Source organism: Ochrobactrum sp. WV_118_8 (assembly GCF_039631535.1).
Classification (GTDB): Bacteria; Pseudomonadota; Alphaproteobacteria; order Rhizobiales; family Rhizobiaceae; genus Brucella; species Brucella anthropi.
Map to the genome: position 1 here is coordinate 1106229 of NZ_JBDIUZ010000002.1, position 57671 is coordinate 1163899.

The following is a 57671-nucleotide window of genomic DNA, read 5'->3' on the forward strand; positions in this document are numbered from 1 at the left end:
GGCAAAGCGCGGCAAAAAAGTAATGCCAAGCCCGGCAACTACGAACCGTCTCAAAACATCTATCGATGTCGTTTCGACAACGGGAGAGATTGCAAAACCGCGATCGGCGGCAACACGGGTGACCAACCGGGTAATGCCATGGCCAGGTCCTAGTAACGCATTGGGCAGACCCGAGCAGTCAGCCAGTTCCAACCTGTCTTTGGCCAATAGAGGGTGCTCTGGCGGTGCGACCAGACAGAGCGGCTGTTTCGAGATTGCAAGCGAGCGAACCCTTGCATCGACCAGCGGGTTGTACGCAATTCCGATATCTGCATCCCCGTTGGCAATCCCGTCCAGAACGCTTTCCGTGCCGCCGAGCTGCATGTCGTACTGCACATCAGGATAGATTTTGACGAATGAACCAAGTCCATATTGCAAGATATCGGCGAGAAATCCCTCCCCGCAAAGAATGCGGACACGCCGTTGTTGCACGCCCCTGAGAAACCCGAGTTGTTCGGTAAGCAGGCTATGCTCTTCCAAAACACGTCTAGTATGCTCCAGAACCAACTCGCCCGCTTCAGTCAACGCCATGCCGCGCGCATTTCGTTCAAACAGAGTCAAGCCAATCTTGCGCTCGGTTTCGGCGATCTGACGGCTCACGACGGAAGGTGCAACGTTCACATGTTCGGCTGCACCTCTGATTGATCCGATCCGGACCACCGCCATGAACATCCGCAATTCTTTTGCATCAAGCGTTTCCATGGCATCATTTTGCTTCGTTGGTTTCTAGGTTGAATAGACTATAGAAACAGGGCCAGACAGTAATCAGCTGGCCGCCAGTTCACTTGTAACCAGTTTGATCCAGAAATTGGCGCCTATTGGCAGCAGGGCGTCATTGAAATCGTAATAGGACGAATGCAAGCCCGGATTGGTACCGTCGCGACGACTACCAAGCCAGAAATAACAACCCGGCTTCTCCTGCAGCATAAATGCAAAGTCTTCCGCCGCCATGCTTGGGGCTTCGTCAAGAACCTTGAGACCAAGATCGGGCGAAGCAGCCAGGTTCCGGATTTTGCGGGCATTGTCAGCTGTATTGATCGTCGATGGATAACGTTCTTCATAAGCAACACGCGCCGTGCAGTCAAAGCCTTCGGCAATTGAAGTGGAAATCGCCTGTATCCGGCGGACAATCGTCTCCCCGACGTCAGGTAAGAACCAGCGAGTAGTTCCACGGACGATCATACTTTCCGGAATGACGTTCCAGGCATCACCGCCATGCATCTGCGTTACCGAAACAACCGCAGATTCCAGTGGCGAAACATTCCGGCTGACAATGGTTTGCAATGCCGTGACCAGTTGCGCGGCGGCGACCACCGGATCGGCGCCTTCATGTGGCATCGCTCCGTGCGCTCCCTTGCCGATCAACTCGATCTCGAACGTACCGAAGGCTGCCATCATCGCATCATCGCGGGCAACACAGGTGCCAACATCCAGTGCTGGCCAATTGTGAAGACCGTAAACCGCATCAACCGGAAAGTCCTTAAACAGCCCTTCGCGCACCATTTCGCGACCGCCACCTTCGTTCTCTTCCGCCGGTTGGAAAATGAAGTGCACAGTTCCATCAAAATCAAGTTTGCTGACAGCTTTTGCTGCAGCAAGAGCCATGGTTACATGCCCGTCATGACCGCAGGCATGCATTTTACCGGAAGTCTCCGACACATAATCGGCACCGCTCTTTTCGACGATTGGCAAGGCATCCATGTCGGCGCGGATACCGATTGCGCGTTTCGATGTCCCTCGCGTCAAGCTACCAATCACGCCCGTACCAGCAAAACCGGAGCGAACGCTAAATCCCCAGAGCTGAAGTTTTTCGGCTATGAAGGCTGAGGTCCGGTTTTCCTCGAACGCAGTTTCGGGATGTCGATGGAGATCATGGCGCCAGGCCGTCGCTTCTGCCAGATCTGTTTCGCTGAGAAAAATAGGCATAATATCGTTTCCCCTACACGTTCGTGGCAGGCCCGGGATCGAACCTGCCACGCGACGGTTTAACCCGTAATGCGCAATACCAGATCAGCGACTACCACCGAACCAAGATAGGTGCCGATCATTACGCAAATAGCGACGATGACAATTTTCCATCCGGAGCGGCGGGCAATCTCGAACTCGTTACGCGTCAACGCCAGCCCTCCGTAGGCCAGCGCCGGTGTTGCGAGCGCCAGGAAATTTAATTCCCCGACATTCGCCAGAACATAATCAGCGCCCGGAACGCCCGGAATAGTGATGATAATGGCGATGAGGGAAACCCATGCTACACTCGGCAAATAGAAAGGCATAAAGCGGGCCAGCATCAAGCCACCGATAGATGCTGCATAAAGCACGAGCATGCCGGGCAGCGCCTGGATCGGCGTCACATTTGTTCCGACCCAGTTTGCAACCAAACCCAGAAAGCATGCAATGACCAGGAGCAAGGCATTTTCGACAATATCAATCTTGCGTTCGTCAGTTGTCTCGACGGATAAAGTCAGGTTGTCGATTGTATTCTTCATTGATTTGGAAGTCATCCGTCTCTCCCTTATGCCGCGTTGCAATATTCTTCGGGGCGGCACTTCTTATAAAGCCATTCTGTGAGCGGCAACGCCACAAAGAGGCCTACATAAAGTCCCGTTGCATAGGTGAGGATGTTGCTCGCAGCAGCAAGAGCTAGAATGAGATCTTTCTTTTCTGGCAAAACACTCACCAGTCCACCAGTGCAGGCCGCGAGCATACTGCCCGAACCAACACCGCACGACATGGCCAACGCACGAAAATCGAAAATTCCCAGACCGTTGACTAGCGGTGGCATCAAGGCAAAAACGAACGTGCCAATCAACGTTCCGGTAGCGTATACCCCCATCACTCCAGCGCCTTCCGGACTATCCAGACCGTACTTGTCGGCAATAAGCGCGAGATTGGGCTCGCGATCGATGGAGTAGGTCGCCCCGATCGTTTCTCGTCCCATACGCAGCAGGAATACGGCGATAGGAAAAGCGACGGCTATAGTCCCCAGATTGCCGATTTCCTGTAAAATCAAAGCAGGTCCCGCAGCAATGATGTTCTCGATTTGAGGACCAACCGTCGTGCCGAACTTGGCAATAAACGGCATAATAGAAATGGTGATCATAGTGCCTGACAGTTTGACGGAATCGGACTTCAGGACTTTTCCCGTCGCCTTCAAGATACTCGGGTTCAGAATGACACCAAGAGTAAACGCATACAGCATCGGCAGGAAAATTACGGCGCCTATCCCAATAGATATTTTCTGAATGCCAACCAGTTCTGAAATACAGATGATCGCCAATACAAATACATGCAACCAGATATGTCGCATCGCAAATACATTGTTCCCCTTCACGCGGGCCTCCTTGTTTTTCTTCATACGCGCTCTGCTTCAGTATGATGAGTTTGGATTCAAGTACCAGCCTCAGGACAAGGAACACAGCGTTGCAATTGCAACAACACCGGAACTCGGCACCCCATATAGATCAGGCAATACGATTGATCTCGTTGAGCGTCGTTTCTGCCTTCGAGCTGGATAGCAGCGACGAGGCGCAAGATGCGAGCCAGAAGAATGACCAGGCGCGTTCAAGGAAGGCTTTTGGCGAGGCCGACAATAACGACTTGGAACTGTGGAACACGCCAACAGTCGAGGGGTGATTGAGAAAATTCGGAAGACAGGTCGCTTCTTTGGCCATCAAACCGATGGATATTTCCGCCAATTAAAAGCCAGGCCGCGCGCCATGCAAGGAAATATCGTAAAAACAGGCACCGGCAAACTGTTTGCCGGTGCCTGTAAAACTGGCGGTTACATTCTAGAACCGCACTCGGAAGGGTTGTGTTGCAAAGATCTGATTTGAATTGAGCACGGCTTAACTCTGGACGTAATTATGCTGCGAGTGCTTCGAACTGTTGTTTGATAGAGAGTGCTTTTTGATATTCAAAGACGCCTTGCTGCTTACGCATCATGTGAATGAGTTCGATACCAGCGAGTGTGATGCCGGCAGCGGTTTCTGACTTGAACCCAAGAATGCAGCGTGTGCGTCGTTTGATCCGACGATGATCCTGCTCAATCGTGTTGTTCATATATTTGCTGGAGCGAATGATAATAGGTTTGCCAGTCTGTCTGAGTCGGCTCTCAGCATCACATTGCATTATAGCTATTCTGTTGGTCTCGCTTCCATCGATGGTGATGCGTTCCGGCCTACCGTGGCGGGCCAGAGCTTTACGCAGAAAGCGTTTAGCAGCAGTCAGATCACGATGTTTGCTGAAATAGAACTCAACCGTATCGCCATTGCTATCGATGGCACGATATAAGTACAGCCACTCGCCTTTGACCTTGATGTAAGTCTCATCAAGATTCCATTTGCGTGTGACCTGACGCTTCTTTCGATTGAACCGTTCAAGCAGTTTTGGGCTGAAGCGGATGACCCAGCGATGGACCGTTGAATGATCGAGACCAATGCCACGCTCCGACATCATCTCCTTGAGATTGCGCAGGCTCAAATTGTAAGCCAGGTACCACCGAACACACAGGAGAATGACTGATTTATCAAAATGGCGGCCTTTGAACATCTAAAACACTCAGCTGATTAAAAGCCCGTATCCTATCAGTTCATCCATTGACGAAAAGTTTGCAACAGAACCCAATACGCCTGTTCTTATATGCGACGATGAAATGGCACACCAGAGTTGCCATCCGTGACAACTATCCAAGGAACTATGTCAACTGCTGGCTCGCGGAGTTTTTATCACTACCTACAGATTGTTTTTTCCGAATCCATTGCTTGACCAAGGCATGATTACGAAAATATTCGCTCCACGAAATGCTTGATCTTATTTCCACATTAAGCATTGATCTATATATTCTACGATCGAGCCAATTCCGACTAGCAAACCAGGAGAAAATCCACGTGGCTAATGAAACGATTACAGACACAAATCCGACTGTAACGAAAACTGATGATGCTGAACCTGTCGGCAACCAACCAAAGACGCGCGCTCCGCGGAAAAAAGCCGCACCAAAATCAAAACGAACTGGAACCGCCTCTTCTCCAGCTGCAACCAAAGTTGCTATCAAGGCCGCTAAAGCGGTCAAAGCTGCTTCAAAGGCTGAGCCCGCTACACTACCGCCGTTGGAGCGCAAGCGCAACAAGTACACGCCGGCTCAGCGTGCCTCCATTCTCGCTTCTATCGAGAAAGCAACAAAGGGTGGAAAATCCACTCTCAAGGTTGCTTTGCAGCAGGCTGAAGTGAGCGAACAAACCTACTACAACTGGAAAAACGCTGCTGCAAAGCACAGACCCGTGTCATCTACGGGCTTGTCCAGCGATGATCTTTCGAGTTTGGTTGCACTTGAAGCGGAGAACCTCAAACTACGCAAGGAACTTGCTGCAAAACTGCGCGCCGAGAATGAGGAATTGCGTAAACGTCTCGGCCGGGCTTGAGACGAGCCGTTGCCAGTATCTGCACCAGAGACCCATCCAGACAGGTGACTCCTGCACAAGTCACCTGTTACGGATTTTCATGCCTGAATGACTTTGGAGATCAGCGCCGCGTTTTTTGTTTGGTTGCTGGATCAAGTACATCGTTCACCACTCGCTCTCAATGGGGGCGATAGATTGTCTACAACCAGCTCAGGAAGCCGATGCAGTCGTACCAGTTTTACAGCAATCCACGCCTACCCGATGACATACCAATAAGCTGCGTCCGTCCGGATCAACCTCATTTGCGATCACGTCGACAGTGCACCCGCTGGTAAAAGCGGACGCTTTCACGAAGTAGCAAATCTTGCCCCGAGAAGATGTTCTTTAGAATATCGAAGCGCGCGGCAACACCACCCGCCACCAGCACAGGTTTTCTGGCCTGCCAACCTATTGCGGCTATCAGCCGGCCCGACGGAGCCAAACTGGAGATCAATCAGGTGTGAGTGCAAGTGTCGCCGAGGTTGTGTCGGGGCTAACAGCATCAAGGAAAGTCACAGTAGGAATGAAGAACAGTGAGCCTGTTACCGCACGACTGAAATCGAGAATATGATCGTAAGTGCCGGGTGGATTGCCGATAAACATATTCTCCAGCATTTTCTCGATACGAGACGGCGAACGGGCGAAGCCGATAAAATAAGTGCCGAATTCTCCTTTGCCTACTGCGCCAAAAGGCATGTTGTCACGCACGATCTGAAGCTGTTCTCCGTTCTCTTCAATGTTCGTAAGTACATTGTGAGCATAAGGCTTCTTTTGCTCATCGCGTTGCTCAATATCAGACAGCTTGTGCCGACCTATTATGTTTTCCTGTTCCTCGATCGGGACTCTGTTCCAGCTATTGAGGTCATGAAGATATTTCTGGACGATCACGTAGCTGCAGCCGGAAAATTCAGGATCCTCGTTTCCAATGAGAGTTGCGGCAAGAGCGGCCTGATCGACTGGATTTTCGGTACCGTCGACGAAACCCAAGAGATCGCGGTCGTCGAAAAACTTAAAGCCGTGCACCTCATCGGCAACGGAAACACAACCTACAAGCCGCGACATGATATGACTTGCCAACTCAAAGCACTGGTCCATGCTGTCTGCCCGGACATGGAATAGAATATCACCGGGTGTCGATACGGCGGTATGAACGCCGCGTATCTCACGGAATACATGCAACTCCTTCGGCCTCGGTGAACCGAAGAGACGGTCCCAGGCCCGCGCTCCAAAACCGGTGACGCAGGAGAGTTGCCCATTCAATCGCCGGAAACCGACACCTCGCACCAGGCTCGAAAGATCAGCGCACAGACCACGCACAGTCTTTTCTGCTTCATGACCGTCATTCATAGTCACGACCAGAAAGATCGCTGCTCTCGTCAGTTTTCCGACAACGGACTGCGAAACCGGGAGAGATGAAATATCGTCTATGGCCATGTTCACTCCGTCTCGGCAGATATTAGGTTTCCAGGGCTTGGCAACCCCTCAACTATGATTACCCAAAGCCAGACTTTCCGCCAAGCTATATCAACCGGCAACCAAAACGATCCACTTATCGGAGATAAGTGGACTTTTGCCCGGCACACACGGACAGCACGGCACGAGCTATGCACTTTCGCGCGGGTGATTGGAACAGCTGACGATGCCGCCATAACCTGCGCAAATGGTTTAAAACTGGTGTCATTGAAGGCTTCATTACTGCTTCAAACGGCTCGGCCAATTCGATCAGGTAGCGTTTGATGAACGTGCTACGATCACCAAAAAAGGACGTTGCGATCGGAACATTCCAGCAATACACCCCCGAACATCTGGCGGGGGGAAGATACAACGAACAGAGGATCGGGCGAGTTTCTAAGGCCATCTTCAATCAAATCTAATCAGGGGGCGACGTCAAATGGTCAGGCAGACGGAATGCCAAAAGCCTCGATTGTTTTAAAGATTCGCTCCGCAATAAGCGGAACTGAAAGTCACTGAACGTAAAAAACCAAGTTCGCATGGACTTCGAAAACTCTATAAATGCCCTTCCGAGACTCCCGTGATGTTCACTCGGTTCGTCAGGCTAAATTCTCTTTTAATTATGTCACGTCGTTCGCCAGCGCTGAAGCATTGACTTTTGTCAGTATCGATGACTAATGTCAGAACACCGAGGAAAGAACCCCAATGCCCGTCCGACCGATTGACCAGATCATCCATAAGGCCGCCTGGCTATATTATACGCACGGCCTGCGCCAAGACGAGGTAGCGCAGCGGCTTGAAATCTCCCGCGCTTCGATTGCGATGTATCTGCGCAAGGCCCGCGAGATGGGGATCGTCACGATCTCGACCTCCTCAGAACTGTTTTCAGACGATGTGCTGGCGCGTGAACTGGAAGACGCGACAGGCCTGAACACTGTCTGGCTGGTGCCGGAAGACCGACAAGCGATGGATCCAGCTGCTGAAATGCCTGTCGTCGCAGCTTCTGTTTTCCTTGAACTCCTCAACAAGGGCGACCGCGTCGGCGTTGCCTGGGGCCGCACCGTCTATCACATTGCCGACGTAATGCCTTTCGCAGATCTGAGCAGCGTTACCGTTGTTCAGCTCTGCGGCAATCTCGGTGCGCCCTATTCCTATAGGCCGGACCAATGCACTACGGAAATCGCTCGCCGCCTCAATGCCGAAGGCATCAACTTCTACGCGCCGCTCGTTCTCTCTTCCGAGCGCCTCGCTGACGAATTGCGCGGTGAACCTGTCATCAAAGAACAGCTCGCTACAATCCCGGACTGCAATCTGGCGCTTTATTCCGTCGGCGGTATTGAGGATGACAGCCATCTCGTTAAATGCGGCGCGCTTTCGGCTGCCGACATGCATGCCATGGGCGAAAAGGGCGCTGCCGGGGTCATTGCCGGTCAGCTCATAGATCGCGATGGCCAATGGCTGGATTGCAATCACAACAGGCGCTGCATTTCCGCCGACCTCGCCTCCATTCGCGCCATCAAGAAACGCATGCTTGTCGTGCAGGAAGACAACAAGTTCGAGCCCCTGGTGGCGGCGTTGAAGGGCGACTTTGCTTCCCATCTCGTCATTACCACCTCCATGGCGCGTCGGATTTTGGATCGCTGGAGCGAGGATGGGCTCGGCAAAGGCGGTTCAAGCAAGGCTTGAGCCAGAAAAGTTTGGGTCCGCCGATGCCGGTCGGGCCGGTTTATCGGGAGGCTGACTACCATGGAAAATCTCTGGCGCGATGACGAAGCGGAAAAGGTCATCGCCGAATACGCCGCGAAAGGCGTCAACCGCGATTTGGCGCTGCGTACCTATACGACGCGGCTTCTGGGTGGCGAGCCACGACTGGTGCTACATGGCGGCGGCAACACGTCGGTAAAAACCGAGGTAACAGACCTCGTCGGCGACACGCATGCGGTGCTCTGCGTCAAAGGCAGCGGCTGGGACATGGGAACTATCGAACCGGCAGGCCTGCCCGCTGTGAAAATCGACGCCCTTCTCAAGAGCCGCAAACTCGACAGGCTTTCGGACGAGGATATGGTGACGCTGCTGCGCGCCAATCTCATCGAACCCGCCGCTCCGAACCCTTCGGTAGAAGCGCTACTGCATGCCTTCCTCCCGCACAAGTTCATCGACCACACGCATTCGACGGCTATTCTCGCCATTGCAGATCAGGCCGAGAGCCAGAAGATGAGCACAGAACTCTTCGGCAAGAAAATGGGCTTTGTGCCCTATATCATGCCCGGCTTCGCGCTCGCCAAGGCGGCCGCCGAAGTGTTCGAACAGGACCCGACGGTTGAGGGCCTGATCCTCGACAAGCACGGCATCTTCACCTTTGGCGACACTGCGAAGGAAGCCTATGACCGGATGATCCACTATGTCACGGTCGCGGAGGATCACGTCAAGAACCACGGTCGCAATCCGTTCACGCCCGCCACCCTCCCTGCTTCGCTGGCAAGGCCCGGCGATATCGCCTCCATGCTGCGCGGCGCAGTTGCCGTCGACAAGGGAGAAGGTCGCTACGACCGGATGGTCAGCGTTTTCCGCACAACTCCGGCTATTCTCGATTTCGTCAATGCCCGCGAGGTCGCGGACATGGCGGCGCGCGGTGTCTCCACACCCGATCTTTCAATCCGCATCAAGACCGGCCCTATGGTGTTGCCCGCACCGGCCACGGATGATCTCGCCGGCTACCGTGCCGTCATCGACCAGCACGTCGCAACCTTCGTCGCCAATTACACCGAATATTTCCGTAGCAACGATGCGCGCGACGATGTCAAGCGCACCATGCTCGATCCCATGCCGCGCCTGACGCTGGTGCCCGGCCTTGGCATGTTTGGCCACGGTCGCACCTTCAAGGATGCGACCATCGCCGTCGATGTCGGCGAGATGTGGATCGAAGCAGCACGCGATGCAGAATCCGTTGGTCGCTTTGAGCCGGTCAGCCGTCCCGATCTCTTCGATCTCGAATATTGGTCGCTCGAACAGGCAAAGCTCGCGGGCGCCAAGCCGAAACCGTTCACTGGGCAGGTCGCTGTCGTCACTGGCGGTGCGGGAGCCATCGGTGCTGCCGTCGTCAAGGCCTTTGCAGCCGAGGGCGCTCATGTCGTTGCGCTCGATCTCGATGGCGAGAAGGCTTCGGCGGTTGCGAAGGCTGCCGGAAACAGTTCCATCGGCATTGCCTGCGACATCACCGATCCCGCATCTGTGCGAGCCGCCTTTGATAAGGCAGTCGCAACATTTGGCGGCGTCGATATTGTGGTGTCAAATGCCGGCGCGGCCTGGGAAAGCCCTATCGCCACGATGGACGACACGCTGCTGCGCAAGAGTTTCGAGCTCAATTTCTTCGCTCATCAGACTGTCGCACAAAATGCCGTGCGCATCATGAAGGCACAGAAAACCGGCGGCGTACTGCTGTTCAATGCCTCCAAGCAGGCGGTCAATCCGGGCGCAAAATTCGGTGCCTACGGCCTGCCGAAAGCGGCAACGCTCTTCCTGTCACGCCAGTACGCGCTGGAACACGGTGCCGACAACATCCGCGTCAATGCGGTTAATGCCGATCGCATCCGTTCCGGCCTGCTGAACGATGAGATGATTGCCAATCGGGCTGCGGCTCGCGGCCTCTCCGTCAAGGACTATATGGGCGGCAATCTGCTTGGCCTTGAAGTGACGGCTGAAGATGTCGCCCGTGCCTTCGTGCACCATGCACTAGCCGAACGCACGACGGCCGACGTGACTACCGTCGATGGCGGGAATATCGCGGCAGCCATGCGTTGATTTTTCGGGCTGGTGCAGACAACTTCCTCAGCCTTTCAGACATATAGAAAGGGGCGGTCCGATGGACCGCCCCTTCTTCATTCCGTCATGCCTAGAGCGGTTGTTTCACCGCATTATCCTACGCAAAGCCGCTTCGCACCTTTGCTGGAAATGCTCTAAATCAGGGCTTCGGCATCCATGCAGGCATGGCAACATCGGCATGGGCGAACTGCGGCAGTTTCGTGCCGAGCTCTTCCATATTCTTGATGTCCTGATCGTTGAGATCTTTCTGCGTAATCAGCGTCGGCGGCACGATGACCTGCTTGCCCGGATTTTCACCGGCCAGCAGCATGGCGAGCGAGCGCACGGAAACCTGACCAACCACAGCCGGGTTGGTCGCTGCTGTCGCGACCCATGCAGAACCGGATTCACGCATGGCGGCGATGTCGGAGGTCGAGATATCCGCCGAGTAAATTTTCACGTCGGAAGACATGCCCGCTTCGTCGACCGCAATCTTCACGCCCTTGGCGAATTCGTCATAGGGTGCAAACATCACGGTGATGTCGGGGTTGGCAGAAATCACCGAGCGCGCCTGATTGGCAACCGAATTGGCGATGGGATTATCCATCGTGCCGAATTGGGCAGCTTCCTTGATGCCCGAATATTTCGCTTTGAACTCTTTCCATTTCTCGTCACGACGGTCGAGCGGCGCGATGCCTGCGACATAGACATAGCCAGCCTTGAAGCTCTCGCCATTGTCCTTGATCGCCTGTTCAAGTGCCAAACGAGCGAGGTCATGATCGGACTGCTCGACTTGCGGGATCTTCTCGTTCTCGACATTCACATCGAAAGCCACCACCTTGATGCCCGCGTCGACCGCACGCTTGGCGGCTTCCTTCATAGATTCAGTCAGGCCGTGCTGGATGATGATGCCCTGCACACCAAGCGCAATGGCCTGATCGACCATATCGGCCTGCAGAGCTGCATCCTGACGGCTGTCGAACACCTGAAGCTGGACGCCCAGCGCCTTGGCCTGTGCTTCAACGCCCGCGAGGTAAGACTGGAAGAAGTCGCCGGTCGACAGATAGCGCACGAGTGCGATCTTCACCTCACCCGGCTTGTCGAAAGGTTTCGGCATATCCGCCGCAAGGGACGGCGTGGCAAATGTTGCTGCAGCCATCAGCCCGAGCGTCAGCTTGCCCAGGGTTCTACGCGTGAAATTCATGTCAGTCTCCTCCACTGATCAATATTGTTAGCCCGCTGAAGGTTCCCGCCTCAGCGTTTGCCTCTTTTCGAGAGCGCAAAGGTGAAAATCAGGGCGATGACGAGCACCGCGCCCTTGACGAAATCCTGGGTGTAGTAAGGCGCGTTCATCATCGTCAGGCCCTGCAAAAGAATGCCGACGAAGAGAGCGCCAACGGCAGTGCCGAACGCATTCGGCTTGGCAGCGCCAAGCACTGCGAAACCAATGAGGGCTGCGGCAACGGCATCGAGAAGCAGATTATTGCCCGAGGCGATATCCCCGCGCCCGAGGCGGGCGGCAAGCAGAATGCCGCCGATCGAGGCGAAGACGCCGGAGATGATATAGGCCGAGATCTTGTAGGCATTGACCGGCGCGCCGGCGAGGCTTGCCGCGCGCTCATTGGAGCCGACAGCGTACATCATCCGGCCGAAGCGGGTATATTCAAGGAAGAACCAAATGACGATGGCCAGCACGATCAACACGACCACCGAAACTGGCACCAGATTGGGCAGGATGAAATCGAAACGATGACGGCCAAGCGCGAGGAAGGCCGGGCTGAAAGCGCCCGTTGCCGTCGAGCCATCCGGCAACGTCATGCCCGTTGCAATCGAGCGTCCTTCGGTCGGGATACGCTGCAGGCCGAGCAGCAGGAACATCATTCCAAGCGTCGCCAGAAGATCGGGAACGCGCATATAGACGATGATGATCCCGTTCACCAAACCGACGAGCACGCCCACGGCTAGGCAGACGAGTGTCGCTGTCAGGGCGTCACCACCCATGACCACCATCACATAGGACGAAGCCATCATGGCGGTAGTCGCAACCGAGCCAATGGAAAGATCGAAACCGCCGACAACGAGTGTCGCGGTGACACCAAGTGCAAGAATACCGGTGATCGACACGGATTGCAGGATAAAGACCGCGCTCTGGGGCGAAGCGAAACCACCGGTTACAGCCGAGAAATAGAGCACCATGCCAGCAAGCAGCACGAGGAAGCCATATTTGATCGCGGTTTCCCGGATATTCAGGACCGCAGGCGGAACTGCGCCGGTGGCGGCGGATTTGCTCTGTTCACTTATCATCATGCACTGACCTGTTGATGGGATTGTCCGGCAATCTCGGAGAGCAGCCGCTCGACATCGACGTCGACATTGCGGTGCTCGCCTACGATGGTGTGTTCCGACATCACGAGAATGCGGTCGGCGACTTCGAAGGCTTCATCGAGCTCCGTCAGGAAAAGAATTGTGGTGCGCCCTGCCGCAGAAGCGCGCAGCTTCTCACCTATGTCGCGACGAGCGGCGATATCGACGCCCTGGAAGGGCTCATCGAGGATGAGCAGTCGCGATGGCTCGGAAAGCCAGCGGCCAACCATAACCTTCTGCTGGTTGCCGCCCGACAGCGTCTGCATCTCGTCACGCTCATTGCGGCAGACGACACCGAGCGACGAAATCTGCTGGCGCGCCGTTGCCTTCTCTGCCCGTCGGCTTGAAATGCCGAAAGTCGAAAGCCGGCGTAAGAATGGCAAGCTGATATTCTCGTAGATATTGAAGTCCGGCACGATGCCGCTAATCGCACGGTCCTTGGCGACAAGGAAAACGCCTCTAGCAATCGCCTGACCCGTTGTCTTCGGTGCATAGTTCACGCCATCCAGCGTCATTTCGCCTGCTTCCGGGGCCCGCGCACCAAACAGCGTTTCAGCAAGTGCCGTCTTGCCGACTCCAACAAGACCCGTGACTGCGACGATCTCGCCATCGCCGAGATCGAAATCGAAGGGTCGCGCCTGTTCGGAAAGCTTAAGGCCCCGCACGCTGAAGACCGGGCGACTTGCGTCGCGCACGGCAACGGCACCAGCCGACACCTTGCGCCCCAACATGGCATTGACCGCGCCCTCGTAATCGAGTTCCGGCCCCTCGAAACGGCCCGTGATGCGACCGTCGCGCAGCGACACGATGCTGTCGGCAAGGCGACGAATATCCGACATGCGATGCGAGATATAGAGAATGGCGACACCCCGCGCCTTCAACCGATCAACGAGGTCGAACAGACGATCCGCCTCGGCACTGGAAAGCGACGACGTCGGTTCGTCGAGGATCAGCACTTTCGGTTCATGCGCCATGGCACGCGCAATCGCCACCATCTGGCGATCCGCAAGTGTCAGGTCAGTGATATTGGCCGAAAGGTCGATGGCAAGGCCCATGCGCGAGGCGACCGCCGCCGCTTCGCGACGCACCCGGCGCGGATTGAAAAAAAGCCGCGCACCACGCCCGTTCAACCGATCGAGCGTGAGATTGGTCGCCACATCGAGATCGGCGACGACGCCGTCATTGATGTTCTGATGCACTGTGACAACGCCGGCACGGATTGCCTCGGCGGGCGTCGCTGGATCAAAGGCAGCATCTGCCAGCGTGATGGTGCCGCCACCACGCGTGTAGACGCCCGAGAGGATGCGCACGAGCGTCGATTTTCCGGCGCCGTTGGCACCCATCAAAACCGTCACTGCGCCTGCTTTGAGGTCGAGGTCAACACCTTGCAAGACCGTCACCGGTCCAAAGGATTTGCGCACGTCCTCAATGCGAAACACTGGCTGTTCGCTCATAAATTCCTCCCACTGACGCCACGTTAAGATAGGCCACCATCAAATGTCAAGGCCATTGACATTTGACAGAATGATGCCTTAGCTGTGGGAAAGACGGCATGGCGGCGCATGGTGGAGGCGGCCCATGCGCAGGAGGAGAGCATTATGGACAGCCACGTCTTCGAGGCGCTGAGTACAGAGACATTGCCAGTTCGGCTTGGCGGCAATGCCGCCCTGAAAGAGAAGGTCGGAAGCGATTCGTCGCGTTGGGCCATCCGGGAAGTCGGTGATGGCAATCTCAATCTGGTCTTCATCGTCACAGGCGAAGCGGGCGCTGTGATCGTCAAGCAGGCGCTGCCTTACGTGCGCCTCGTCGGCGAAAGCTGGCCGCTTCCACTCAAGCGCTCGTTTTTCGAATATCACGCTCTCAAGCGCCAGGGCGCGCGTGACCCGGGTATGGTACCGGAAATCCTGTTCTTTGACGAAGCCCAGGCAATCATCGTCATGGAATTCCTGACCCCACACATCATTCTGCGCCGCGCTTTGATTGACGGTCGCGAACTTCCCAAGATCGGTCGTGACCTCGGCCTCTTCGTTGCTCGTACTCTTTTCCGGGGGTCCGACCTTTCCATGGTGACCCGCGAGAAGAAGGCGGATGTCGCTTTGTTCTCTGACAATGTCGAGCTTTGCGACATCACGGAAAATCTCGTCTTTTCCGATCCCTATTTTGAGGCAAAGCTCAATCACCACACCACACCGCAGCTCGATCCAATCGTGGCGGAATTGCGCGCCGACCGCGAGCTCAAGGTGGAAGCGCAGCGGCTGAAACACCTCTTCTCTGCCAAGACTGAAACACTATGCCATGGCGACCTGCACACCGGTTCGGTCATGGTGACCGACGATGAGACCCGTGTCATCGATCCGGAATTTGCCTTTTACGGTCCGATCAGCTTCGACGTCGGTATGCTGATCGCCAATTTCTGGATGAGCTATTTTTCACAGGCTGGTCATGAGACTGCACCCGGCGCTCGCGACAGCATGCGTGCCTACCTTCTGGATACGATCGACACACTTTGGGAAACGTTCCGCGCCGAATTCGCTGGCCTGTGGCGTACGGAGCGTAAGGGTATCCTCTATCAGGCAAGCCTCTTCGAAGATCGCCAGGACCCGCTTGCCGCCGAACAGGCACTCAACATCGTCATCGACGAGATTTGGCACGAAATGCTGGGCTTTGCTGGCATCGAAACCCATCGCCGCATCCTGGGCCTTGCCCACAATGCCGATTTTGAAACCATCACCGACCCCGACCGCCGCGCTTCTTGCGAGAGCAAGGCGCTGAAGTTCGGGCGTCACCTCGCCGTCAACCGGCAGCGCATCCATAGTCTTCGGGATATCCGAGAGACCGTGGAGCGGCTTGAAAAGGAGATTCTCGCGTGAAAGTCGGAGAACGCCACTACCATACGATCTGGCTGAACGAAGACGGTCGCTCCGTTGACATCATCGACCAGCGCTGGCTGCCGCATGAATTCCGTGTCGTGACACTGAAAACCGTCGCCGATGTCGCCGATGCAATCCGCGACATGTGGGTACGCGGCGCGCCGCTGATCGGCGTCACCGCCGCCTACGGCGTCGCCATCGCGATGGCGAAAGACCCCTCGGATGCTCACCTCGATGCCGTATGGGAAGAACTCAACGAGACCCGCCCCACCGCCATCAACCTGCGCTGGGCGCTGAATGCGATGCGCGAATATCTGCGTCCATTGCCTGAGGCGGAACGTGCGGATGCTGCCTATAAGCGTGCCGCCGAGATCGCCGAAGAAGATGTTGAGCTCAACCGCGCAATCGGCGCGAACGGCCTCGATGTCATTCGCGAGATCGCTTCGAAAAAGAATCCGGGCGAGCCCGTGCGCATCCTTACCCATTGCAACGCAGGCTGGCTTGCTACCGTCGATTATGGCACCGCGACCGCGCCGATCTATATGGCCGTCGAGGAAGGAATCCCGGTCCATGTCTATGTCGATGAGACGCGTCCGCGCAATCAGGGTGCCTATCTGACGGCTTGGGAAATGAACGGCCATGGTGTGCCGCACACGCTGATCGTCGACAATGCCGGTGGACATCTGATGCAGCACGGCGATATCGATATGGTGATCGTCGGCACAGATCGCACCACTGCAAACGGCGATGTCTGCAACAAGATCGGCACCTACCTCAAGGCGCTCGCGGCGCGTGACAACGACGTGCCGTTCTATGTTGCACTCCCCTCGCCAACCATCGACTGGACGGTGCATGACGGTGTCAAGGAAATCCCGATCGAAGAACGCACCGCCGACGAAGTGAGCTTCGTCCAGGGCCGCGCCGCCGATGGATCCATTGCGAGCGTCCGCATCTCGCCCGAAGGCAGCCCTGCCGCCAATCCCGCCTTCGATGTCACGCCAGCCCGCCTCATCACCGGCCTCATCACGGAGCGCGGCATCGCAACGCCGTCGCCTGAAGGCCTGAAGGCGCTCTTCCCGGAAAGGAGCTGAGACGATGGTTCTGACCAACGAAAAATCCACCGAGGAAATCGCACTCGGCATCCGTCGACGGGTCTTCTTCCATACGATGAAGAACAATGGCGGCTATCTGAGCCAGGCCTGCTCCGCCGCCGAGAGCCTTGCGCTGCTCTACAATGAGTTGCTGACGCTCGGCGAGCCAACCCTACCGAAAGTGCCGTTGCCTTTCCGTGGCGTGCCTTCGGCGCATAATCCGGATGCCTTCACCGGCGCCGGATATCATGGTCCCGTCGGTCCGAACTTCGACCGCTTCTTTATCTCGCCTGCCCATTATGCGCTCGTCATCTATTCCGCGCTGATCGAAATGGGACGGATGGACGAACACGCGCTTGATCATTTCAACAAGGATGGCGGCTCCGTCGAAATGATCGGCGCCGAACATAGCCCCGGCATGGAAGTGACCACAGGATCGCTGGCCCAGGGGCTTTCCATGGCGTCAGGCGTCGCCTGGGCGCGGCTGCGTAAAAAGGAGCCCGGCAAAGTCTGGGTCTATATGTCCGACGGCGAATTCCAGGAAGGCCAGACCTGGGAATGTCTTGCGGCAATGAGCTATCACAAGATCGACAACATCCGCGTGATCGTCGATGTAAACCGCCAGCAATGCGACGGCGCCATGTCTTCCGTGCTCGACCTTGGCGACCTTGCGTCCCGTGTGGCGTCCTTTGGGGTCACCTGCCGTTCGGTGGATGGCCACGATCTGGGCGCACTACGTGCAGCTGCCGAGAGCGCGGAGGCTGACAAGCCACTTGTCATCCTCGCCAACACCTCGCCTTACCAGGGCATGGATTTTCTGAAGAAGCGTTTCCCGCGCCTGCACTATGTCCGATTCAAGAGCGCGGAAGAGAGGCAGGAAATGCAGACGGCACTTGCCATCGAACTCGGTATCGATCTCACTGCGATGGAAAGGGCCTGACAATGGTCGAAATCGTCAACCGCCCTTACGCCAAGGCTTTCGAAGCCTTCGCCACCGCGCGTCCGGAAGTTCTGTGCCTTTCAGCTGATCTCACCTCGTCTTGCGAAGTCGATGGTTTTCGCGATCGGCATCCGGAGCAGTTTCTCACTCTCGGCATGGCCGAACAGAACATGTTGTCCTTTGCTGGCGGTCTCGCCATGCAGGGGTTCCGGCCGTTCATCCATACCTTTTCGGTCTTCCTCTATCGACGGCCCTACGACCAGCTGATCAACTCGATTGCCTATTCCAACCGCAAGGTGCGATTAATGGGGTTCCTTCCCGGCATCACCACACCGGGCGGCATTACGCATCAGGCGATTGAGGATATTGCCGTGTTACGCGCGGTACCGAACATGACGATCCTCGAAACGGGCGATGCGACGGAAGTCGAGACTGTGTTGGAAGTCGCCGACAGCATCGACGGCCCGGTCTATGTGCGCATCCTGCGCGGCGAAGTACCTCGTCTGTTTTCAACGCCTTTTGAATTCAATAAGCTACGCACGCTCTCGGAAGGCGATGACATCCTCGTCGTCTCTTCCGGCGTATGTACCGAGGAAGCGCTGCGCGCCACTGGCCCACTTGCCGCGCGTGGTGTCGGGATCCATCATCTTCACGCCTCCACGCTGAAACCTTTCGATAAGGACGGTCTCCTGAGAGCCGCGCGCGGCAAGAAAGGTATCGTCACGCTGGAAAACCACACCATCATCGGCGGCCTCGGCTCGCTGGTCTCGGAAATCCTTGCGGAAGAAGGGCTTGGTATCCGCCTCAAGCGCCTTGGTCTCAACGACACTTTTGCGCACGGCGCCTCGAAGCCATATCTCATGAAGAAATATGGGCTGGATGCTGGCGCTCTGGTTTCGGCAATTGAAGAACTTGTCGGCAAGAATCTCGCCATCGGCGAAGAGGAACTGGTGGAAGTGCGCCTCGATCATGTGCATTCCGCACAGAAGGCCGAGGCGCTTTGATGGCACCGCGCTTTACGGTTACCTATTTCGTGCGCGCCGCCGACGAGGCGGAGGCCAAAGCGCGTGCGCTCGACATCGCGCTGGAACAGACCGTGGAAATCCCGCGCAACGTCGTGCCGAAAGGCTATGTCGAGGACGAGATACTCGGTCGGTTGGAAAGCCTGCTCCAGGATCCCGAAGGCAGACCGGGATTTCTCGCCGCAATCTCCTATTCGGAGGACGATATCGGCGGGGATTTCCTGCAGTTTCTCAACATCGTCTTTGGTAACAGCTCCATCAAGCCCGGCATCAAGGTCGAGGATATCGGCCTGTCGCCGGGCCTGCTTGATCTGTGCAAGGGACCACGCCACGGCATAGTAGGCCTGCGTGCCCGCGCTGGCATCGGCGAAAAGCCGCTCTTGATGTCCGCCATCAAGCCGGTCGGCCTGTCGACTACGGAGCTTGCCCGCCTCGCCCATGATTTCGCGCTGGGCGGTATGCATTTTGTGAAGGACGACCACGGTCTCGTCGACCAGAAGACCGCTCCCTTCGAGGAGCGGCTGAAGGCCTGTATTGAGGCGATCGGCGAGGCGAATGCGAAGAGCGGCGGTCGCACGAGTTTCGTTCCTAACATCACAGGCCCTGCAACCGCGATCATCGAGCGGGCAAAACAGGCGCAGGAATACGGCGCAGGCGGTGTAATGATCGCTCCAGCGCTTGCAGGCTATGATATCGTGCGTACACTTGCTGCAGATCCGGATTTTTCCCTGCACATCGTCTCGCACCCGGCCTTTTCCGGCGCCAACGTCGTCTCACCTGATTGTGGCTTCTCGCACCGTGCCTTTTTTGGCACACTGCACCGCCTGATGGGCGCTGACGCCGTGGTCTATCCAAATTTCGGTGGCCGTTTCGGCTTTACTCGCGAGGAATGTCAATCGATCGCAAAGACCTGCTCCGTGGATATGGGTGGTCCCAAGGCCATCGTCGCGGCACCCGGCGGTGGCATGACCTTCGCCCGCATCCCGGAAATGCGCGAAGCTTACGGCAATGACATCATGTACCTCGTCGGCGGTGCACTGCTGTCGGAGCCTGATCTGGTCAGCGCATGCAAACGCCTTGTTGCCGCAACGGAGTGAACAATATCGAACTGCACCCCGCCACGATGGAGGTTCATTGATCGATCGCCAACGTTATGGCTCCCCTCTGCTTCAGTAGCCTCGCTTGCGGTCAATCTCCCCCATAAGCGCTTCGCCCTTCTGCAGCCGCTGCAGATTTTCAACGAGTATGTCAGCCGCTCCATGGCTGTCAGTCACGCAAGCGATATGGGGTGTAAGGATTACTTTTGCATGCGACCAAAGGGGATGCGCCGATGGAAGTGGCTCAGGTGCAGTCACGTCAATGAAAGCCGACGAAAGATGTCCACTATCGAGAGCTGTAAGAAGGGCATCATAATCCGTATGCGGCCCGCGACCGACCAGAACCACACTTGCCCCCGTCGGCAGGCGCGCAATAAACCCGGCATTGATCAAGCCTTCCGTTTCCGCCGTGAGCGGCAGAAGGCAGACAAGTATATCTGTCTGTGCAACGAATTCGTGAAGCCCATCCTCACCGGAAAAACACTGCACACCCTCAATATTCTTCTCGCTGCGGCTCCAGCCGGACAATGGGAAACCGAAAGGCTTGAGCGCTGTCAACGCGGCCTGGCCAAGATATCCAAGCCCCATTACACCCACCCGGCGGCGATGCGCACTTGGCTGAGGAAGCGTCTGCCAAATCTCGTCACGGCTTTGTTTCAGATAAGCGGGCAATTGCCGGAATACGGACAGCACGGCGAGCGTCACATATTCCTGCATCATCCGTGCAAGACCTGGCTCGGTCATGCGGACAATGCGAACGTGAGAAGGGATATCTGCTTCAAGAAATTGCTCTACACCCGCCCCACTTGAGAAAATGATTTCCAATGAAGGGAAGCGCTCCGCCAGCTCTTCAGGAGCCTGCCAGCATAGCAAATGACGAACCCTTGCCGCAGTGTCTGCATCTAACGCGCCGGAGAGGAACTCCATCTCCGGCAGTTCGTGGGCAAACACGTCGCGAATCTGCTCGGTCCGCGCCGCATCCAGATAACAATAGAAAGCCATGACGCCTCCAGCGCGACACAAGGCATGTGTCACGCGTAAATTTGGATCAATGATTGAGAACGCGGCGCAGGAAGTCCTGTGTACGCGGATGCTGGGGTGCGCCGAGCACGTCCTTGGCCTTACCCTGTTCAACGATGACACCGCCGTCGAGAAAAAGCACACGGTCAGCTACGTCGCGGGCAAAGCCCATCTCGTGCGTCACTACCAGCATGGTGAGCCCCTCATCGGCAAGACTGCGCATGACATCAAGCACATCGCCCACCAATTCAGGATCGAGCGCAGACGTGGGCTCATCGAAAAGGATTGCCTGCGGCCGCATCGCCAAGGCGCGGGCAATCGCAACACGTTGCATCTGACCTCCGGAAAGCTGGCCCGGATAATGGTTGGCCCGGTCTCCGAGACCCACGCGCTGAAGCAGATGCTCGCCATACTTGCGCGCTTCGGCCGGCTTTTCACCTTTGACGTAGACCGGCCCCTCAATGACATTCTCAAGTGCGGTTCGATGGGGAAACAGGTTGAACCGCTGGAAAACCATCGCCATTCGCGTGCGAATATCGTGGATCGAACGATCCTTCGCGTTGACCCGCTGGCCTTCGATCAGAATATCGCCGCCCTGATAGGTTTCCAGCCCGTTCAGGCAGCGCAGCATCGTGGATTTTCCCGAACCGGAGGGACCTATGAGGCAGACCACTTCACCCTTCTGCACATCAGCACTGATGCCCTTGAGAACCTGAAGCGGACCATAGGATTTGGTGACGTTCTTTATTTCAATCATCGCCATGATCAGTGTCCGTTTCTTTTACCAAAGAGCTTTTCGAGGCGCCCGACAGCCATCATCAACGGCAAGCTCAGGCAGAGGTAGAACATGGCAACCAGCGTATAGACGCTCATGTTTTTGAAGGTCGAAGAGGCAAGCAGCTGACCTTGTAGAGTTAGTTCAGCAACGGTGATGGCCGATGCCTGCGAGCTGTCCTTCAACAGCATGACCATGATGTTGCCGTAAGGCGGCAGGATCACGCGAACAGCCTGCGGCAGGATCACGCGGCGCATCGTCATGAACCAGCCCATACCGATGGACTGCGCGGCTTCCGTCTGTCCATGGTCGATGGCTTCGATACCAGCGCGGAAATTTTCTGCCTGATAGGCCGAATAGGCAATGCCGAGACCGATGATACCAGCCTGAAGAGCGGACAGCGCAATGCCGAATTCCGGTAGAACGAAGTAGATATAGAACAGCTGCACCAGAATGGGGATACCGCGGATCACATTAACGATAGCTGCGGCAATAGCCGACACCCAGCGAATCCCCGATACCCGCATCAGCGCCCAAACGAGCCCCAGAAGCGTCGAAAGGACAAGGGAACCCAGGGTCACGAGAAGCGTGTATTTCACGCCTTCCAGCAAGATCGGGAAGAACTCGCGGATGTCCATGAGAAAATTTTGCATTGGCTTTAACTCTATTTATTTGGCGCGATCAAACGGGGATTAGGCCTTGCGGCCGGTAGGCCCCGTCTCGTGCCAGACCGAAAAGCATGAAGAGCTTCAGCTCGGACGCGCGCGTGGAGCACACCTGAAATTTCGAGCATGGGGATTGATCCCCATGCTCGCACTGGAATTATTTCAGTCCGTATTTCGCAAGAATTTTCTGAAGCGTACCGTCCGACTTGATGCGGGCAATGGCCGCGTTGATCTTGGGCATACGTTCATCACCTTTACGCAGGGCCAGGCCAAACTCGCCGCCAGCCGAAGCTTCATAACTCTCGACCATCTTCACCTTGGGGAACCGGCCCTGAGAGAGGTAATAGGCAGCCATCGGACCATCCCCGAAACCGGCATCGATACGCCCGGCGTTCACGTCGGCAATGATATCGGGAATGCCCTTGTAGACCTTAACATCGCTGAACAGCCCGCTCTTCTTGAAGAGATCGACGAAAGTGGTCCCCACCTGCACGCCGATGGTCTTGCCCTTGAGATCCGCATAGGTCTTGTATGCGGTATCATCCGAAACCGGTACGAAGACGCCTTCGCCATAACCATAGACAGGATCAGAAAAGTCCACGACCTTTGCCCGCTCTTCCGTGATGAACATTGCCGAAGCAATCATGTCGATCTTGTTCGAGGTTAGCGATGGCACGAGCGCCGAAAACTGCACGGCTTCGAATTCCGGCTTGATGCCGATATCCGATTCAATGGCCTTGACCACATCGACCAATACGCCATCCATCGCCTTGGTTTCCGTGTTCACAAAAGTAAACGGCAAACCGGTGGGCGAAGAGCCTACTTTGACGACCTCCTGGGCCAAGGCAGGCATCGCGCCCCCCATGATGACCGCCATAGCCGCCAGACCGAAAATTTTCTTGAGACGCATGACATTCTCCTTCCTAAATGCAGCGATAAGCCTGTTATTCGTAACGCCGGTTGTGAAACCGCGTTTGATAAAGTGAAATTCGTTGTGACCAGCGTCCGCGTTGCGGCTTCTCACTCGTGGCCACCCTGAGAACCTGTGCTGTTTCTCAATGCTCGCTCACTGGATGCTGTTGCCTCCAACTTACGATCCTTCCGTTCAAGGTCGGCGAAAACCAGCGGCATGAACCAGGCCTTTCCGCGCCACGTAGGAACAAGACGTGGGGGACGAAAATCGAAACTGCTCTCGCTGTTCGGTACGCCCAGTATTTTCTGCGCTGCCTTGAGGCCGAGCCAGGGAGCCCAGACGACACCCGAGCCACAGAAACCGGTTGCATAATGAACCGCTCCACGTTGAAAAATTCGAGGCACCATGTCCCGATTCATCGCCACATAGCCAAACCAGCTATGCGAGATACCAACGCCTTCAAGTTGAGGGAAAACCCTGCACATTTCTGCATAATTGCGCTGCGTGGCACTATCCGGGTCGCCTCGGCTTGTTACGTCACGCCCACCGAACAAAATGCGCCGTCCATCCGGCGATGGGCGGAAATAGTAAGTCATAGCACGGGTGTCGGTGAGCATTTTCAACCCCGGCACCAAGTCGCGCACACGTTCCTCACCCAGATCCTCGGTTGCGATGATTCGTGAACGCAAAGGCACCAGCCGCTGACGCAACCAACGGTCCGAATGGTCGGTATAACCGTTCGTGCAAACAAGGACTTCGCGTGCCTGAGCGCGGCCACGCGCGGTAATTACTGTCTTTTTATCAGCGCCTTGGTCGATCCCTTCTACGCGGCATTCGGCGTGAATCAGCACCCCTTCAGCGAGTGCAAGCCGCACCAGTTCCGCATGAAATTTTGCCGGATGCAGACCGCCTATATCCATACGCACGCTGCCGCCAGCATAGAGGTCCGTGGCGATATGGCGGCGAACCTCGTTCAAGGGAACCGCATAGGATTCAATGCCGGTCGCGCGCTGGATAGCTTCAGCGCTTCGCGCCATATCGTCATATTCGGCGCGCGTCATCGCACCGCTGAACCGTCCCACAAGCTGGAAATCCGCGTCGATGCCTTCATTAGCCAGAAAATCGATCATGAAGCGACGCGCTTCATGGCCTTCAGCAGCAATCTTGACCGCACGTTCCAAGCCGAACTTGCGCACCAGTGTCTTATCGTCGGGACGAATATTGCCACTGGTAAAGCCGCCGTTGCGGCTGGAAGCGCCAAACCCCAGTTGTTCCCGCTCGAAAACCTGAACCTTTCGCCCTGCGCGCGCCAGATGAAGAGCAGCGCAAAGCCCCGCATAACCCGCACCAACAATGGCAACGTCGCAATCCCGCTCGATTTCGTGGTTCTCGATGCTACGCGGCGGAGCGGCTTCCCACCAATAAGGTGTATCCTTGTGAGCCATGTCCGATATGTCCCCCTCCATGTTTTGGATGGATTTTGTTTTTAGTTTATTGAACGTAGATCAAATATGATGCAGAATAGTGAAAACTAATCAACCCCGATTCAATCCTGTTTGTAGCGAGAGCCATCAAAGGATGCCAAAAGTGAACAAGGCAGAAATATCCCCGACCGCCCCGACCAGCGAGCCTGCGCCCAACGACGCAGGGGATATTGGAGCGCGCATTCGCTTGCGACGGCAGACACTGGGTCTCACTCTCGGTTATCTGTCGGAAGTCTCTGGTCTGTCGACGGGTGCCTTGTCACAGATCGAGCGGGGCCTCGTATCGCCGACTGTGCGTACCCTCTATACGATTGCCGAGGTGCTCTCCATGAGCCCGGCCCAGCTCATCGACCCGCAAGGCTTCGCCGCGGCTGCCCGAGCTAATCCCTATGTATTGCGTGCTGGAGAACAGCCAGAAGTGCTGAACGCTGGTGGCGTCATCAAGCACCGTGCTTCGCCTGAACTCATTGAGACCATGAAATCCTTCGCAGTGCGGATCATTCCGGGCGGGAGTTCCGGTGAGGAATGCTACACGCATTCCGGCGAGGAGCTGGGTTACGTCATTTCGGGCAGTTTCACGCTGCAGATTGAAGACGCACAGTACCTGCTTTCAACAGGTGACGGATTTGCACTGCCTTCAACGACCCGCCACAGATTCTTCAATAATGGTGAAGCCGAAGCCTTCGTGCTCTGGGTGAACAAACCCGAGTGAAGTCGCTCGACAGGCCGAAAAAACGCTGGAGAAAGATGAAAATGGCAAGCAGCCCTGAGAGCTTCTCACGCTCATTATGGTGGAACGCAGCTGGCGAGGCAAAACCGAACCATTCCAAACTGAATGGCGTGCACGAGGCGGACGTCGTTATTGTTGGAGGCGGCTTTACAGGCCTTTCCAGCGCGTTGTTCCTTGCCGAACGCGGGAAAACTGTAGTGGTCCTTGAGGCGCGCCATGTCGGCTTCGGCGCATCAGGACGCAACGGCGGACAGGTGATCCCCGGTTTGAAGCATGACCCCGAAGATCTTCTGGCTGCCTATGGTCCAGAGCACGGCAAGCGCATGATCGACCTCGTGGGTGGTGTAGGCGATCTTGTTTTCGGCCTTGTACGCGAACTTGATATCCAATGCTCTCCTGTTCGAGCCGGGTGGATACAGGCCGCCCATTCCCAGCTTGCAACCGCTGCCGTCCATAAGCGTGCGCGGCAATGGCAGGCGCAAGGCGTCGAAGTCGAGATTTTGGATCGCGCGCAGATTACTGAGCTTTCCGGCACGGAGCGCTATTTCGGCGGATGGCGCGATCCCCGCGCAGGTGCCCTGCAGCCGCTGGATTATGCCCGTGGGCTTGCCCGCGCCGCCACGGCACGCGGCGTTCAGATTTTTGAAGATTCCTCCGTTACTTCTCTGATGCCGGAGAATGGCGACTGGATTGCAAAGACCGCAAATGGGTCGGTTCGCGCACGCGAAGCACTTGTCGCCACCAACGCTTACACTGACAACCTTGTACCGGGTCTCGCTCAAAGCATTCTTCCGGTGCAAAGCATGCTGATCGCGACAGAGCCGCTTTCAGAAAAGCAGCGGCGGGAGATCATGCCAGGCGGAGTGGTTCTATCCGAAACACGCAAGATCGCTTTTTATATGCGCCAATCTGAAGACGGGCGTTTTCTTATTGGCGGACGCGGCGCCGTCGGAATGAACGAAAAGAAAGCGCTGATGGAAGCGTTGAAAGCCGGAATGGTGCGGCTGTTTCCACAGCTGGAAGGTATCGGCATCGATTATCACTGGTCCGGGCACGTGGCGCTGACCATGGATGGCCTGCCACATCTTCACAATCCCGCTGCGGGCTTGCATGCCATGCTTGGCTATAATGGCCGGGGCGTGGCCATGGCCACTGCCTTTGGCAAGATGTATGCCGAATATATCGCCGAAGGCCGCCCCATGGTTTATCCGACCACCAGCATACCCCGCCTTGCCTGGCATGCGATCCGCAAGCCTGTCATGGACCTCGGCATCCGCTGGTACTGGATCAAGGACAGCCTTGGTTTCGCATCGAAATAAATCCCATGCAGAAAGAACCTAACGTGCTGAGAAACGTAATCAATCTGGGCGTTGCACCTGCTTGCGGCTCCGATCTGGAAACAGCTTTCCGAGCCATCAGCCTGGACGGTCAGTCGACGGAGCCTTTCGGCTTCGGACGCGCAATCCTTTCTGGCCAAGGAACAGGGGTAGAAAGCCTGTTTTCCTCCATCATAATGCTGTGTGATGGTGCTTTGAATATCCGGGACAATAATGGTCTCGAAATCACACTGACCAACGGTGAGGTAGCAAGTCTGCCTGCAGGCATATTCTCATGGCGCGCACATGCGGCAGATTGTGTCATCCTCACGATACATCAGGAGAGCCTAAGCGTATCCTTCGGTAAACTTGATCTTGACCATCCCATGTCACCTGGCGGAGCGCCCAATCCGGCACTTCTGACCACCCCTGCACCAACGACTTCCCGTCACGAGTTCCAAAGTGACGATCCAATCGCCTGGGGCATCTGGGCCACGACGCCTTATGCTCGTCATCCGATCACCTATTCATTCTCGGAATTGATGATGCTGCGCAGGGGCGAGGTGACATTGTCAAACCCTGACGAGGGAAGCGTGACATTCGTGGCGGGCGATATCTTCCTCGTTCGTCCCGGCGCTGTAGCAGCATGGGATAATCCGAGTGATCTGGAGAAGTTTTGGATTATTCACAGTCCGAGCTAGGCCATTTCCAGTAAACACGCAAAGCACCTAACGAAGGAAATCAGTCCAATGGACTGATTTCCTCTGCCTGCCAATTCCCTCGTGGCAAGACCTGCCCTTCAACCGCCCTTGCATGCTGAAGGAACAGCGCGGCCCACGCCCCATGAGAGACGTCCCTGTATGATGGTCAGCGTTTGTCGGCCGTTCGAATAGGTCGTACCTTCTTTGCCGATAGAAGGTAAATCAATCGCCGCATTGCCGTTAACAGAGACGGAAGCGCGATCACCGAAGAGGCGTACCGCCAACTGAGTGCCATCCTCACACTTGTAGTGGCTAACAGGATAGGGATTGCCAGCACCGATTGACGCACCGGACGCGGACTGGCTGAAAGCCCCAAGTAGCAGGACACAAAATGCTGCGCTCAATAAATTTTTCAACGCGACAATCCTCCGGGTTAGGAGTTATCCAGCGGAAAGTATACGAGATTTCATGGCTACGAAAGTACACTTAATTATCATAACGACAACGTTTACAGACAGAGGGATTGAACGGAGTAAGGCCAAAACGAATTGGATTTCGCTGTAAAATTACCCCGAAATAAAACCCGCATAGCCGTCGTCCAATGTCTTGTGCAGAATTGCCGAATAAGCTGCAAAGGATATGTCGCCAGGTCGCACACGCCCAAATGACGACTCGACAAATTGCCTCATGGGCACGAGCGCAAGCGGTGTCGAAACTGGTGTCAGATGTGCACCCTGCCCGGCACGCAATGTCGTCAGGATGCCGAACATTTCGCCTGTGATGCTTGGGCGGGAGAGCACGGCCATACGGTACTGGCCAGATGTATTCGTGACGAGATAGATGTGTCCCGAAAGATGTGGAACGGAGACAGCTCCCTGTTGTGAGAACGAGACGTCAGAACGTTCACGCTCACGAAAATTGAGATGCCCGGCATCGAAATCCCAACCGATTTCCGTGATGTAAGCGAAGATGGCCTTGTCCTCCCCAAAGGACGGACGCAAGGTCAGGTAATCACCTTCAAGCCATGAAACCGAGGCGCGCGAGTAGGCGCCCAGTTCTTCCGCTGCGTGACTGTTGCCATTTCTGGCCAACTGGGCGGGCGCTTCACCTGCCTGTTCGCGCAGGGCGACGCCCATTGCCTGTTCGAGCCGGATGATTGTTGCGAGCGTGAAGGGCCTGTGACCCGACAGCGCCTTTTCCAAAGTCGATAGGCTGATCCGCGCTTCATCGGCCAGAAGTTGGCGCGAAATACGCCGTCGGGCGATTTCCTCACGAATCCGGACTGCAACACGGGCATTGATCTGGTCGGGCAGATGAGAGTTCTGATCGGACATGGCTTATCCTGAACTGCGTACTTTTCTGCACAATTCCACACATATGCGTAACCGGCAAGGCGATTTGCGGAAAGTGACGGCTGAAACTTGGCAAAGCTTACGCTGGAGTGGAAACAGTGGCTCCAGCGACAATGGCTCCAGTTCTTCGAGGTGAACAAGGAGCACGTCATGTCACCCGCGATAAATCTACCAAATCATAGCAATAGAGGTCGGGTACTCTCCCGCTTCTGTTCGTTCATCTGGTTCTGCAACATGGCGTTGTTGCCCGCATTGGCTGTCATTTTCTGTCTGTTGCAGATCGTGCAGGCCCGCGCTGAAACACCCGCTCTGGTCACGCCAAACGAGGTTCAATCCGGCAGCCTTCTGCTGGAGACAAACGAAGCCGGACGTTACGTCGAAGCGCCTCGGCTCGCAACGGACGTCGATCTCGATGTGAGTGGACCGACGGTCCGAGCCCGGCTGACGCAGGCATTCGAGAACCCGACCGACGGTTTCGTTGAAGCCTTGTATGTTTTCCCATTGCCAGAAGAAAGTGCGGTCTATTCGCTGAAGATGGTCATCGGTGATCGTGTGATTGTCGCTGACATCAAGGAGAAGCAGACAGCCCGCGAAATATATGAACAGGCGAAAAGCGAAGGCAAAAAAGCAACGCTGATCGAACAGCAGCGACCCAACGTGTTTACCAATGCGGTCGCCAATATCGGTCCGCACGAGAAAGTCGTTATCCAGATCGAGTATCAGCAGGCGGTACGGCTTTCCGATGAGCGTTTCTCGCTGCGTGTGCCTTTAGTCGTCGCACCGCGTTACAACCCGGACAATGCCTACCCGGTTGTCCAGGAAGTCGAAATGAAGAACGGCTGGGGCAAGTCGAGCGATACGGGCAAGCCTGATACTTACAATGCGCCACTCGTGACGCCTTTGGCCCCACCGGCTGCCCTGCGAACAAATCCTGTGGGCATCTCAGTCAAACTTAAGGCAGGCTTCCCGCTTGGAAAGGTTGAGAGCCTTTTCCACAAGGTCAGGATCGATACGACGAACGACGCGACACGGGAAATCACGCTGGACGGAATGGCAGCTGCAGATCGTGATTTCGTTCTGGAATGGAGCGCCGTCGCAAGCGATGCACCGCAGGTCGGGCTGTTCCGCGAACATATCGGCAAGGATGACTATGTGCTTGCCTATGTTACGCCACCGGCGCTTGCCAGCCCAAAAAAGGTCCAGCGTGAGGTCATCTTCGTGATCGATAATTCCGGATCAATGGGTGGTACTTCCATTGAACAGGCGAAGGCCAGCCTGGATTATGCACTGTCGCAACTTCAACCCGGAGATCGTTTCAACGTAATCCGCTTCGACGACACATTGACCAAATTCTTCGAAGATTCAGTCGATGCCAATCAGGAGAATATCACGTCCGCTCGCCGCTTCGTGACGAGCCTTGAAGCGCAAGGCGGCACGGAAATGTTGCCTGCCCTTCATGCCGCGCTTGATGACAGTAATCAGGGTAATGGATTGCGCCAGATCGTGTTTCTGACCGACGGCGAGATCAGCAATGAGCAGCAATTGCTGGATGCCGTTGCAGCACGTCGGGGGCGCTCGCGTATTTTCATGGTCGGCATCGGCTCTGCCCCGAACGCCTATCTGATGAACCGTGCGGCTGAACTTGGACGTGGAACCTTCACCCATATCGGGTCGGCGGCTGAAGTGAACGAACGCATGCGGGCTCTGTTCGACAAGCTTGAAAAACCGGCTGTTACCGATCTGAAGACCAGTTTCTCGGAAAAGAATGTGAGCATGACGCCCTCCCTTTTGCCCGATCTTTATCGTGGTGAACCACTTGTCATCGCAGCGCGAATGGGCAAGGCGATCGGAAACCTTGCTATTGAAGGCCAGATTGATGGCCGTCCGTGGACAGTCAATCTGCCACTCGATCAGGCAATAAATGCTGAAGGCATTTCAAAACTGTGGGCACGTCGCAAGATCGATGATGCGGAAGTGGAACTTACCCTTGGGAAAATTTCCCAGGACGCCGCCGATGCGCGTATTCTCCACCTTGCGCTGGAGCATCATCTGGTCAGCCGTCTGACGAGCCTCGTAGCTGTCGACAAGACACCGTCGCGACCGGCAAATGCGCCGCTGACCCGTGCCGATATTCCTCTGCAACTGCCCGCGGGCTGGGATTATGACAAGCTGTTCGACATCCGTGCGGATCGCACCGTCGGGGATCACGCAAACATGGACATGAATGGTGTAAATGACGCTGTCCGCAGCCACGAAAGCCCTGCATCACCATCATCGCCATCGCAGTCGATCCCGCTGCCGCAAACGGCAACGCCAGCGACACTACTGCTCATGCAAGGCTTGGGTCTGATACTGATTGGCTTGTTCGTCTTCTGGTTCTTCCGCCGCAAGGAGAATGCGTGATGTCTATCAATCCGATTATGACGGGGAGCGCACTGTGGCGCTCCTTACTCCCCACGGTGGGCATCGTGCTGATTGCGCTCGGGATGATAATTGCCAGTCAGGGAATCTGGATCCATGCGAAGGCATTTGTGGCACAGATCCTCCTCGAACGAGCTTTTGCGGAAAGCATTGAAACTGGCGCACCAGTCAAACCCTGGAGCTGGGTCGATACATGGCCGGTTGCCCGCATCGAAGCTCCACGACTTAATGAATCCGCCATCGCGCTGAAAGGCTCCAGCGGTCAGGCATTGGCTTTCGGCCCCGGTCATCTGGACAATACGCCGATGGCCGGGGAACGGGGAACAGCCGTGTATGCTGCGCATCGCGATACACATTTCGCTTTTCTGAAGAATATCGAGAAGAACGATCAGATACTCGTCACCCGCAGCGACGGTAAGGCGATTTCCTATCGTGTTAGTCATATGGCCGTCGCGCGTTGGGATGAAGCGAAGATCGCCGTGAATAGCGAAGGCCGTCATGTTGTGCTGTCGACCTGTTATCCATTCGATGCTATCACGCCTGGGCCGCTCCGCTATCTGGTTTATGCGGATATGGAAGAACCACAATAACCCAGCACGAACTATCGGTTTTCACAAAAACAGATGACGTGATCGAAGCCCGGATAAGCTCTCTTCCTGAAACTGAATGTTGCAAGAAGGCCCAATCCCAGAATTGCGAAAACACCCCCAACGACCAACACGACAGATGTCGTCGCCGATATAAAACTGCCGAATATCAACACCGCTGCCATCGAAGCTATGGCTATCGCCCACTCAATCTTGCGGGGCTTTGGCATCAGATGCCACGTCTCCGGATCAATACCGGCTTCAACGAAAATATCCGGGTCGAAACACAAATTCGAGCGAGCTGCCATGTTCTGTAGCAGAGCAATACGCAGGGCGTCAGCATTGACGAACCACAGACATTGCATGCCACGTTCCCGCAATGACATTGGAAGCGAATACTCGTTCTGCGTTCCGTCGGGCATTTTATAACCGAACGCTATCCGAGGCTCCCGCACAGGCCCTTTCAAAATGAGACGAACGTCATAACGTGCCATCTGACCGGACGCTATGCGCGCCCATTCGATCTTGGTGCCTTGCTTCTCCACAATTCCATTACCTGAACCGTATTCAACGCTCTCCGGTGTAATGGTGATCCAGGCGCCAGCCAAAAGACCAGCGCGTGCAAACATGAAGGCCGGAACAAGAAGCATTGCTGCGATGAGTGTCGATACAATTAGGGCTATCGGATCGAGGTCAGGGCTGGGTCGGATGAGAATCGTGAGTGCAGGAAGCGCCAACGCAACACACGACAGGAGCATGGCAATGCCAAAACACATCCATCGCGTTGCCGTGATATCAGGGATACCGGTAAGCGAGCGATCCTGTCGGTTAGTTGAATCGAATGCTATGATCCGCACAACCGAATCTTGATGCCGCGTTGCTGGATTGACATGGGAGTGTGATGCTGACGCCTGCCGCTTTGCCAGTTTCGGCTTCATCTTTCGCTTTGCAGTCTGTTTCACCCTTATCGCCGTACCTGTTGCTTCATCTCTCCTGACATACCACCCAAGCGTTGCGCGCAATTTAATGTGACGCTACCATTCCAAATGGATCAACCTCAACGGGCCGGCGAGTTTCATAACCAGAGAAGACGGCTCCCAAAGGCAATCTTGCTGTATCCAGAGCATGGCTGCCGGGTAACAAATCCTGTCCAACCTTGACCCGGCCGCGCCTTCACTTTCTCATGATGCATTCAGCGAATACGCCGTAACAGCCTCTCACGATAGGTATCGACAATCACGGCGAGGATGATCACGGTGCCAATTATGATTGGCTTGTAATTATCGCCGATACCAAGCAATTGCAGCCCGGTCGCGAGCACCTGCAAAATACAGGCCCCGGCCAGCGTGCCAACGATTGAGCCCTTACCGCCGAAAAGGCTTGTCCCGCCGATGATGACGGCTGCAATCGCGTTCAGTTCATAGCCAACGCCCGCAATCGGGCTGCCGATGTTCAGGCGCAGGAGATAAACAATCGCAGCAATACCAGCGGTGACGCCGGAAATGACAAATGCAGCGATTTTGTATGTGTCGGGATTGTGTCCCGACAGGCGCACAGCCTCATCATTGGCGCCAACCGCATAGATCATGCGACCGAAAACCGTAAAGCGCAAAACGAACCAGCCAACAGCAATCACGGCCACTGCGATCAGGAAAATCGACGGCAGAAAGCCTCCGACAATCAGATTGCCGAAGTCGACAAAACCCTGCGGAAGTCCGGTAATGGTAGAATTATTGGAAACCACCCGTGCCGCACCGGCGGCGATGTTCAGCATGCCCAGCGTGACGATAAACGACGGGATTTTCCAGTAGGTTGACACCTTGCCGTTGATGAAGCCACAAAGCCCGCCAACGGCGACGCATGCCAGGACTGCCAGCGGGATTGACAAGGCCGGTTCCAGACCGGACGTCATGATAAGAGCGCCAACGACCGTGCATAAGGCGAGCACAGAGCCGACCGAGAGGTCAATGCCACCAGTCAGGATGACGAAAGTCATACCTGCCGCAAGGACCGTATTGATCGCGATCTGAACGAAGATCTTCAGCGCGTTGCCCGATGTTGCGAAATAGGGCGCAGTGACGGAAAATACCAGCGTTATCAGGATCAACGCCAAGAATACGCCGGCATCACGCAACAGGAAGCGCTTCAGCTTCTGGCGGTCGGCAGCACCGGGGTGTTGGGCAGATGGAGAAATGGGTTCCGTCATGCGTGAACATGCTCCTGATAGGCGAGCGAAAGAATACGCTCCTGATCGAATTGAGATCGGTCCAGCTCCCCAACCAGTTTGCCGTTCGAGAAAACAATGATGCGGTGGCACATGCCGATCAACTCGGGCAGATCCGAGGAAATCATGATAATTGCCTTCTGGTTCGCAGCCAACATCCACAGAAGTTGATAAATCTCGCGCCTGGCGCCGACATCGACCCCACGTGTCGGTTCATCGAGTATCAGTGTGGACGACCCGCGAAACAGCCATTTTGCCAGAACCACCTTTTGCTGATTGCCACCGGAGAGGTTACGCACCGGCGTATCGATAGACGCAGTCTTGACGCGCAGCCGCTCGACCAGCTCAGTTACCGCGCCTTTCTCCACCCGGCTATCCAGCAGGCCACCGTGCGAGATTTTCTTCAGGTCGGTGATCGTGGTGTTGATAGACACGGGCATGTCTAGCAGCAGCCCCTGGCTCTTGCGGTCTTCTGTCAGAAAACCCAGACCATTACGCACGGCATCGCGCGGGTCACGGATAGTCACCGGCCTTCCATCTATATCGATTTCCCCTGCCGACCTTGGATCGGCGCCGAAGATTGCACGCATCACCTCGGTGCGGCCCGACCCGACCAGACCGGCGACACCCAGAATTTCTCCATGACGCACCGAAAACGAAACCGGCGGAGCGCCGCTGTTGCGCTTCACGTTCCTCACTTCCAGAGCGACGGACCCAAGCTTGATATCGGCATTAAAGCCATACTCATCCGCAATGTCGCGACCGATCATCATGCGTACCAGATCCGGCACGCGCAGCCCCTGCAGGTCGCGCGTCTCGACCAGGCGGCCATTGCGCAACACCGTCACGCGGTCGCCAATCTCAAAGACCTCGTGCAGACGGTGAGAAATGTAGATGATCGTGACACCCTTCGCCTTCAGCCGCTGGATGATCGCAAACAACCGTTCAATTTCCGGCGGAGTCAATGTCGCCGTCGGCTCGTCCAGAACCAGTAGTTTGCTGTCATAACCGAGCGCCTTGGCGATCTCGACCAACTGCATTTGCGCAACGCCCAGCTCCGAAACCGGCATACGCGGATCGACCGCCAGACCGACCTCAGCCAAAAGCTCTTCGGCGCGCCGGTTCAATGTCGCTCGGTCCATGATGCCGAAGCGTCTCGGCAGGCTTTCCAGCATCAGGTTTTCGGCAATGGAAAGATGCGACAGCAGGTTGAGTTCCTGATGAACGATGCGGATTCCCTGAACCTGCGCGTCATGCGGGGTCTTTGGCTTGTAGGGCCGGCCGTTCAGAAAAATCTCGCCCGTGTCGGGCTGATATATGCCAGCAAGAAGCTTGATGAGAGTTGATTTACCCGCACCGTTTTCACCCAGAATGATATGTGTCTCGCCACGCTGCAGCTCCAGCGTGACACCGTTTAGCGCAACCACCCCCGGAAAGGTCTTGCCGACATTTTCCAATCTCAAAATGGCGTCGGCTGACTGCATATCTGTTCCTGCCTGCCAGGTGAAGAGGAGCGGCACTCGGAGCGCCGCCCCATAATTGGCAATGTTTGGAAGATCCCGGTTTTCAGAGATCCTGGGCCGTGATGAGCTTGATGTCCGTCTTGACCCAACCGGAGAACTTTTCGCCTGCCAGTTCCTTGAGGCCGTAATCAATGCCCATGGCCGCCATCTGTGCGCCGAACTGATCGACGGTTGCGAGCATCTTGCCGTCCTTGATCAAAGGCTGGACAGCAGGAATGTTGTCGAAGCCCACGACCTTGATCTGGCCCGATTTTCCGGCGGCATCCAGCGCCTTCACGACGCCGAGCGCCATGGAATCGTTGGCCGCCATAACACCTTGAATGTCCTGATACTGGGTCAGGAAATTGGTCATCAGCGTGTTGGCTTCTTCCGTTTCCCAATGGGCAGTCTTGGAATCGAGCAGTGTCAAACCGCCTTCGGCCACGGCATCGTCAAAGCCCTTCTTGCGTTCCTTGGCATTGTCTGCCTCAGGATTGCCTTCAAGGATAACCACCTTGCCGCCCTTGCCGAGTTCCTTGGCAAGCGCCATGCCGGCAAGCTTTGCGCCCTCGCGATTGTCCGGACCGAAAAAGGCAAGGTCGACACCCGCCTGCTTTTTCGCCTCTTCATCGAGCGCCACGTCAATATTGATGACTTTGATGCCGGCCTCCAGAGCCTTTTTAACCGGCGTCACCATGGCCTTGGAATCCGCCGGAGCCAGCACGATCACATTGAACTGCTGCGTGATGAAATTTTCCACAGCATCGACCTGTGCGGCAAAATCACGTTCGTCCTTCATGCCAACAGCGGCAAAGGAGAACTTGTCGGTGTTCTTGGCGGCGTAGTCCTCGGCACCTGCCTGCATCTGCTTGAAGAACTCGTTGGCGAGCGACTTCATGACCAGACCGACTTTGGGCTTGTCAGCTGCAAAAGATGGCAGGGACGGTAGAAGCAGAGCACCGGCGCCCAGTGCGCTCGATGTTATAAACTGGCGTCGTGAAATTGAAACCCGACCCAGCCCTGTAATAATTGAACTTTTAGTCATGAATTCCTCCCCTCACTTCAGTAAAATCTGCCGTGTTACTGTAGCGTAGTGCCGTCGATAGAATACTGTCAAGACGGCAAGATAAAGGGAGACATTCGCGATTTCCGTCCTGCATGACGGAAACCGCGTGGAACGAACCGGATCGCTATCCGATGGAACTGGAGTTCCAATCCTTATCCTACGAAGAGTCAGGCAAGACGCCCATATTGGCGCAGCACGGCACGAAGACGTTCGTGATCTATGGCCTGAACAAGCAGCCGGTCAAAGGGTGTTCCACCCATATCCTCAGCCGCGATCATCGCATTAACCACTGCCTCTTCCACACTATCGACCGCCGCCAGATAGACGGTATCAAGCGGCTCGTCATTCACCATCTCGACGTCCAGAAAGGGCGCGGAACGATGCTGCATAGGTCTCTGGTTGGCGGTGGAAAAAGCGATAAAAATATCGCCCGAATTGTTACCGCCCGGCGTTCCGTTACGGCCGATGCCGATGCTTGCACGACGCGCTAGGCGCTTCAGCTGGTGCGGCATCAGTGGCAGATCGGTCGCCAGCACGACGATGATCGAGCCGCGCTCCTGCAACTGGCTCTGCGGCGTGCCATCCCGCATATGCTGCCCCACCGGCACACCGGCAATGGTCAGCCAATCGCGCTGCCCGTGATTGGCCTGCACCAGCGCACCGATGGTGAAACTGCGACCGCCGAACTCCACGACGCGCGATGCCGTGCCTGTACCGCCCTTGAAGCCATAGGTGATCATACCGGTGCCGCCGCCGCAATTGCCTTCCTGCACCGGGCCGGATGCAACATTGTCGAGCGCCTTGCGCACATCCGCTTCCGTCACAGGAAAGCCGTTGATGTCGTTGAGTGCACCGTCATAAGTTTCTGCGACAACCGGCATGATCCAGAGGAAATCGTCGGTCTGGTAGGTCGAGGCATAGCGGTCAACCATCCAGCGCACTGTCGCATGATGTGCCATGCCGATACCGTGCGTGTTGGTGATAACGACAGGGCCCAGGAAGTAGCCGCCATCTTCGATCCAGTGCGTTCCGGTCATCTCACCATTGCCGTTGAAGCGATGGACGCCTGCATAAACCGGAACCGGGGTTTCAGACTGCTTATGCGGCAGAATGGCGGTCACGCCGCTACGCGCTGGACGCTTGCGGCCGGGGCGCGGCTCGTTCTCGATAATGGTCTGAAAGCCGACGCCAACGCCATCGACATCGGTGATCGCGTTGTACGGACCGGTCACACCAGTGAAAGGAAGCCCAAGATCGCGAGCGCGCGGTTTACGTGTAGGTTTTTGTGAAGTCATATTATTTCTGCCGAGAACGAAGATAGAGACCGAGCGAAGCCACAACGAATGAGAAGGTCAGCATCATCACGGCAATCGCATTGATTTCCGGTTTGATGCCGCGACGCAGCATGGCGAAGATGAACATCGGCAGGGTCGTAACATCAACGCCTGCGATAAAATAGGTGATGACGAGGTCATCCATGGAAATGATGAAGGCAAGTAACGCACCACCGAGAATGCCGGGCATGAGCTGGGGCATGACGACCTTGCGGAACGTGCTCCATTCATTGGCGCCAAGATCGGCCGATGCATATTCCAGCGTGCGGTCCATACTGGCCAGCCGGGCCGAAACAACAATGAAGACATAAGAGATCAGAAAAGTGCATTGGCCGATAATAATCGTGGTCAGCCCCAGATGAATACCCGCGTTGACGAAGAAGATCAGGAGCGCAATGCCCAGCACGATATCCGGCATCAACATGGGCATGAAAAGCGTCACCTGATAGAACCGCTTTCCCAGAAAATTGTAGCGATGCATGGCCAGCGCCAGCGCAGTTCCGAGAACAGTCGATATCAGTGTCGTTGAAGTCGCAATCTTCAGGCTGTTGAACACGGCTGCCACAAGCTGATCCGTCGATTCAATATAGAGTGCGCTTTCCGAAACCACTGTCTTGAAGCCCAGAACCTGCGCATACCAGTCGGTCGTAAAGCCGCTCCACACCATCATGTTCACCGGATTGGCGTTGAACGAATAGACGATGATAAGTGCCAGCGGGATATAGATGAAGGCGAAGAACAACGCGACGTAGAGCAGCAATCCGCCATTGAAGAGAGACCGGGCGATTTTCATGGTTGCGTCTCCCTTACCGCTACAACGCTTCGGCGGCATTGCGCCGGTTTGTCAAAAGCACATAACCAAACAGCAGCAGCAACATGACGGCCATCACCATCATCGCGAGCGCCGACCCGAACGGCCAATTGCGCGCCGACAGGAACTGTCCTTCGATCAGATTGCCGAGCATCATCACCTTGGCTCCACCCAGCACTGCAGGCACAACAAAGTTTCCGAGCGCAGGAATGAAGACAATTACCGAACCCGCAGCAATGCCGGGCGTGGTCAGCGGCAGGACAATCCGGAAGAATGTCCGCACCGGGCCGGCTCCCAGATCAAGCGACGCCTGTACCAGACGCCAGTCCAGCTTTTCAATGCTTGCATAGATAGGCATGAACATGAACGGCAGGAACACATAGACCATGCCCAGCACGATAGCGCCGTCGGTATAGATCATGTCGAGGGGACGCGAGATAATGCCGAGCGACATCAAGGTCTCGTTGAGCAACCCTGTCGGGCGCAGGATCATCACCCATACGAACAGCCGCACAATCAGGCTGGCGAAGAATGGCAAGGTAATGAGGAAGATGCAGAAGTTCTTCCACCTGTCGGGAAGCCTGCTGATATAAAAGGCGGCCGGATAAGCGACCAGCAAGGCGGCAATGACCGTCACGATGGCTATCCTCACCGAGCGGAAGAAAATCGCCAGATAGATCGGGTCGAATTCCTCGAATGCCGGATCCGCGAAACCAAGGATACGCCCGAAATTATGAGGATAGAACTCCCATTCGACGCCACCATAAAGACCAGGCGCGAGAAAACTCGTTACCACCATGATCGCGAGTGGAATGGCAAAGAAAACGATCAGGAACAGTGTCGCCGGTCCGAGAAGAACTGCCAGCTGAAGACGCCGCAAGCTCGCGAGGTTCATCACGCAGCCTCCCCTTCGCAAAGAAGATGGACCGTAGCCGGATCGTAATACCAGCGCGCGGCCTGCCCCGGCTGCAGATCATTGACCGAGTTTCGGTCCACCGCCGGAATCTGCGCCGTCAGCTTGCGCCCGGAAGCGAGGTGTCCGAGCAATTCGAAAGACGAACCGATAAAGGCAATCTGGTCGAGCGTGACATCAAGCGCCCCATGTCTTTCATTGCGCGCGATAAGCGAGAAGTTTTCTGGACGCAGAAGTGCGGTGCCCCTGCCTTTGGCTTTGCCTTCACCATCGTGCTGCAGAACCGTTCCATCCGGCAGCACAAAGCCGTTGGCGTCGACTTGTCCTTCCAGAAGATTGCTCGCACCGACGAAATTGGCGACGAAGGCATTGACCGGGCGATCATACACAACCCGCGGCGCGTCCAGTTGCTGGATGCGCCCATTCGAGAGCACCGCCACCCGATCCGACATTGTCAGCGCTTCCTGCTGGTCGTGCGTGACAAAGATGAAGGTAATGCCCAGCTCGTGCTGCAAGGTCTTCAGTTCGAACTGCATCGCCTCGCGCAGGTTCTTATCAAGTGCAGATAGCGGCTCATCGAGCAACAGCACCTTCGGGCGGGCCACGATGGCCCGGGCCAGAGCCACACGTTGCTGTTGGCCACCCGAGAGCTGTCGCGGCAGGCGGGCCTCCAAACCAGCCAGCCCCACCATCTGCAAAACAGCCCTGACACGCTCCGTGCGCTCCGCCTTGCCGACACCAGCGACTTCCAGAGCATATCCGGCGTTCTGCCCCACACTCATATGCGGAAACAACGCATAGTTCTGAAAGACCGTATTGACCGGGCGGCGATAAGGTGGACGGTCCGTCATGTCGACGCCGTCAATCTCGATCCGTCCGGCATCCAACGCAGCGAACCCGCTGATCGCCTGGAGCAAAGTCGTCTTGCCGCAGCCCGAAGGGCCCAGCAAAGTGATGAATTCATTACGGCCGATATCCAGATCGATACCGTCCAATGCCTTGACCTCGCCGCCCTCCGGACTCGCAAAGGTCTTGGCCGCGGAAACCAGCCGTACAATCGCATCCCGCATTTTCGTTCCCCGAAATGTTATTTAATTAACTCTTGCGTGATTTGGTTATGTTGATATCATTTTCCAGTACAAGTCAACGCCCCGAAGACCGTACTTTGCATCCCTGCCAAGGCAGAGAAATGAAAGCGGGCCGCGGGGAAAAATATGACAAGGGGAACTACAATGACGATCTTCAATGGTGCTGTTCCGCGCCTTGGATTGATTGCGCTCACCGTTCTGGGCATGTCTGCAGGCAATAGCTTCGCAGATGACTTGAACATCTATAACTGGGGCGAATACATCAATCCTGCGGTGCTTCAGAAATTCGAAGAAGAGACCAAGGTCAAGGTCAATCTATCGACCTACTCCTCCAATGAGGAAATGCTGGCCAAGATTCAGGGTGGTGCCAGCGGTTACGATATCGTGTTTCCGTCCGTGCATATGCAGGACATCATGGCCAAGCTCGATCTGCTTGCGAAAACCGATATCAATACATATGAGGGCTTCAAGAACATCGACCCGCGCTTTCTGCGCGCCAAAAGCGACCTCAACGGAGAATATTGCCTGCCTTACGCCTTCGGCACGGTGGGCATTCTCTATAACCGTCGCGTGCTCGGCAAGGACGTGACCGGCTGGAAGGATCTTCTTGCGACGGTCAAGGAAAAGGGTCTCAAGATCACGCTTCTCGATGACATGCGTGAAGTGCTGGGTGTTGGGCTTCTTCTCAACGGAAACTCCGTAAACTCCACCGACCCGAAGCAACTTCAGCAGGCCGCAGACACTGTCATCGAAATGAAGCCGTATGTGGCTGCTTTCACCTATGATTCCCGTCCCATGGTCGGCGCGGGCGACGTTGCCGCCGCGCATTATTTTATCGGCAGCATGGTGGATGTTTTAGGCAATCCGAAAGATTTGGGTTACGTCATTCCGGAAGAAGGTGCGACCATGTACCAAGAAGATATGTGCGTTCTCAAAACAGCCCCGAACAAGGACAATGCCATCAAGTTCATGCAGTTTTACACGCGCCCGGAAATCGCCGCGCTCAACGTAGCCCAACAGACCAACGGGACGCCCAATGTGCCGGCACGTCAGCTGACACCTGACAACATCAAGAACAGCACGGAAATCAATCCGACAGACGAAACGATGAAACGACTCCAGATCTTCGAGGATCTGGGTTCCGGCGTGCGCCAGCTCGACCGGGCATGGACAAAGGTAAAAACAGCGCAATAAGCTGTTGTGCTGGCTCCGGTCTTCATCATCAGGGTCGGAGCCAAAGCGGGAGGGGTAAGTTTGTCCAAAGAAATTCTCATACGTCTCCAAAGTGCGGAATTACGCAAATCCAAGGCCGACAAGCTGATCGCAAGCTATATCGAGCGTAATCTGGCAGAACTGCCATTCGAAACGGCAAAGTCCATCGCCGAGCGTCTTGGCATTTCCCAGATGACGGTCGGTCGCTATTTGCGACGGCTCGGTTTCGACGGGCTGGAGGAGTTAAAAACAGCGTTAAGGCGAGGTCGTTCCAACCCCGCATGGCAGGTCAAGGGGCCGGTTGCCCGGCTCCAGCAGGATTTTCGCGAAGGCAAGCTACTTGCCGGTCTGGTGCAACAGCAGATCGAAAATCTCGGCACCGTCTATGAACTGACTACCCGTCCTGAATGGCAGGAGACCATCGACGCACTGATCGGGGCAAGCGAGGTCTATGTTGCAGCCTATCAGAATGTGCGCGGCATAGCGCAATATTTTGCGTCACAGCTCTCCTATTCGCGTCCGGGAGTGTCCTTCATGGACGGGTTGAACGGCACCTATGCAGAAGTCCTGGATGGCTCCAGGGAAAACCGCGTTCTGTTTCTGCACGATGTCCGCCGTTTCGCGTCAAAAGCCCGCCCTCTAGCCATTGAAGCGCGCCGAATGGGCGTAAAAGTGATACTTTTTACCGATGAATTTTGCCCGTGGGCAAGCGAGGTGGCCGATATTGCGCTGATCGTACCCGGTTCTCACGGTCCACTTTGGGACGGCGCGGCAACGATGACTGCCATCATGGATCTCATGCTTTCGCATATCATCATACAGCTCGGTAGTCAGGTGGATGAAAGAGTGCAGAGTTTGACCCGTCTCCAGGATATTTTTGGCGATTTCGAGAGTTAAAGCATTTCCAGCAAACGTGCGGAGCGGTTTTGCATGAGGCAAATGCAATGAACCAAATACTTAGAGCGGTTTCAGCGACTCCGTTTTAACTGGGAGCGCTCTGGCGAAAAGCTACCCTTCAAAAGTCTGCAAAACTTGCAAAGACCAGTTTTGGAAACCAGTTCCGAGAAATGAAACTCCGATACCGCCTAATCGCATCGGAAGAGATGAGCATACGTGTCTTCATCGCTCCCACGTGAAGACATATTGACATCGCACGGCCCATCTCTTAATTGTTCAACAATATTATTGAACAAAAAAGGGAACGATATGCCTACTCCAACAATCTCAAAACGCGTGACTGAACTGAAATCAGCCTTGCTCGCTGCCACATTTGCCGTCGTTGCGTTGGCCCCGCATGAGGCCGCAGCCGCGCCTCAGACCGTCAAGGAAAACACACTGTCGGTCGGATCTGACCTGACCTATCCTCCCTTCGTCTACATGAAGGACGGCAAGCCGGCAGGTTTCGATGTCGAGCTGATGGAAGGGGTGGCAAAGCAGCTTGGGCTTGCTGCAGAGTTCAAGGACACGCGCTTCACCAGCCTCATCACTGGTGCACGCGCCAACCATTTCGATGTCATTGCATCGGCGCTTTACGTCACGCCTGAGCGGCAGAAGATTCTCAATTTCATCCCGTACATCAAGGCTGGCTCGTCCCTGCTCGTGCTGAAGGACGCCAAGTTCCGCCCGGCGAACGAAAAGGAGCTGTGCGGCAAGATCATCGGGTCGATGCAAGGAGCGTCCTGGCTCCCGAAGCTGAAGGCACTGTCGGAAGATTATTGCGCCAAGAACAATCTCGGCGCCATCGAGACACGCGAATTCGATACGGATGCGCAGGTCACGCAGGCATTGCGCAGCGGCTCGGTCGACGTGGAATTCATGGATAATGTCGTTGCTGCCGAACTGCTGAAGAAGTTCCCCGACGATTATGCCGTTACATCCAGTGCGCTCATCTATCCGATCATGGTGGGTGTAGCCACCACCCCGCAGAACAAAGAGCTTTTCAATGCCATGAACGATGCTTTCGCCCAGATGCGAAAGGATGGTTCCTATGACGCGCTCGTCAAAACCTATGGCATGGAGCCTGTCACCGACGATGAAATCAAAGCGGTCGTTTCCACGGCTCAATAAACCGGAAGCGGGGCGGACTGGCCCCATTTCCCTCTGCATGGCCGAAACGGGAGGCTTCGCTTGAACTACGATTGGCATTACGCGCTCGGTCTGCTTGCAGACCGGGATTTCTGGGAGGCGAGCTGGGTTGTGATCAAGCTTAGCCTGCTGAGCTGGCTTCTGGCGGCGATTGCGGGCTTCGGTCTGGCACTGGCAAAGCAATCATCATGGTCGGTGATCAACGGTCCCGCACGGGCCTATATCTGGTTCTTCCGAAGCCTTCCGCTTCTGGTACTGCTGATTTTCATCTACAGCCTGCCGCAGGTCTTTCCGGTCCTTCGCACCCTCCTGTCGAATGCTTTCGCGGCTGGCCTGATCGCGCTTGTCATCAGTGAAACCGCTTATATGGCAGAAATCCATCGGGGTGGTTTGCTCGCCATTCATAAAGGCCAGATCGAGGCGGGGCGTGCGCTGGGTCTGAGCTTCCTCGGTATCCAGCGCCTGATCGTCGTTCCACAGGCAATCCGGGTTTCATTACCCGCAATGTCGAATGAACTCGTCACCATCGTCAAGCTCACTTCTCTGGTTTCGGTCATTTCGCTTGCCGAAATCCTGCTTGTCGGCCAGCGGCTCTATACGCAGAATTTTCTGGTGCTCGAGACGCTCACCGTCGTCGCCTTCTTCTACGTCCTCATCGTCACGCTGTTTGATCGCGGTCTTTCAATGCTGGAACGCCGCTCGGATGTGATACGGCGCGGTCAGAAGGCACGCACCTTGTCGCCACAGGAGGTTGCGGCAAAACTGTCCGGCACTGAAGCTCCCGTCGATCGCGCGCAAGGCAAATCCCAGCAAGCCGACACCATTGCCCTGGAAGCAACTGAACTTCGCAAGGCCTATGGTTCGCATGAAGTGTTGAAGGGCGTCAGCCTGACGGTGAAATCCGGTGAGGTCATCTCCATCATCGGTCGTTCGGGCTCGGGCAAGACGACCTTCATTCGCCTGCTCAACGGACTGGAACGTCTCGATGCCGGTGAAGTAAAACTGCACGGCTCGCCGTTCATCTCGGCCGAATTGACGCAATCGGGCAAGCATATTTTCCGGGAAGACGTTTCCCTGATCCGCGATGTCGGCATGGTGTTCCAGAGCTTCAATCTTTTCAATCACAAGACTGTGCTTGAAAACATGCTCCTTGCGCCTCTGTACCACAAGATCGGTGCGCGAGCCGACCTTGAGCGGCAAGCCTTTCATTATCTGAACAAGGTGGGCATGGCCGCCCATGCGGAAAAATATCCGCACCAGCTTTCGGGCGGTCAGCAGCAGCGCGTTGCAATCGCTCGCGCCCTGATGATGTCGCCAAGCATCATTCTGTTCGATGAACCCACTTCGGCACTCGACCCGGAAACCGTCGAGGAAGTGCTGGGCGTTATCCGCTCGCTCGCAAGCGAAGGCGTGACGATGGTCATCGTAACCCATGAAATGAACTTCGCTTTCGAAGTCTCCGACAGAATTCTCTTTATGGACGCGGGCAAGGTCGTCTGCGACGATACGCCGGATAAACTCAAATCCGGTATCTATCCGCAGTTGAAACCTTTCCTGAAGAATATGACGGTCTGAAACATGAACCAGCCTGCCACCCTTCGTGATCCCGCATTCATTCGCGTCGCCAATGCCATACGCGACGACATTCTCAAAGGCCGCCTGTTGAGCGGCACGAGCCTGATCGAGGCCGAACTGATCAATGTCTACGATGTATCGCGCAACACCCTGCGCGAAGCCATGCAGCTTCTGCGTCAGCAGGGGCTGGTCTCGCAGGAGCCGAACAAGAGCGTCCGCGTGAAACGGCTAACGGAAACGGACATTCGCGACATCTTCGTGGTGCGCCGGGTCGTCGAGCTCGGCGCACTCCGTGGGCGAAACTCGGTTCCCGCCGACTGGCTGGAAAGGCTCAACGAGGTGATCCGCAATGAAAGTGAAGCGACCGCCCGCGCGGACTGGACGGCGGTGGCCCGCCAGAGCCTTCTCTTTCACCAGGAAATCGTATCGCTGCATGGTAGTCCTATCTTCGATCAGATGTTCTCCCTGCTCGTGACCCAGCTGCGTCTGGTTTTCGTCACCGGCAACGAACAGGCTTTCCATGAACCTTGGTTGAAAAGAGAAGCCGAAATCTGCCGCCTCATCGCAGCGGGTGACTGCGAAGCCGCCTCCGGTCAGCTTGAGAACTATCTCGCGGATTCAGAGAAAATGCTGACGGCATTGGTCCGGAACTGATCGCAGCCGATTGCGATAGAGCGCGTTTCGCTTCGATTGAAGCAGATCGGCGCTCTAACCTCTTATATTTCAAGCATAATCTTATCGATCCTCGTTTCACTTCGGTCGGATTATGCTCTAACGGGACATGCTTTATGAAACACGATCCGCAAGACAAATCCGGATTGGGATCTGCCATGGCTTGCAACCGGGTTGAAAAGCTCGACCTGGCGCTGTCTGACTATGCGGCGCGTGACTGGAATGCGCGAGAGGTTTTTCTCAACCGGCGGTTCGAGGCGGCCCGCACCGAGCTCGGCCATTGGCAAGCGCTCAGTGAAACCAATCGTGAACTCCCGCCGCTTGCAGGACTGACGATGACGGTCAAGGCCTGCTTCGACACTGAAGGCTGGGTGACCAGCTGTGGTTCGAAAGCATTACAAGAGGCAGCTCCTGCAAGTGCAAGCGCCGCTCTGGTGCGCAGGCTTCGCATGGGTGGCGCAACACTGCTCGCGCAGACAAACATGACCGAATTTGCTTATGGCGCGCTCGGGGTCAACACACATTTCGGCACGCCACGCACGCCGCTCGACCCTGCCGGAGAGGCGATCGCTGGCGGCTCTAGTTCTGGTGCAGCGGTGGCCGTCGCGCGCGGATATAGCGATTTCGCCATCTGCTCCGATACCAGCGGTTCAGCGCGCATTCCAGCGGCTTTCTGTGGCGTCGTGGGCTTCAAACCAAGCCGCGGACGCTACGAAACCGATGGAATGCACTGGTTGTCGACCAGCTTTGACGTGCCGGGGATCATCAGCACTTCGGTCGCCCATTGTCGCCTGATCGATGATGTTGCCACCGGCATCCCGGCAAGGAAACCGCGGCGCTCAAAGCAGATAAGACTGGCAGTTCCCCGCCTGCTTTCGGAAACCGCTCTCGACAATACCGTTGAAGATCTTTTCGGGGCTTGCCGGTCCGCTCTGGAAGCAGCAGGAATTGTCGTCCAGGATATCGAACTTCCAAGCTTGATCGAGAGTGCCAGGATTGCCGTCGATGGCGGGATGATCGGTGCCGAGGCTTACGCGCTTCATCGCGAGCGGCTCGCCGTCGATTTCGATAGTTATGATCCCTTGGTCGGAACGCGCATTCAAAAAGGTCGGGAAAATCCCGCCTATCTCTATGTGAATGCATTGAACGCCCTTGCTGCCTGCCGTGAGCAGTTCGACGCGGAAATCGAGGGTTTTGACGGTTTCATTCTGCCGACCGTTCCCATGCTGCCGCCCGCCTTGGCCACGCTTGCAGACGAGGAAACCTATCTGGCGCTCAACCGGCGTGCATTCTCGCTGACAGAATTCGCCAATCGTCTTGATCTGCCCAGCATCTCGCTACCAATCGGGAAGCACCCTGCCGGTCTCATGCTGACCGGACTGCGCGGCGAGGACGAGACGCTACTGGCCATCGCAGAAGTACTCGAGCCGCTGGCCGCCAAGTTTTAACAGCCTTTTTGACACTGAAATGAGGAGAATACTATGATTGTCGTGACATCCGATGAAATCGCCGGCACCGCACGCGATGCTTCCGGACCCGGTTGGGAAAGCCGCCGCATGATCGTGCGTGACGACGGCATGGGCCATTCGGTCCACGAAACCCGCGTCAAGGAAGGCGCTGAACTGCACCTGCACTACAAGAACCACTTCGAAACCAATTATTGCTTTTCCGGTGAAGGCGAAGTCGAACACAAGTTGAGCGGCGAAGTGTTTCCGATCCGCCCCGGCACCATCTATGCGCTGAACGAAAACGACCCGCATATCCTGCGCGCGACCAAGGGCGACCTTGTGCTGGTCTGTGTTTTCACGCCACCGCTGGCTGGCAATGAAGTGCACCGCGAAGATGGCAGCTACGCTCCCGCCGACTGAAGTATAGAGTTTCGGCAATTGAAAGAAAACGCCGCGATTGATCGCGGCGTTTTTGTTGATCTGCTGTTGGTTCAGAAACCGTGTGTGCGATCATATCCGTTGAGAGCAGGCGGCGCCCAGCCTTCCGGCAGACGTTCTGGCTTGTAAATCTCTACCACCATCGGATGGCAGGCGGCAGTATCGGAAGAATGTTCTGCCGAACAGTCACCCCCGGGACAGGCCGACAGACAGCCAAGAAGATTGATCTCGGCAAAGAATTCCAGATAGTCGCCCGGTCGAACAGGGCTTGCCTTCATGAAATATTGCCCAGTATCCCGGGTGAAGCCCGTGCACATGAACACGTTGAGCACGTCGTGAATATAGGTTTCGGCCTCGTGCAGCGGCTTGCCCGTCTGCTTCGCAAAAGCGCGCGTGAGGTTGGAATGGCAGCAGTGATGGTACTGCCCGCCATGACTCAGAAGATTATTGGTATAAGGATCGCAGCGCGTGCCGATCACGTCATGCACCGCGCCGCCAAATTCGTCGAAACCATACCAGTCCAGACTGTCGTGAGTGATGGTGGCCATCGGACGCAAGTAAGGAAAACTGGAGAACAGCTGGTCTCCCAGCCCCACATGGGTTCCGTTGAGCGCGCGCGTCTTGCCGCTATAGAATTTCTCGTTGAGGTCGTCCGCATTGAACAGGTTGAGATCACCGACCTGCGGTCCCTCGCTGCATACGATACGGCAGAAATGCCCGGCCAGAACGGACCAGCACTCTGCATCCCTCGGCTGCACGGTGATGCGCTCGACAAGAACAAGTTTGTCGCGAAGGGCGCGATAGGCATCGAGATCAGGTCGTGGCAGCGTATCGACCGGATAACAGATCACTGGTTTGACGGCCATGCGAGCAGCGGCATCGGCAGGCCGCGGCGTGATCGAGTTTGTCTTCATGAAGCGCTCTGTCGTTCTCTTGCGTTTGGATCGCCACGATACGCCACCGCGCATTCCATGACGGACAAGTTCTAACATGGAAGATATCGTTCAACAATATTGATGAATAATCATAGGCACTGCCATACTTTATGTCAGCCTTGTTTGAAGAGCTTCAAAGCGACATGCGAACAGCGACGGAACAATACATCTGTGGTGCGTAATAGAACGCCGATCTGATTGAATCAGATCGGCGTTCTAACTGTTTGTTTTGGCGCAGATCTTGTTCACAAGAAATGCCTTTCACTTCTCGGCATTTCCCCTAGTGAGCTATCATGACATGACGCACGGCGGTGTAATCTTCCAGCGCGTAAATCGACATGTCCTTGCCGTAACCCGACTGTTTCAGGCCGCCATGCGGCATCTCGTTTGTCAGCATGAAATGGGTGTTGATCCATGTGCAGCCATATTGCAGGCGGGCTGCGGCCTGCATGCCCTTGCTGACATCCTTGGTCCAGACCGACGAGGCAAGGCCGTAATCACTGTCGTTGGCCCATCGCACGGCTTCATCGACTTCGCTGAAGCGTGTGACCGATACAACCGGACCGAAGACTTCCCGGCGCACGATTTCATCTTCCTGCAATGCTCCGGCGATGACGGTCGGTTCGAAGAAAAAGCCATTGGCACCGGACGTATTACCACCTGCGGTCACCTCGATATGCTTGTGCTCGCGAGCGCGGGCGACGAAACTTCCGACACGGTCGCGCTGTCGGCGGGAAATGAGCGGTCCGATCTCGTTCTGGCTGTCGTCGTCGAGATTATAGCGAATACTGGAAACGGCCGACGACAGGTCAGCGACGAAACGGTCGTAGATGCGTGCATCGGCATAGATGCGGCAGGCAGCGGTGCAGTCCTGTCCGGCATTGTAATAGCCGAAGGTGCGGATACCGTTGACGACCGCTTCTATGTCCGCATCGTCGAAGACGATGACCGGCGCTTTGCCGCCAAGCTCCAGATGAGTGCGCTTCACGGTTTTGGCCGCGGCCTGCAAGACCTTCTTGCCGGTGGCGACATCACCGGTGATCGACACCATGTCGATCCGCGGATGGTTGATCAGCGCGTTGCCGACGGTTTCACCTCGCCCCAGAACGACATTGACAACGCCCTCGGGCAGAATATCCGCCAGCAGCCTGGCCATTTTCAGCGCGGTCAGAGGCGTCTGTTCGGACGGTTTGAAAACCACCGTATTACCGCCTGCAATGGCTGGCGCCAGTTTCCATGCCATCATCATCAAAGGATAATTCCAAGGAGCGATGGAGCCGACAATGCCAACCGGATCACGACGGATCATCGATGTGTGGTTCGGGATATATTCGGCGGCAAGCGGTCCATGAAGATTACGCACTGCACCCGCAAAGAAGCGATAACAATCCACGATGGCCGGAATCTCGTCATTGATGACAGCATTGATCGGCTTGCCGCAATTGAGCGCTTCCAGCGTGGCGAACCCTTCAGCGTCCCGCTCAATCGCATCGGCGATTTTGAGGAGATAATTGGAACGTTCGGCGGGTGTGGTGCGTGACCAGGTCTTGAATGCCTTGTCGGCGGCGGCGACTGCAGCGTCGACCTGTCCTAGCGATGCCTCGGGCAGCTTGAGAACGGTCTCTCCGGTCTTGGGATTGAGGACGTTTTCTTCCGTCTCCGTACCCGCTTCAAAGCGCGAGCCAATCAGCATTTCGGTGTTCATGTCGTTCTCCCTTGTGTCATTTCCCGTGACCGGCGACCTGATCGCCATCGCGGGTGAGATAGTAGGCTGCGAGGATGGGCAGGAAGGTCACCAGAACCACCACCATGGCCACCACATTGGTGACGGGGCGCTGGCGCGGACGGATCAGTTCCTGAAGCATCCAGATCGGCAGGGTCATCTGCTGGCCGCCAGTAAATGTGGTGACGATCACCTCATCGAAGGACAGTGCGAAGGCGAGCATGCCGCCTGCGAGCAGGGCCGTTCCGATATTCGGCAGGATGACATAGCGGAACGTCTGGAACCCGTTGGCGCCAAGATCCATCGAGGCCTCGATCAGCGAACCGGAGGTGCGCCGGAAACGTGCAACCGCGTTGTTATAGACGACCACCACGCAGAAGGTCGCGTGACCGAGCACGATGGTCCACATCGAAAACGGAATGTCGAACAGCGAGAAGGCCGAGCGCAAGGCGATGCCGGTTACAACGCCGGGCAAAGCTATGGGCAGGATGACCAGCAGCGAAATGCTTTCGCGTCCGAAGAAATGCGTTCGGCTGACAGCGGCGGCGCACAACGTTCCAAGCACGAGCGCAATCAGGGTCGCAATCGTCGCCACCTGCACGGAGAGCGCCAGCGACGACCAAACATCGGCGCGATTCCAGGTGACTTCGAACCATTGCAGCGTGAAGCCCGGCGGCGGCCATTGATAGCTCTTCTCTTCCGTCGTGAAGGCATAGACGAAGATGAGCAGGATCGGCAGATGCAGGAAGGCGAGACCCAGTCCGGCAGCAAGCTTCAATCCGAAGGAAGCGCGGTTGTTACGATCAGAGCGCATCGAAAGCCCCCTGTTTCTTGGCGATCCACAAATAAATGGCCATGATGACGATCGGCACGACGGAGAAGGCAGCCGCCAGCGGCACATTGCCTGCCGTTCCCTGCTGGGTATAGACGGCCTGCCCGATGAACAGGCGCGACGAGCCGATGATCTGCGGAATGATGTAATCGCCAAGTGTCAGCGAAAAAGTGAAGATCGATCCCGCAATGATGCCCGGCATGGCAAGCGGCATAAGCACGGTTCGGAAAGTCTGCGCCGGCGTTGCGCCGAGATCGGACGACGCCTCGACCAGATTGCCGGGCACACGCTCAAGTGCTGCCTGCGTCGGCAGGATCATATAGGGCAGCCAGATATAGACGAAGACGATGAACGTGCCGAGATAGCTGACCGACAGCGAATTGCCGCCGATGACGGGTAAGGACAGGATGCCGTCAAGCAGCCAGGACAGGTGCAGTTTTGCAAATATCCAGGTCAGGATGCCTTCCTTGGCGAGGATCAGTTTCCACGCATAGACCTTGACCAGATAGCTCGACCAGAGCGGCAGCATGATGCCGAGATAGAACAGCGCTTTCCAGCGCCCACGTGCGTAGCGGGCGGCATAATAGGCGATGGGAAAGGCGATGAAGGCCGATGCGACCGTGACCAGCGCAGCCATCGAGACGGTGCGTATGATGATGTCGAGATTGGCCGAGTTGAAGAGCTGCGCATAGGTGGCAAGCGTGAAATTATAGTCGATCAGACCGGAGAAATCATCGACCGAGAAGAAGCTCTGCAACAGAAGTGCGATCAGCGAGCCGATATAGATGATGCCCAGCCACAAAAGCGGCGGCGTAATCATGAGAAACAGCAGCAATCCCGGACGACGCCAGAACAGGTCAGAGAGGCGACCGAGCATTCCGCCGCGCTGCGGCAAGATGGAAGCCGCCGGATTGGTCCCGGAGTTCGCGAGTGTGGAAGCCTGCACGCCGGTCATGCTGCTTGATCCATATAATGAACGTCACCCGGATTCCAGACAATACGGATATCCGATCCGGTCTCGGGAACGGTTGCACCAGCAGGCAGCATGACATGCAGTCTGGCGCCTTCAGCTTCAACACCGAGACGTGTAGCGGACCCAAGGAAGCTGGCGGTTTCGATCCGCGCCGCGACCCCGACCTTATCACTCTTGTCTGCAAGGCGAATGGATTCCGGGCGGAGGCTTGCCCAACGTCGTTCGCCGCCGAATGCAGCCATAACCTCCGGCGCGACCACATTGGAGGAGCCGACAAAGTCGGCAACAAACCGGGTTTGCGGGCGGTTATATATTTCCTGTGGCGTTCCGGCCTGAACGATACGACCATTGTTGAAGACAGCGATACGGTCCGCCATGGACAGCGCTTCGCCCTGATCATGGGTCACGAAGACAAAGGTGATACCGAGCGCCTTTTGCAGGCTCTTCAGCTCTTCCTGCATCTGCTCGCGCAGTTTGAGGTCGAGAGCACCGAGCGGCTCATCGAGAAGCAGCACTTTGGGCTTATTGACGAGGGCGCGAGCCAGCGCGACGCGCTGTCGCTGTCCGCCGGAAAGCTGGCTCGGCTTGCGTGCGCCATAACCGGGCAGCTTGACCAGTTCCAGCATGTCCTCGGCGGCACGGTGTCGTTCGGTCTTTCCGGCGCCCCGTACCATCAGCCCATAGGCCACATTGTCCAGAATGCTGAGATGCGGAAACAGCGCGTAATCCTGAAAAACCGTGTTGACGTTCCGTCGATAGGGCGGAACGCCGCCAGCACTTTCGCCGAAGATCTCAATCTTGCCGTCAGTCGGCTGCTCGAAGCCTGCAATCAGCCGCAGACAGGTTGTCTTGCCAGAACCGGAAGGGCCCAGCATGGCAAAGAATTCACCGGACGCGATGGTCAAATTGACATGATCGACGGCACGGACTTCGCCGAAGTAACGGCTCACATTTTCGAAACGAACTGCTGCTGTCATGGTTCTATCCATCATGGAGCGCCAGCCTCTGTTGGCGGGCGGGCACGTCTTTCCGTTCCCTTCCTTCAACAGAAGGAAGGGCGATCTTCGAGCTTATGATAGTCGATGTCAGCGACCGCCAATGACGCCGATATAATCCGATACCCAGCGATGATAGGGCACGCATTCGCCCTGGCTTTCGCATTTGGCTGTCGGCGTGCGCCAGAAGCTGATCTTGGCGAAATTATCGAAGCCGTTGGTCGCGCAGCCTTCGTCGGTCAGGAGCGCATTACCCTTGCAGGCTGCCGGAACCGACGGTACCGCACCGAACCAGGCTGCGGCATCGCCCTGAACTTTCGGTTTTAGCGAATGCTCGAACCACTTATAGGCACAATTGGGGTGCTCGCTATCCACATGCAGCATGGTGGTGTCGGCCCAGCCGGTCGCACCTTCCTCCGGGAAAGTCGAGCCAATCTTTGCGTTTTCCGATTTCAGAAGATTGACCTGGAACGGCCATGAGCCGGAAGCCACGACACCTTCATTCTTGAAATCGTCAATCTGGATCATGGCGTCATGCCAATAACGGCTGACGAGCTTGCGCTGTCCACGCAAGAGATCAAGTGCTGCCTTATACTGGTCTTCATTGAGTTCGTACGGATTCTTGATACCAAGTTCCGGCTTGTGCTTCATGAGATAGAGGGCGGCGTCCGCAATATAGATTGGGCCGTCATAGGCCTGCACGCGGCCCTTGTTGGACTTGCCATCCGGCAGGTTCTGTTCTTCGAACACCACGTTCCAGCTCTTCGGCGCTTCGTCCTTGAAGACGTCGGTGTTGTACATCAGCACATTCGGCCCCCAGAGATAGGGCACACCGTAATGCACGTCCTTGACGGTGAACCACGGCGCATTTTGCAGCCGTTCGTCTACGGTCTTCCAGCTTGGGATAAGGTCAGTATTGATCGGCTGAACACGCTTTCCAGCCACGAGGCGGAGAGAGGCGTCACCGGAAGCGGTGACCAGATCGAAGCCGCCTTCATTCATCAGCGCGACCATTTCATCGGAAGTGGCGGCGGTCTTCACGCTGACCTTGCAGCCGGTTTCCTTCTCGAAATCCGTAACCCAGTCGTAGTTCTTGTCGGTCTCGCCGCGTTCAATATAGCCCGCCCAGGCCACGATGCTCAGCGCGCCTTCACCTTGGCCGATCGCTTTCAGCGGTTCGGCGGCGATGGCCTGCGTCGCAAAGCTTGCGACAGCCATCAAAGCGGTACAGGATTGCAGAATCTTTTTCATCGACCACTCCCGTTTTTTCACATTCAGTGATTTTGTTCCCGGAACGGATCGTGTGCTGAAACCTTGCCTTTCGCAAATTCATTTATCGAAAAGCTGATATCGGTTTTCCCGATATCGAAGACTAACGCAGTCTGCCGGAACGGGCCGCTTCGGCAATGCCAATAAAGTCACGCGCGGATTGGGGCAGGCTCGATCCCTTGCGCCAGGCCATGCCGACCTGCACGACAGGCAGTGACCCAGAGACATCGCGGCTTTCGATCCGATCACCTTCCAGCGACCATGGGCGATAGACGAGATCGGGAAGGAGCGCGATGCCTGCACCGGTGGCTACCAAACTGCGCACGGCTTCCACTGAACGCGTGCGAAAAGCCACATGCGGACGGGCGCCGAGGGCGGCCAGAAGCTTGCCGGTATTTTCCTCGATTTCATCAACCGTCAGCATGATCAGAGGTTCCTTCGCGATATCGCTTACCGAAATGCTGTCCGTCGGGACCAGCGGATGGCCCAGAGGCAGCCACAGCCGATAGGGCGAGGTTTCGAGAATTTCCGCGTGAAGTGCCATACGGTCCCGGAGATTGGAGATAACCATCACTGCCACATCCAGTTCACCACCGACCAGGAGATGTTCAAGATAGGAACCATTATCCTCAATGGCGCTGATTTCAACGCCGGGAAAAGCCCGGCGATAGCGGGCAAGCAGGTCCGACAGCACATAACCCGCGACGAGCGAGGTGACGCCGAGATTGAGTTTACCTTTTTCCTGAATGCGATTGTCCGTGAAGGAGCGGCGGGCATCCGATACGTCTGCCAGAATTTTCGTTGCGTGGCGCAAAAACTGATGACCGTTATGTGTAACGGTAAGGCCGCGAGGGTGCCGTTCGAAAAGCTCTACATTCAGGTCCGTCTCAAGTTCTTTGACGGCTTCTGTAACGGACGATTGGGAAATGGATAGTTTCTGCGCCGCACGGGTCACAGACCCCTGTTCGGCCACAGCGATGAAGTATTGTAACTGCCGCAGGGTAAACGCCATTTTTTCAATTAAGCAAGCGCGCACTGCTATTGCAATAGGGACTGAGTACGAAGCCTAATCGTACCGTCCATACACCGGTCAGTTACGGTCGAGGAAGCATCCATCTGGATGAAAATAATCGAAGCTTCCGTTCCAAATCGCACTTCGCTTCGATGAGAATATCGGCTCACAACCAAGTCGATTTATAATTTACAATTATCTTCCATATACCATAATATCTATCATTAAATTACTTTGATAATCAAAATAGTTTTGAATGTAATATTATCTTATTTAACTATGATAAAATATTCGCCCATACTTCTGCTATATTCAGTAGGAGGACATGCGATGCCGAAGATCGTTGGAACCAATGATGCCGATACTATAGTTGGCACGGAAGAGAATGACCGCATCTGGGCCCTTGCGGGAAATGACATCGTCGACGGAGGTCTTGGTAGCGATATCATCGACGGCGGTGCGGGCGATGACGTCCTGACAACAACATGGCGCAATGTGCCGGAGTTCGATGAATTAAACGGCGCCAGCGGCAACGACCGCCTCATATTCAATTTTTCGGGCGGTGCGGCAAGAGGTGGTGAAGGGGTTGATACGCTCGTTACCGATTTATCCAATCGTTCAGACTCAGTTGCGTTTAACGCAATGCAGGGACATGCCTATTGGGGAGATGGCAGCTCAAGCTTTGATCACCTCTACTTCACCGATCTGGAACGCCTCAACCTCAAGACCGGCGCGGGCAATGATACTATAGATGCTACGGGCTTCCAGTTTGCCAACATACATGCAGGCGCGGGCAATGATTATGTGCGAGGCGGTACTGGCAACGACCAGATAACCGGTGGAGCGGGCCACGACAATCTACTGGGCGGGGATGGTGACGACCAGATCAAGGGCGGCAGCGGTGATGATGTGATCGACGGCGGTAATGGCAATGACACGCTGTCCGGTAATGATGGCAACGATAAGCTCAGCGGCGGCAGGGGAAACGATACCCTGATGGGCGACGAAGGTAACGACACGCTGAATGGAGGAGATGGCAATGACCGTCTCTACGGCGGAGCTGGAACCGACATATTATTGGGTGGAGCAGGCGACGACTATTTACAGAACACGGACACGGACGGCGATATCTTGTTTGGAGGCGACGGAAACGACTACTTCACCGCAGGATCAATAGACAGTGGCTATAGTGGCTATTGGTTTGAAATGCACGGCGGTGCCGGAAACGACACGTTTTCGATCTATTCGGATGGAGGACTTGGCACCATTGATGGAGGCGACGGTATTGATACATTGGCCGTCACTTTCGACGATGTGGCAGCCGGTTTCAAGTTCGACGCCGCCGACTATACCTCGACCGAGGTGTTCAACATCAGTGTCATCTCCGCCTATCAGGGTGCTCAGGTATTCGGCGGAAACGGCGATGACCGCATCGTCAGCATCGAGAGTTATCGTGAAGGTTTGAGTGGGAACGATACCTATAATG

General features: G+C 56.0%; 53 protein-coding genes (2 of these 53 cut by a window edge). 22 read left to right on the top strand and 31 right to left on the bottom strand.

The window, feature by feature from the left end; translation table 11 throughout:
• The 4 genes from ABDF71_RS19210 to ABDF71_RS19225 all read right to left on the bottom strand — a co-directional run.
• Positions 1 to 741: the 5' portion of a LysR family transcriptional regulator gene (locus tag ABDF71_RS19210; protein ID WP_010660411.1), read on the bottom strand. It extends 165 nt beyond the left edge of the window; 741 of the gene's 906 nt are visible here — the first part of the coding sequence; its start codon is at positions 739 to 741; its stop codon lies off the left edge, out of view.
• Between the two features lie 63 nt (positions 742 to 804).
• On the bottom strand, positions 805 to 1965 hold the full coding sequence (locus tag ABDF71_RS19215; RefSeq protein WP_500061702.1) for a M20 aminoacylase family protein: 1161 nt from the start codon (positions 1963 to 1965) through the stop codon (positions 805 to 807).
• Positions 1966 to 2024: 59 nt separating this feature from the next.
• Positions 2025 to 2540 (bottom strand): hypothetical protein, encoded by a 516-nt coding sequence (locus ABDF71_RS19220; RefSeq protein ID WP_094515215.1) that lies wholly within the window; start codon positions 2538 to 2540, stop codon positions 2025 to 2027.
• An 11-nt stretch (positions 2541 to 2551) separates the two neighbouring features.
• A complete protein-coding gene (locus ABDF71_RS19225; RefSeq protein ID WP_094515214.1) occupies positions 2552 to 3394 on the bottom strand; it encodes a DUF3100 domain-containing protein in 843 nt (280 codons plus the stop codon).
• 119 nt (positions 3395 to 3513) lie between these two features.
• Between ABDF71_RS19225 and ABDF71_RS19230 the strand changes: the two genes are divergently transcribed.
• Entirely contained in the window at positions 3514 to 3672 is a 159-nt protein-coding gene (locus tag ABDF71_RS19230) for a hypothetical protein (RefSeq protein WP_192800548.1), read from the top strand.
• 228 nt (positions 3673 to 3900) lie between these two features.
• Here ABDF71_RS19230 and ABDF71_RS19235 read toward each other — a convergent pair whose 3' ends face one another.
• Positions 3901 to 4587: an IS6 family transposase gene (locus ABDF71_RS19235; RefSeq protein ID WP_029928553.1), complete on the bottom strand. Its 687-nt coding sequence runs from the start codon at positions 4585 to 4587 to the stop codon at positions 3901 to 3903.
• 338 nt (positions 4588 to 4925) lie between these two features.
• On the opposite strand from ABDF71_RS19235, the gene ABDF71_RS19240 reads away from it, so the two are divergent.
• Complete coding sequence (locus tag ABDF71_RS19240; RefSeq protein WP_029928555.1) at positions 4926 to 5459, top strand: transposase; 534 nt, start codon at positions 4926 to 4928, stop codon at positions 5457 to 5459.
• A 468-nt stretch (positions 5460 to 5927) separates the two neighbouring features.
• On the opposite strand, the gene ABDF71_RS19245 is transcribed toward ABDF71_RS19240, so the two are convergent.
• Positions 5928 to 6911 (bottom strand): Dyp-type peroxidase, encoded by a 984-nt coding sequence (locus ABDF71_RS19245; RefSeq protein WP_010660460.1) that lies wholly within the window; start codon positions 6909 to 6911, stop codon positions 5928 to 5930.
• Between the two features lie 723 nt (positions 6912 to 7634).
• Here ABDF71_RS19245 and ABDF71_RS19250 point away from each other — a divergent pair.
• Both ABDF71_RS19250 and ABDF71_RS19255 read left to right on the top strand, forming a co-directional pair.
• Positions 7635 to 8615 (top strand): sugar-binding transcriptional regulator, encoded by a 981-nt coding sequence (locus ABDF71_RS19250; protein WP_029928557.1) that lies wholly within the window; start codon positions 7635 to 7637, stop codon positions 8613 to 8615.
• A 60-nt stretch (positions 8616 to 8675) separates the two neighbouring features.
• Positions 8676 to 10730 (top strand): bifunctional aldolase/short-chain dehydrogenase, encoded by a 2055-nt coding sequence (locus ABDF71_RS19255; RefSeq protein WP_010660462.1) that lies wholly within the window; start codon positions 8676 to 8678, stop codon positions 10728 to 10730.
• Positions 10731 to 10890: 160 nt separating this feature from the next.
• Here the strand turns inward: ABDF71_RS19255 and ABDF71_RS19260 are convergent, their stop codons facing one another.
• From ABDF71_RS19260 to ABDF71_RS19270, 3 genes are read right to left on the bottom strand one after another with little or no spacing between them, the layout of a single operon-like run.
• On the bottom strand, positions 10891 to 11934 hold the full coding sequence (locus ABDF71_RS19260) for a substrate-binding domain-containing protein (RefSeq protein WP_010660463.1): 1044 nt from the start codon (positions 11932 to 11934) through the stop codon (positions 10891 to 10893).
• A 50-nt stretch (positions 11935 to 11984) separates the two neighbouring features.
• Positions 11985 to 13034 (bottom strand): ABC transporter permease, encoded by a 1050-nt coding sequence (locus tag ABDF71_RS19265; protein ID WP_029928559.1) that lies wholly within the window; start codon positions 13032 to 13034, stop codon positions 11985 to 11987.
• Entirely contained in the window at positions 13034 to 14548 is a 1515-nt protein-coding gene (locus ABDF71_RS19270) for a sugar ABC transporter ATP-binding protein (protein WP_029928561.1), read from the bottom strand. Before ABDF71_RS19270 ends, ABDF71_RS19265 begins: the two co-directional genes overlap by 1 nt.
• Before the next feature lie 144 nt (positions 14549 to 14692).
• Here ABDF71_RS19270 and mtnK point away from each other — a divergent pair, with 144 nt between their 5' ends.
• From mtnK to ABDF71_RS19295, 5 genes are read left to right on the top strand one after another with little or no spacing between them, the layout of a single operon-like run.
• Positions 14693 to 15964: an S-methyl-5-thioribose kinase gene (gene mtnK, locus ABDF71_RS19275; RefSeq protein ID WP_029376151.1), complete on the top strand. Its 1272-nt coding sequence runs from the start codon at positions 14693 to 14695 to the stop codon at positions 15962 to 15964.
• On the top strand, positions 15961 to 17055 hold the full coding sequence (gene mtnA / locus ABDF71_RS19280) for an S-methyl-5-thioribose-1-phosphate isomerase (RefSeq protein WP_010660467.1): 1095 nt from the start codon (positions 15961 to 15963) through the stop codon (positions 17053 to 17055). The genes mtnK and mtnA overlap by 4 nt, the downstream gene beginning before the upstream one ends.
• A 4-nt stretch (positions 17056 to 17059) precedes the next feature.
• Positions 17060 to 17995 carry a transketolase gene (locus ABDF71_RS19285; protein WP_010660468.1) on the top strand — a complete coding sequence of 312 codons (936 nt, stop codon included), beginning with the start codon at positions 17060 to 17062 and terminating at the stop codon, positions 17993 to 17995.
• Positions 17996 to 17997: 2 nt separating this feature from the next.
• The gene (locus ABDF71_RS19290; RefSeq protein WP_011983111.1) at positions 17998 to 18999 is read left to right on the top strand and encodes a transketolase family protein; all 1002 of its coding nucleotides are present in this window, start codon (positions 17998 to 18000) and stop codon (positions 18997 to 18999) included.
• A complete protein-coding gene (locus tag ABDF71_RS19295) occupies positions 18999 to 20114 on the top strand; it encodes a RuBisCO large subunit C-terminal-like domain-containing protein (protein ID WP_010660470.1) in 1116 nt (371 codons plus the stop codon). Before ABDF71_RS19290 ends, ABDF71_RS19295 begins: the two co-directional genes overlap by 1 nt.
• Before the next feature lie 72 nt (positions 20115 to 20186).
• Here the strand turns inward: ABDF71_RS19295 and ABDF71_RS19300 are convergent, their stop codons facing one another.
• The 5 genes from ABDF71_RS19300 to ABDF71_RS19320 all read right to left on the bottom strand — a co-directional run bounded on the left by ABDF71_RS19300 (position 20187) and on the right by ABDF71_RS19320 (position 24932).
• The gene (locus ABDF71_RS19300) at positions 20187 to 21116 is read right to left on the bottom strand and encodes a 2-hydroxyacid dehydrogenase (protein ID WP_029928567.1); all 930 of its coding nucleotides are present in this window, start codon (positions 21114 to 21116) and stop codon (positions 20187 to 20189) included.
• A gap of 46 nt (positions 21117 to 21162) precedes the next feature.
• On the bottom strand, positions 21163 to 21891 hold the full coding sequence (locus tag ABDF71_RS19305) for an amino acid ABC transporter ATP-binding protein (RefSeq protein ID WP_010660472.1): 729 nt from the start codon (positions 21889 to 21891) through the stop codon (positions 21163 to 21165).
• 8 nt (positions 21892 to 21899) lie between these two features.
• Positions 21900 to 22562 (bottom strand): amino acid ABC transporter permease, encoded by a 663-nt coding sequence (locus ABDF71_RS19310; protein ID WP_011983115.1) that lies wholly within the window; start codon positions 22560 to 22562, stop codon positions 21900 to 21902.
• Between the two features lie 169 nt (positions 22563 to 22731).
• Positions 22732 to 23484 (bottom strand): ABC transporter substrate-binding protein, encoded by a 753-nt coding sequence (locus tag ABDF71_RS19315; protein WP_010660474.1) that lies wholly within the window; start codon positions 23482 to 23484, stop codon positions 22732 to 22734.
• A 110-nt stretch (positions 23485 to 23594) separates the two neighbouring features.
• Positions 23595 to 24932 carry an NAD(P)/FAD-dependent oxidoreductase gene (locus tag ABDF71_RS19320; RefSeq protein ID WP_010660475.1) on the bottom strand — a complete coding sequence of 446 codons (1338 nt, stop codon included), beginning with the start codon at positions 24930 to 24932 and terminating at the stop codon, positions 23595 to 23597.
• 133 nt (positions 24933 to 25065) lie between these two features.
• Between ABDF71_RS19320 and ABDF71_RS19325 the strand changes: the two genes are divergently transcribed.
• Genes ABDF71_RS19325 through ABDF71_RS19335 form a run of 3 tightly spaced genes read left to right on the top strand, consistent with a single transcriptional unit; the run spans position 25066 to position 27718 of the window.
• Complete coding sequence (locus ABDF71_RS19325; RefSeq protein ID WP_010660476.1) at positions 25066 to 25683, top strand: cupin domain-containing protein; 618 nt, start codon at positions 25066 to 25068, stop codon at positions 25681 to 25683.
• A 41-nt stretch (positions 25684 to 25724) separates the two neighbouring features.
• Positions 25725 to 27020 (top strand): NAD(P)/FAD-dependent oxidoreductase, encoded by a 1296-nt coding sequence (locus ABDF71_RS19330; protein ID WP_029928571.1) that lies wholly within the window; start codon positions 25725 to 25727, stop codon positions 27018 to 27020.
• 5 nt (positions 27021 to 27025) lie between these two features.
• On the top strand, positions 27026 to 27718 hold the full coding sequence (locus ABDF71_RS19335; RefSeq protein ID WP_010660478.1) for a cupin domain-containing protein: 693 nt from the start codon (positions 27026 to 27028) through the stop codon (positions 27716 to 27718).
• A 98-nt stretch (positions 27719 to 27816) separates the two neighbouring features.
• On the opposite strand, the gene ABDF71_RS19340 is transcribed toward ABDF71_RS19335, so the two are convergent.
• Together ABDF71_RS19340 and ABDF71_RS19345 are read right to left on the bottom strand one after the other, a co-directional pair.
• Positions 27817 to 28134, bottom strand: a complete 318-nt coding sequence (locus ABDF71_RS19340; RefSeq protein ID WP_011983120.1) for a hypothetical protein — start codon at positions 28132 to 28134, stop codon at positions 27817 to 27819.
• A 150-nt stretch (positions 28135 to 28284) separates the two neighbouring features.
• Positions 28285 to 29052 (bottom strand): helix-turn-helix domain-containing protein, encoded by a 768-nt coding sequence (locus ABDF71_RS19345; RefSeq protein ID WP_010660480.1) that lies wholly within the window; start codon positions 29050 to 29052, stop codon positions 28285 to 28287.
• 252 nt (positions 29053 to 29304) lie between these two features.
• Between ABDF71_RS19345 and ABDF71_RS19350 the strand changes: the two genes are divergently transcribed.
• Both ABDF71_RS19350 and ABDF71_RS19355 read left to right on the top strand, forming a co-directional pair.
• The gene (locus tag ABDF71_RS19350; RefSeq protein ID WP_258124626.1) at positions 29305 to 31473 is read left to right on the top strand and encodes a marine proteobacterial sortase target protein; all 2169 of its coding nucleotides are present in this window, start codon (positions 29305 to 29307) and stop codon (positions 31471 to 31473) included.
• Entirely contained in the window at positions 31473 to 32081 is a 609-nt protein-coding gene (locus tag ABDF71_RS19355) for a class GN sortase (protein ID WP_010660482.1), read from the top strand. Before ABDF71_RS19350 ends, ABDF71_RS19355 begins: the two co-directional genes overlap by 1 nt.
• An 11-nt stretch (positions 32082 to 32092) precedes the next feature.
• Here ABDF71_RS19355 and ABDF71_RS19360 read toward each other — a convergent pair whose 3' ends face one another.
• The 8 genes from ABDF71_RS19360 to ABDF71_RS19395 all read right to left on the bottom strand — a co-directional run bounded on the left by ABDF71_RS19360 (position 32093) and on the right by ABDF71_RS19395 (position 40998).
• On the bottom strand, positions 32093 to 33040 hold the full coding sequence (locus tag ABDF71_RS19360; RefSeq protein WP_235916889.1) for a hypothetical protein: 948 nt from the start codon (positions 33038 to 33040) through the stop codon (positions 32093 to 32095).
• Between the two features lie 230 nt (positions 33041 to 33270).
• Complete coding sequence (locus tag ABDF71_RS19365) at positions 33271 to 34284, bottom strand: ABC transporter permease (RefSeq protein WP_010660484.1); 1014 nt, start codon at positions 34282 to 34284, stop codon at positions 33271 to 33273.
• Positions 34281 to 35786 (bottom strand): sugar ABC transporter ATP-binding protein, encoded by a 1506-nt coding sequence (locus ABDF71_RS19370; RefSeq protein ID WP_010660485.1) that lies wholly within the window; start codon positions 35784 to 35786, stop codon positions 34281 to 34283. Before ABDF71_RS19370 ends, ABDF71_RS19365 begins: the two co-directional genes overlap by 4 nt.
• 82 nt (positions 35787 to 35868) lie before the next feature.
• On the bottom strand, positions 35869 to 36849 hold the full coding sequence (locus ABDF71_RS19375; RefSeq protein ID WP_010660486.1) for a sugar ABC transporter substrate-binding protein: 981 nt from the start codon (positions 36847 to 36849) through the stop codon (positions 35869 to 35871).
• Between the two features lie 188 nt (positions 36850 to 37037).
• Complete coding sequence (locus ABDF71_RS19380) at positions 37038 to 38165, bottom strand: DmpA family aminopeptidase (protein WP_029928575.1); 1128 nt, start codon at positions 38163 to 38165, stop codon at positions 37038 to 37040.
• A 1-nt stretch (position 38166) separates the two neighbouring features.
• Positions 38167 to 38997 carry an ABC transporter permease gene (locus ABDF71_RS19385; RefSeq protein WP_029928577.1) on the bottom strand — a complete coding sequence of 277 codons (831 nt, stop codon included), beginning with the start codon at positions 38995 to 38997 and terminating at the stop codon, positions 38167 to 38169.
• 19 nt (positions 38998 to 39016) lie between these two features.
• Positions 39017 to 39910, bottom strand: coding sequence for an ABC transporter permease (locus tag ABDF71_RS19390; RefSeq protein WP_010660489.1), 894 nt, complete (start codon positions 39908 to 39910; stop codon positions 39017 to 39019).
• Entirely contained in the window at positions 39910 to 40998 is a 1089-nt protein-coding gene (locus ABDF71_RS19395; RefSeq protein WP_010660490.1) for an ABC transporter ATP-binding protein, read from the bottom strand. The genes ABDF71_RS19390 and ABDF71_RS19395 overlap by 1 nt, the downstream gene beginning before the upstream one ends.
• Positions 40999 to 41160: 162 nt before the next feature.
• On the opposite strand from ABDF71_RS19395, the gene ABDF71_RS19400 reads away from it, so the two are divergent.
• The 7 genes from ABDF71_RS19400 to ABDF71_RS19430 all read left to right on the top strand — a co-directional run bounded on the left by ABDF71_RS19400 (position 41161) and on the right by ABDF71_RS19430 (position 48428).
• Positions 41161 to 42210, top strand: a complete 1050-nt coding sequence (locus ABDF71_RS19400; protein WP_010660491.1) for a polyamine ABC transporter substrate-binding protein — start codon at positions 41161 to 41163, stop codon at positions 42208 to 42210.
• A 60-nt stretch (positions 42211 to 42270) separates the two neighbouring features.
• On the top strand, positions 42271 to 43125 hold the full coding sequence (locus tag ABDF71_RS19405) for a MurR/RpiR family transcriptional regulator (RefSeq protein ID WP_010660492.1): 855 nt from the start codon (positions 42271 to 42273) through the stop codon (positions 43123 to 43125).
• Between the two features lie 309 nt (positions 43126 to 43434).
• The gene (locus ABDF71_RS19410) at positions 43435 to 44295 is read left to right on the top strand and encodes an ABC transporter substrate-binding protein (RefSeq protein WP_029928579.1); all 861 of its coding nucleotides are present in this window, start codon (positions 43435 to 43437) and stop codon (positions 44293 to 44295) included.
• A 60-nt stretch (positions 44296 to 44355) separates the two neighbouring features.
• On the top strand, positions 44356 to 45888 hold the full coding sequence (locus tag ABDF71_RS19415) for an amino acid ABC transporter permease/ATP-binding protein (RefSeq protein WP_010660494.1): 1533 nt from the start codon (positions 44356 to 44358) through the stop codon (positions 45886 to 45888).
• 3 nt (positions 45889 to 45891) lie between these two features.
• The gene (locus tag ABDF71_RS19420) at positions 45892 to 46542 is read left to right on the top strand and encodes a GntR family transcriptional regulator (protein ID WP_010660495.1); all 651 of its coding nucleotides are present in this window, start codon (positions 45892 to 45894) and stop codon (positions 46540 to 46542) included.
• A 134-nt stretch (positions 46543 to 46676) separates the two neighbouring features.
• A complete protein-coding gene (locus tag ABDF71_RS19425) occupies positions 46677 to 48008 on the top strand; it encodes an amidase (protein WP_029928583.1) in 1332 nt (443 codons plus the stop codon).
• 33 nt (positions 48009 to 48041) lie between these two features.
• A complete protein-coding gene (locus tag ABDF71_RS19430; RefSeq protein WP_010660497.1) occupies positions 48042 to 48428 on the top strand; it encodes an ectoine synthase in 387 nt (128 codons plus the stop codon).
• Between the two features lie 71 nt (positions 48429 to 48499).
• Here the strand turns inward: ABDF71_RS19430 and ABDF71_RS19435 are convergent, their stop codons facing one another.
• The 7 genes from ABDF71_RS19435 to ABDF71_RS19465 form a co-directional block, all read right to left on the bottom strand.
• Positions 48500 to 49360: an urea carboxylase-associated family protein gene (locus tag ABDF71_RS19435; protein ID WP_010660498.1), complete on the bottom strand. Its 861-nt coding sequence runs from the start codon at positions 49358 to 49360 to the stop codon at positions 48500 to 48502.
• 301 nt (positions 49361 to 49661) lie between these two features.
• Positions 49662 to 51086 (bottom strand): gamma-aminobutyraldehyde dehydrogenase, encoded by a 1425-nt coding sequence (locus tag ABDF71_RS19440; protein ID WP_029928586.1) that lies wholly within the window; start codon positions 51084 to 51086, stop codon positions 49662 to 49664.
• A 16-nt stretch (positions 51087 to 51102) separates the two neighbouring features.
• Complete coding sequence (locus tag ABDF71_RS19445; RefSeq protein ID WP_010660500.1) at positions 51103 to 51918, bottom strand: ABC transporter permease; 816 nt, start codon at positions 51916 to 51918, stop codon at positions 51103 to 51105.
• A complete protein-coding gene (locus ABDF71_RS19450; RefSeq protein WP_010660501.1) occupies positions 51908 to 52891 on the bottom strand; it encodes an ABC transporter permease in 984 nt (327 codons plus the stop codon). Before ABDF71_RS19450 ends, ABDF71_RS19445 begins: the two co-directional genes overlap by 11 nt.
• Positions 52888 to 53886: an ABC transporter ATP-binding protein gene (locus ABDF71_RS19455; RefSeq protein ID WP_029928588.1), complete on the bottom strand. Its 999-nt coding sequence runs from the start codon at positions 53884 to 53886 to the stop codon at positions 52888 to 52890. Before ABDF71_RS19455 ends, ABDF71_RS19450 begins: the two co-directional genes overlap by 4 nt.
• A 108-nt stretch (positions 53887 to 53994) precedes the next feature.
• A complete protein-coding gene (locus tag ABDF71_RS19460) occupies positions 53995 to 55155 on the bottom strand; it encodes an ABC transporter substrate-binding protein (RefSeq protein WP_029928590.1) in 1161 nt (386 codons plus the stop codon).
• 121 nt (positions 55156 to 55276) lie between these two features.
• The gene (locus ABDF71_RS19465) at positions 55277 to 56185 is read right to left on the bottom strand and encodes a LysR family transcriptional regulator (RefSeq protein ID WP_029928592.1); all 909 of its coding nucleotides are present in this window, start codon (positions 56183 to 56185) and stop codon (positions 55277 to 55279) included.
• A gap of 330 nt (positions 56186 to 56515) precedes the next feature.
• On the opposite strand from ABDF71_RS19465, the gene ABDF71_RS19470 reads away from it, so the two are divergent.
• Positions 56516 to 57671: the 5' portion of a calcium-binding protein gene (locus tag ABDF71_RS19470; protein ID WP_029928601.1), read on the top strand. 401 nt of this gene lie beyond the right edge of the window; 1156 of the gene's 1557 nt are visible here — the first part of the coding sequence; its start codon is at positions 56516 to 56518; its stop codon lies beyond the right edge, outside the window.

Bases quoted from the DNA above. Each gene is read 5' to 3' on its own strand.
- ABDF71_RS19420 (WP_010660495.1), top strand. From the start codon at position 45,892: ATGAACCAGCCTGCCACCCTTCGTGATCCCGCATTCATTCGCGTCGCC.
- ABDF71_RS19410 (WP_029928579.1), top strand. From the start codon at position 43,435: ATGCCTACTCCAACAATCTCAAAACGCGTGACTGAACTGAAATCAGCC.
- ABDF71_RS19355 (WP_010660482.1), top strand. From the start codon at position 31,473: ATGTCTATCAATCCGATTATGACGGGGAGCGCACTGTGGCGCTCCTTA.
- ABDF71_RS19350 (WP_258124626.1), top strand. From the start codon at position 29,305: ATGGCGTTGTTGCCCGCATTGGCTGTCATTTTCTGTCTGTTGCAGATC.
- ABDF71_RS19440 (WP_029928586.1), bottom strand. From the start codon at position 51,086: ATGAACACCGAAATGCTGATTGGCTCGCGCTTTGAAGCGGGTACGGAG.
- ABDF71_RS19320 (WP_010660475.1), bottom strand. From the start codon at position 24,932: ATGGCTCACAAGGATACACCTTATTGGTGGGAAGCCGCTCCGCCGCGT.
- ABDF71_RS19315 (WP_010660474.1), bottom strand. From the start codon at position 23,484: ATGCGTCTCAAGAAAATTTTCGGTCTGGCGGCTATGGCGGTCATCATG.
- ABDF71_RS19430 (WP_010660497.1), top strand. From the start codon at position 48,042: ATGATTGTCGTGACATCCGATGAAATCGCCGGCACCGCACGCGATGCT.
- ABDF71_RS19465 (WP_029928592.1), bottom strand. From the start codon at position 56,185: ATGGCGTTTACCCTGCGGCAGTTACAATACTTCATCGCTGTGGCCGAA.
- ABDF71_RS19245 (WP_010660460.1), bottom strand. From the start codon at position 6,911: ATGGCCATAGACGATATTTCATCTCTCCCGGTTTCGCAGTCCGTTGTC.
- ABDF71_RS19370 (WP_010660485.1), bottom strand. From the start codon at position 35,786: ATGCAGTCAGCCGACGCCATTTTGAGATTGGAAAATGTCGGCAAGACC.
- ABDF71_RS19345 (WP_010660480.1), bottom strand. From the start codon at position 29,052: ATGTCCGATCAGAACTCTCATCTGCCCGACCAGATCAATGCCCGTGTT.
- ABDF71_RS19220 (WP_094515215.1), bottom strand. From the start codon at position 2,540: ATGACTTCCAAATCAATGAAGAATACAATCGACAACCTGACTTTATCC.
- ABDF71_RS19305 (WP_010660472.1), bottom strand. From the start codon at position 21,891: ATGATTGAAATAAAGAACGTCACCAAATCCTATGGTCCGCTTCAGGTT.
- ABDF71_RS19290 (WP_011983111.1), top strand. From the start codon at position 17,998: ATGGTCGAAATCGTCAACCGCCCTTACGCCAAGGCTTTCGAAGCCTTC.
- ABDF71_RS19295 (WP_010660470.1), top strand. From the start codon at position 18,999: ATGGCACCGCGCTTTACGGTTACCTATTTCGTGCGCGCCGCCGACGAG.
- ABDF71_RS19330 (WP_029928571.1), top strand. From the start codon at position 25,725: ATGGCAAGCAGCCCTGAGAGCTTCTCACGCTCATTATGGTGGAACGCA.
- ABDF71_RS19395 (WP_010660490.1), bottom strand. From the start codon at position 40,998: ATGCGGGATGCGATTGTACGGCTGGTTTCCGCGGCCAAGACCTTTGCG.
- ABDF71_RS19390 (WP_010660489.1), bottom strand. From the start codon at position 39,910: ATGAACCTCGCGAGCTTGCGGCGTCTTCAGCTGGCAGTTCTTCTCGGA.
- ABDF71_RS19385 (WP_029928577.1), bottom strand. From the start codon at position 38,997: ATGAAAATCGCCCGGTCTCTCTTCAATGGCGGATTGCTGCTCTACGTC.
- ABDF71_RS19375 (WP_010660486.1), bottom strand. From the start codon at position 36,849: ATGACTAAAAGTTCAATTATTACAGGGCTGGGTCGGGTTTCAATTTCA.
- ABDF71_RS19300 (WP_029928567.1), bottom strand. From the start codon at position 21,116: ATGGCTTTCTATTGTTATCTGGATGCGGCGCGGACCGAGCAGATTCGC.
- mtnK (WP_029376151.1), top strand. From the start codon at position 14,693: ATGGACAGCCACGTCTTCGAGGCGCTGAGTACAGAGACATTGCCAGTT.
- ABDF71_RS19260 (WP_010660463.1), bottom strand. From the start codon at position 11,934: ATGAATTTCACGCGTAGAACCCTGGGCAAGCTGACGCTCGGGCTGATG.
- ABDF71_RS19335 (WP_010660478.1), top strand. From the start codon at position 27,026: ATGCAGAAAGAACCTAACGTGCTGAGAAACGTAATCAATCTGGGCGTT.
- ABDF71_RS19450 (WP_010660501.1), bottom strand. From the start codon at position 52,891: ATGACCGGCGTGCAGGCTTCCACACTCGCGAACTCCGGGACCAATCCG.
- ABDF71_RS19310 (WP_011983115.1), bottom strand. From the start codon at position 22,562: ATGCAAAATTTTCTCATGGACATCCGCGAGTTCTTCCCGATCTTGCTG.
- ABDF71_RS19250 (WP_029928557.1), top strand. From the start codon at position 7,635: ATGCCCGTCCGACCGATTGACCAGATCATCCATAAGGCCGCCTGGCTA.
- ABDF71_RS19455 (WP_029928588.1), bottom strand. From the start codon at position 53,886: ATGACAGCAGCAGTTCGTTTCGAAAATGTGAGCCGTTACTTCGGCGAA.
- ABDF71_RS19365 (WP_010660484.1), bottom strand. From the start codon at position 34,284: ATGACGGAACCCATTTCTCCATCTGCCCAACACCCCGGTGCTGCCGAC.
- ABDF71_RS19235 (WP_029928553.1), bottom strand. From the start codon at position 4,587: ATGTTCAAAGGCCGCCATTTTGATAAATCAGTCATTCTCCTGTGTGTT.
- ABDF71_RS19225 (WP_094515214.1), bottom strand. From the start codon at position 3,394: ATGAAGAAAAACAAGGAGGCCCGCGTGAAGGGGAACAATGTATTTGCG.
- ABDF71_RS19265 (WP_029928559.1), bottom strand. From the start codon at position 13,034: ATGATAAGTGAACAGAGCAAATCCGCCGCCACCGGCGCAGTTCCGCCT.
- ABDF71_RS19325 (WP_010660476.1), top strand. From the start codon at position 25,066: ATGCCAAAAGTGAACAAGGCAGAAATATCCCCGACCGCCCCGACCAGC.
- ABDF71_RS19255 (WP_010660462.1), top strand. From the start codon at position 8,676: ATGGAAAATCTCTGGCGCGATGACGAAGCGGAAAAGGTCATCGCCGAA.
- ABDF71_RS19400 (WP_010660491.1), top strand. From the start codon at position 41,161: ATGACGATCTTCAATGGTGCTGTTCCGCGCCTTGGATTGATTGCGCTC.
- ABDF71_RS19215 (WP_500061702.1), bottom strand. From the start codon at position 1,965: ATGCCTATTTTTCTCAGCGAAACAGATCTGGCAGAAGCGACGGCCTGG.
- ABDF71_RS19425 (WP_029928583.1), top strand. From the start codon at position 46,677: ATGAAACACGATCCGCAAGACAAATCCGGATTGGGATCTGCCATGGCT.
- ABDF71_RS19445 (WP_010660500.1), bottom strand. From the start codon at position 51,918: ATGCGCTCTGATCGTAACAACCGCGCTTCCTTCGGATTGAAGCTTGCT.
- ABDF71_RS19460 (WP_029928590.1), bottom strand. From the start codon at position 55,155: ATGAAAAAGATTCTGCAATCCTGTACCGCTTTGATGGCTGTCGCAAGC.
- ABDF71_RS19285 (WP_010660468.1), top strand. From the start codon at position 17,060: ATGGTTCTGACCAACGAAAAATCCACCGAGGAAATCGCACTCGGCATC.
- ABDF71_RS19380 (WP_029928575.1), bottom strand. From the start codon at position 38,165: ATGACTTCACAAAAACCTACACGTAAACCGCGCGCTCGCGATCTTGGG.
- ABDF71_RS19435 (WP_010660498.1), bottom strand. From the start codon at position 49,360: ATGAAGACAAACTCGATCACGCCGCGGCCTGCCGATGCCGCTGCTCGC.
- ABDF71_RS19270 (WP_029928561.1), bottom strand. From the start codon at position 14,548: ATGAGCGAACAGCCAGTGTTTCGCATTGAGGACGTGCGCAAATCCTTT.